A 57,671-nucleotide genomic window follows, 5' to 3' on the forward strand; every position below is an offset into this window, starting at 1 on the left:
TTGACCTTCTGAGGCTCAACTTTGACCTTCTGAGGCTCGACGTTGACCTTCTGAGGCTCGACGTTGACCTTCTGAGGCTCGACATTGACCTTCTGAGGATCATCGAAGAGAAGCTATCTTTACTATCTTTAAATGCGGCTTTGTTTGGGAAAGATTATATTAAAAAAAAATACATATCTAAATTTGACTAGACCATTTCAGACAATTTTTACTGAACACCGCGTATTTTGGTCTGTTTTACTCCTTGGTACAGCACTGGTGATAACGCTAGCGCTGTCGCTTTCTCAAGGAGCGGTACCTTTAAGTATGTCGGAATTTTGGCAAGCCATACTCCACAAAGGCGATCCGGTTAAACAGACAATTCTCTGGGATTTGCGTCTCCCACGCATTACGGCTGCGATCATTGTCGGCGCAGCTTTGGGAATGTCAGGAGCATTGCTACAAGGAATGTTACGTAATAGTCTTGCCGATCCATTTATTTTGGGTATTTCAGCAGGTGCAGGATTAATTGTGATTCTGATGATTGTGTGGCAAATATTCCCGATCGCAATTCCTTTAGCAGCATGGATGGGAGCTATTCTAACTTCTGCGATCGTTATTTTACTCGGTCGAACGGGGTCGGGAATTTCTGTTGAGCGGTTGATTTTAGGCGGAGTGGCGGTGAGTTCTTTATTTGGTGCTGTACAAAGTACATTGCTGCTTTTAGCTGAAGACGGTCAAATTCAAATTGCGCTGAGTTGGTTGGTTGGTAGTCTCAATGGACGGGGTTGGCAAGAAATTGCTACGCCTGCCCCTTACATCATCGTTGCATTAATCGGGGGATGCTTGCTGGCGCGATCGGTAAACGTGCTGGCTTTGGGAGATGATTTGACTGTGAGTTTGGGGGTTTCGTTGACGCGATCGCGTCTGTTAATTGGTGGTGTCGCCACTCTATTAGCCGCAGGTGCAGTCAGCATCAGTGGCTTGATTGGATTTGTTGGTCTTGTTGTCCCTCACGGTGTCCGCCTCATCGTTGGCACAGATCATCGCTTTGTTTTACCACTCTCCGCCCTTGCAGGAGCATGGTTACTAACTTTTGCAGATTTACTCTCTAGACTAGGAGCAGTAGAACTACCAGTAGGTTCGGTAACTGCGTTACTGGGTTCACCCCTGTTTATCTGGTTACTTTATCGTCGTTCTACTGGGTTTAATAAATTTTGAGCTAATAGGCTGGGATTACCCACAATCCTCTTTAGGGGCGCACAACTGTACTGTATGCCCCTAAACTATGGTTGAATTACCTGAAATTGCTGTAATATCAAGTCCAGTTAATTACTTATGATTACCGCATCCGTGCAAAAGTCAGGAAAACCTCTTTCTCCCTGCTCCCTGCCCCCTGCCCCCTGCACCCCTGCTCCCTGCCCCCCCTGCACCCCTGCACCCCTGCGGTCTAAATGATAAGTCTTTACCCGAACATGATATAAGTTGATACCATTGAGCAATGTTTTTTACGCCTCAGTGTATAAAAAATGTGCCAATTTGGCTGCATGACTTTGATTGCCTCTGCTAAAGTATTAAAAGTCAATTACTTGTGGGCTATATTTATCGAGGTTTACTATACTTTTAAGAGCATTTAGCTAAGTCTGCTCATTTTGCTCTGCTAGCGGAACAATAAAAATTGCTGGTGTATTCACTACAACAGCAATAAGCAGAATGATCAGTTTTGGTTTATTTACCTCGTCTATTTTAACATTGACGAGGTATTTTTTATCTGAGACAATGTCCGTTTAAAGACTGATTGTTTAAGATGATGCACAGAGATTCTAATAAGCAGTGATGAGCCAAACATGATATAACGACAAGCCCAGAGAAAACAAGAAATGTCTCTGGCTCTGTACTACTTATATAGGCTTTGATTTGTGAATCCAAAGATCCTTTGCTGGATTCATAATTATTTCATTTATTTACTTGCATTTATGCCAATTACCCCCATGATTATGAAGGCGATCGACAAAAGTTTGATCAATGTAGCAGATTCATGAAACCAGATAATCCCTATAATAGCAATTAGGATAGTTCCCAATCCAGCCCAGACAGAATAAGCTAAACTCACTTCAAGTCTTTTGAGAGCAAAGGTCAAAAAAGTAAAACAAAGTCCATAGAAGACAAATATTAATACGGAAGGAACTATTTTAGTAAATCCCTGCGATAGCTTCATGCAAGTTGTGCCTGAAACCTCAAATATGATTGCTAAAATGAGGTAAATCCAACTTATTGACATATTTTTTGTAAGTGGTTTGTTAAGAGCAACAGACGGGTAGCACATCACGCGCTATGAATGAAAGAAACAGTCCTCAAGCCACTCATTAACAGATAAATTTATAAGCGTAAGTGTCTCGAAAGTGAAAACTGAACGCGCAGTAAGCTGATGCGCTTTTAATTTGCATAGTTAAAATCGCTATAAAGACGCAGGGAGGAGGAGACACAAAGACCTGGAGATGCAATTTGAATAACGATTAGCTTAGTATAGTTTGGACTGATTAGGAGCATGATCTGGAGCTTTCTGACTATAAGATTAGTGAAGGAAAAAGCTTCTTATCCCTATGAAGAGATGATCTATTACTACATCCCAGGTCGCGACTATCCGAAAATTTATTATATCAGGGTTGCTGCGATAAAAATGTAGTTTGTGAAGTGTTTTAAGCTGAAGTTGACATCAGTGGATACTGCCGTGTTCTCAGCTGTGCATTCAATTAGACAGATGGAATGATCTGTTTATTTCCGCCATTGTGTACTAAATAACCATCATCAACTGAGTACACTAAGACACATGAAAATCTTTCTTCCCTAATCTCCAGTCCCCGTCCCCAATCCCCAAGTTGGTGAAGCATTGGGGTAACGACTGCTGTAGGATAATTGTGGTTTTGTCCTACTAATGGTATGAGAGATGACGGCTCAATTTGAATACAGCACTCTTGCCCATCCCCAGGATATTAAGCAGCTTGAGATTATTTTTGAGCAGTGTTTTATCAGCGCACTTGGTGGCGAGGAAGCTTATATCAACCTGATTGGCGTAGAAAATTTCCGCATTATTCGTGAGTCAAAACAATTAGTTGGTGGATTGGCAACTCTGAATATGGGTCAATGGTGGGGTGGGGTGCGTGTACCAATGACTGGAATTGCCGCAGTGGGCATTGCTCCAGAGTATCGCGGATCGGGATCTGCGATCGCTCTCATGCAGCACACCCTCAAAGAACTTTATGCTAGAGGTGTACCGCTCTCTGCTCTTTATCCAGCAGTGCAAACTTTGTATCGAAAAGTCGGGTATGAACAGGGGGGTAGTTGGTGTAATTGGGAAGTTGCTACTAAAAGTATTCAAGTGCGGGAGCAACCCCTACCTTTGCAACCAATAGTGAGTATCAATCATCAAGTCTTTCATGAACTATATCAGCAGCAGGCGAGACAAACTCATGGATATTTAGACCGGCATCCAGCAATCTGGGAGCGCTTAATCCAACCAGATGAGAAGGAAATATTTTACGCATATTTTATCGGTACAAAAGATCAACCCCAAGGCTACATCCTCTTCAGTCAACATTCAACAGAGGATGGCGCAATTCTGCGAATCAAAGATTGGGTAATTCTCACAGTTGCGGCTGCACAATCATTTTGGTCTTTTCTTGCCAATCATCGCTCCCAAATTGACCAAGTACGATGGAGGAGTTCTGTGAGCGATTCCTTGACATTGCTGCTACCAGAGCAAACTGCCAAGCTTAGGCATACGATGCGTTGGCTACTGCGGGTAGTAGATGTAGTCAAGGCGCTGGAGATGCGAGGCTATCCATCGGGAATTGAAACTGAACTGCATTTAGATATTCAAGATAATTTGCTAGATGCAAACAATGGTAAATTTATTCTTTCTGTTGCCAATGGACGCGGTGAAGTTACAAAAGGTGGAAAAGGTGAGTTGCAGCTAGATGTCCGAGAACTAGCACCACTATATACAAGTTTGTTCACTCCCTACCATTTGCAAATAGCCGGAAAACTGCATGGAACACAAACAGCTATTTCAGCCGCTACGCAAATATTTGCAGGTAGTTCTCCTTGGATGGCTGATTTCTTTTAAGCTGAACTGTCAACGAACCTCTCTCTGGGTTGTAATAAAAGTTCAAGTCTGTCCCTCTTGAGAGTCGGAGAGGGACAGTTTTGCGTAGTCAAAACCAGCCAGAGGCATGTCTGTCGAAGTGAGGTGTGGGAGAAGGTGAGGGTAGTTATGTCAATCTCCCAAGAAGGAACTTTTAGCTCACCAACATTATTGCGTATAAATGTTATTCTATTCCCCACTTTGCCTGTTCCTATCCTGGCAAAAAATGGCTTCAGTTTAAATTGTATCAAGCCATTGATCAGCTTCAGAGGTTGCCCACATTGGATGTTTATAGCTTTGATAAACAAGGCATTTACCCAGGGTTATTTCATTCTAAATGTAGACAACCTTTAATAGCTTTAATAGACGATTCTCCGGCTCTAATGTCTCAGGTTCCACAATGGTTTAACCCGGAATCTGAAATTCAACGTCCAAATGCTTTAATAAATCTATCTCATACTTTAAAAAGTTGGTTAGCGCCCTTCCACCGACTACTGATGCTAATTCCTCCTCACTGAGTTCCCTGAGTTCGTTCTCACTGAGTTCCCTGAGTTCGTTACTTTCTATCTTTTCGATCGTCATTTGATATGTCATTTTAGTGTATAAGTATTGTTTACATACTTATGCAAGCATAAACTCAAAAACTTGTAAATAGGTAGTGGTCTGACTGGCTTCGGACTAATTCCTTTACTGTCACGTTCTGATTTTCTAAAAAGCGGTAATATGCTACAAGTTATACTCTGTTTCTACTTATTCGACGGACGCTGACTGATGGATGTTTTCCCATTGCTTTGTACAACGCTGTCCCCTTTTTATCAACCTTGGGTCGCCAAATGCTTTTCCGAACCACAGTTGAGCATGAATTTTTATTGGATTTTCCACTCTCATTTGCCCCTTCAAGTCCCTTCTCCTAGTAGTTTACTTCGACTTGTGTGTACACCGTAGATTAGAAGGGAGCAGGCGTTAGGGGATCAGGGCAACACCTCTGGCCACACGCCCATAAATAAGTAGTAGTAATTTGTTTATAATCCCTAAGCTGGAAACATAATTAATCCTTCGCTCGTCCTTCCGCTAGATTAACAATTTTTGTTGTTGTCAACTCACACCACAAATAAAATTGTCAGCGATTTACTTTTAATAAGTAATGATGATTTATCGTGCTTATCTAATCCCAAACCTCATCTGCTAAAAATAACCCAACGGGATTTATGACTTTTTCTCCGGAAGTTCAGCACAGTCATCAGAAAACAATCTAAGTAAACCTGATTAGTTACTCCTTACTTGCACACCCACAATCACAACATGAAATCACATCTACTGGCGATTGGTTTAAGCAGTTTGGTTCTAGTTGCAGGACAAGCTAAAGCCTCACAATTACAGTCTTGGTACTATGATTCTAGCCAAAATCAATTAGACTTAACTACCACTTCGGGAATAGAACCAAAAGCCTTTATATTAGATAATCCTAATCGATTAGTGATTGACTTACCTGGAACTAATTTTAATTCCGATACTGTCAAACGAAGTTTTGGTAAGGCGGTGAAAGAAATTCGCCTCGGCAAACCAGACCCTCAAACCACTCGTTTTGTCGTTGAGTTAGCTCCTGGTTATGATGTTACTTCCCAAAATATATCAATTAAAGGAGATTCCCGTTCTCATTGGATTTTCAAATTCAATTCATTTAACCGCCAAAGTAATCCCATTGTTGGAGAAAATCGAGAAGATATTGCCATCAAATCTACAGATGCATCGACATTTGCTGGAGTTGTGAATCTTGGTCAAGAGATGGCTGGTATCACTTCTCAGATTCGCACTTTGTTGGCAAGTTATAAAACATTGAATCCGGGAATATTTTTCTTAGATTTAGATACAGGAAACTATATAGATATTAATGGCGAAAAAAGATTTGCTGCTGCCAGTACAATCAAATTTCCCTTATTAGTGGCTCTTTTCCAAGAAATAGACGCAGGTAGAATTAAACTCACCGATAAATTAGTGATGCGGCGCGATTTAAAGGTTGGTGAATCTGGAATTATGCAATACAAACCCATCGGCACTAAATTTAGCGTCCTGGAAACGGCTACCCTGATGATGACAATCAGCGATAATACCGCCACAAATCTAGTTCTCGATCGCTTGGGTGGTGCTGCAAAAGTTAGTCAACGTTTTCGGAGCTGGGGATTGCAAAATACAGCACTTCGGAATCTCCTTCCAGACATCGGTGGCACAAATACAACTAGTTCCAAAGATTTGGTCAGATTGGCGGCCTTAGTTTCTAATAATCGTTTGTTATCCCCAACTAGCCGCAATCAAGTTTTAGGTATTATGCGCCGTGTCAAAACCAATAGTTTACTACCAGCAGGTATCGGTCAAGGAGCGACCATTGCCCACAAAACTGGTACATTGAGATTTATCATTGGTGATGCGGGTATTATTCAAATGCCCAACGGCAAAAGCTATTTAGCAGGTGTTTTGGTGCAAAGACCAAACTATGATCCCAAAGCTGGAGATTTTGTCCGTGAAGTTTCCAGAAGAGTCTATAATTACCTAGACAATACCAAAGTTAGCAATGTAGAACCGATACTTGGTGATGCCTCCGGCGGGCTACGCCTACGCACTCGTTAGTTAAGCGATCGTAACTACCATAATTCCACTAAATCATAAATATAGGGGCGTACAGCTAGCTGTACGCCCCTATATTTATCTGTATCAGGTATTTCGTCGTGAAATGGGATTAATTCAGGAAATTTGGTGTACCAATATCACCATTTTTACCAACAGGAGGAATTTCTAGTAAGCTATCTGTAGCTTTACCAGTGCCATCATTGACAACGTAGTTAGAGTTACCCGGATGTCCATTAGGGACAAACAATTGTGGGTGGTCAAAGGGCGCTTTCTGATACCGAACTCGCTCATCAGTCAGCCCTTTTAAAAAGGCGACCAATTCCTGTTTTTCTTCTGGTGACAGATTTAGCGGCGGAAGTGCCCCAAAATCACCACCCCGATTGTAAAAATCAATCACTTGCTCTAGAGTCACCTGACCTCCATTGTGGAAGTAGGGAGCAGTGAGTTCCACATTACGAAGTCCAGGTGCTTTGAAGGCTCCGTCTACAAACACAGTTTCGCTAGAATTCAACGGTGGAGTGAGGATTGGGGGGTTTTCGCCGAGAAGAAGCTGAAATTTGCCCAACTGAGCCAATCGTACCTCTGAAAGCGGATTACCTTGACCGTTACCCTGTAAAGGGTCATGACCACCCAAACCGGGGTCATCTGTGGGAGGTCTGACACCGATATTGAAGAAACCAGTGTCTTCAGGGGATCTTGGGCCGAACGGCGCACGTTTGATTCGTCCGTCTTTAGCCACACTGCTTACTGAAGCAGCTGTTAATTCTAATCCACTGTGGCAACCAATACACAGAGCTTTGCCCTCAAACAGTCCTTTCCCTCGTTGCTGCTGTGGGGTTAGGGCGCTGGTGTTTCCTTCTAAAAAGCGATCGTAGGGTGTATCACTGGCAATGAGCGTAGACTCGTACAACTGAATTGCCAGCCCAAAGAATAGCGAGAAGTTGTACTCTAGCAATGTATACTCATTAGTCTCCAAGGAGCGATCGGGCTTTTTGACAAAAGTCCGTCTACCTTCAGAGTCAACTTGGATGAGTCGATTAGACTTCCACCACTCCGACTTGAAGGCATCTTGAATCATCTGAGTGTAGGTTCTATCTTTAAGTCCAGGTTTAGGCGATCTACTATCTTGACCTAAAACGCTGTCTTGTGGATGCACAACCTGTTTACCTAGCGGTCTGAGAGGGAGTAACTTTTTCGCAAGTTTTCGGGGGAGCTTTTTACCCTTACCAACGCTGAGGGATCTTCTGTCAATTCGCCCGAATTTATCACCAATTTCTTGAAAAGTACGACCATCTGCCGATGACTCAAAGGAACTGAGTGGCGGCCCAACCGCTTGGGATGCCAAAGATGAATTTTTCAGGCTGACTTTCACAAATTCTAGATTATTTGGGGTTGCTGCCTTAACAACAGCAGCGTTAGGATCTCTTAAACCGAAGGGATTCACCCCATTAAAGACGTTTTGTGCCCTTCCGTCCCAGAAGTTGCGAAAGTTGAATGCTGCATTAATCACGGTTGGGGTGTTGCGCGGCTCGACGCGGCGCACATTTATACCTCCCACGTTAAACACCGGATCTGGTTCGTTTGTAACTTGGTCTTCTGCATTACCAGGTGTGACATCCACAAACTTCGTATTGAAAATCCCCTGAGAAGAACTGACATCGTTACTGTCAGATACAACAGTCGTAGGATCATTTGGGTTTGACAGCTTGTGGAAGGGAAAATCTTCTAGTTTTAGTTGGTAGTTTGGTAGCCCACCTATATTAAAAACTGTATCTGGATTCTCTGTACCATTAGGGTTAACTCGCAAAAGCCCAGGAGCAATCTGATTTTTGGATCTATTGTCGGCTCCAGCATGGAAGTGACAACTAGCACAGGAGGTCTTTCCATCGCTCCCAACCTGCATATCCCAAAAAAGAGTCTTTCCTAACTTGATTGCAGCTGTTTTGTCTTTTACGAAGTCCCCAAGATTGTCAGGTTCTGGAACCGATACGCTCCTGAGCGAAACTGGAGGCGGCCCCGCAACCTCTGCCGATACAGTATTTCCAGCTATTACTGCTGCCATAATAATTACAGCAATTGTTATAGTTCTGGAAAATCTTGATCTCAGGTAGTTAAGCTTGCCATATCTCAATCTCCACCCTTGCAGTTTTATTTTTGTCACCAAAGAGTTAAGCAAAAATCGACCCCTTGAGGTCAGCAGCAAGTAAATTGATAAAGCAGTAGTAAAGACTACTAAGCTGATTATGGGTATAATCCCCATATTTTTTATGTAAAAAATAACGCCGAAATAAAGTATACATCTACGAGTAAGTTTGAAATTTAATATTCATGTAAAATAATTACGCAATTTAAAAATTTTCTGTGAACACAAAAAACCTTTTAGAGCTATAAATAAATTGAGCAGGAAAGATAAGCTATTCTATATTGAATTGGCATTATCTAGACTATTAATATATTTTCTCAGCAAGAGATTGATAAAAATTAAATATGCAAATTAAATATGTTTAAACTGATGATCAGCACTCCTTTATGTAGGATATTTAAATGTCACTACATCAAAGTTTTAGTCGGTGCCACTTAGGGCTAGCGCTATCAATATTGATAGTCTTATTGTGGGAAGTTTTCTCTATTGCTCTTAACAGTAAATCTACAAGTAATTGATGTCTATACTGTTATTTGATTTTGCTTTTTGGGACTGTTTGTCTTGGTGATAAACTACTAATAGTTTGATAGTACGTGCTTAATATCCAGATTCTTTATATACTTCTTTCACAACTACCTCACTGGGGACTCGCCAACATTAGCCCATCCACCAGATAAACTCCAGCAGCCGTTTTGAGCGATCGCTTGTAATTTTTGCGCTATATTTTTCTCATCTAGGGGCTTGGGTATTGAGTATTGGGGTTAGGGAAAAGGTGACAGATGAAAGGAAATTTGCATCCTGTACCCTATTCCCTTATTCAGTCCCCAGTCCCCAGTCCCCAATCCCTACTTACGCATCATCTAAAGCTGCGATTCCAGGCAATACCTTGCCTTCGAGTAACTCCAAGCTAGCGCCGCCGCCAGTGGAGATGTGACTCATTTGATCGGCTAAACCAACCTTTTCCACAGCCGCTACTGAGTCGCCGCCGCCAATGATGGTGGTTGTGCCAGTTTTGCTAATTTCAGCGAGGGTATGAGCGATCGCTTCTGTACCTACTGCAAACTTATCAAACTCAAATACACCCATTGGCCCGTTCCAAATTACCGTTTTGGTATCTGCAAGGGCATCTTGGAAAACCTTCACTGAGTCTGGGCCAATATCCAAACCCATCCAACCATCTGGAATATTCTCAATACTAACGGTTTGAGAATTGGCATCAGGGGCAAAGTTATCTGCCAATACCACATCTGTGGGCAGCAATAAAGCAACGCCGCGTTCTTTAGCCTTAGCTTCCAAAGACTTCGCTAGTTCTAGCTTGTCTTCTTCTACCAACGACTTACCGACATTCAAACCACGGGCTTTGTAGAATGTGAAAATCATCCCACCGCCGATGATCAGCTTGTCGCACTTCTCCAGCAACGTTTCAATCACGCCAATTTTGCTGGAAACTTTGGAACCGCCAATAATGGCCGCCAAAGGACGTTGGGGATTTTCAATGGCGTTTTGCAGATATTGCAACTCCTTCTCAACCAAATATCCAGCCACAGAAGGACTGAGGAATTTAGTCACACCTTCAGTAGAAGCATGGGCGCGGTGTGCAGTACCAAAAGCATCATTTACATAAAAATCAGCATTAGCTGCCAATTTTTTTGCAAATTCTGGGTCGTTTTTCTCTTCTTCTTTGTAAAAACGGACATTTTCTAATAACAGCACTTGACCATTTTGCAACGCGCCAACTTTAGCTGCAACTTCATCACCAATAGAGTCATCAGTTTTAATGACTTCTTGCCCCAGTAACTCCGAGAGACGCTTGGCAACGGGAGTTAGGCGTAATTTGTCATCCACACCCTTGGGACGGCCAAAATGGCTTGCGAGAATGACCTTAGCACCCTTCTCCGTTAAATCTCTAATGGTTGGCAGAGCGGCGCGAATGCGAGTATCGTCGGTAATGTTGCCTTGATCGTCCACAGGCACGTTAAAGTCAACCCGCACTAAGGCACGTTTTCCTGAAATATCAGCCGAAGATAAACTTGCTAAACTTTTTTTGGACACACCAAACTCTCCTGATTGCCTTTTTGTTATTGTTTTGAAAGTAGAACCATCCAGATTTTACCGGAGTCAGGGGTGCCCAGGTGACAGAAATGTTTAAAACAGTACTATTTCCTATTGATCAAAGCCGGGAAACGCGGGAAGCTGCTGACGTAGTGACCAACGTAGTCAAAAAGTACGGCAGTCGCTTGGTGCTGCTGTCTGTGGTAGAAGAACCACCTCCAGAAGCGCCTAGTGCCGATCCGATGGTGTCACCAGAGGTAGTTGCCAAACTCCTGGAAAATGCTCAATCTTTATTTTCTGGGCAAGGAATTCAATCCGAAATCCTGGAGAGGCAAGGCAAACCAGCTTTTACTATCTGCGATGTCGCTGATGAAATTGGGGCAGATTTAATCATCATGGGCTGTCGGGGGCTAGGCTTGACTGAAGAGGGAGCGGATGATAGTGTGACCACTCGCGTAATTAACCTTTCCCCTTGCCCAGTGCTGATTGTGCCCTAGTAGTGGTCAATGCTGAGGAGACAGTGTGTTGCTGAGTACTAAGAAATTTGTAGCGATCGCCAATAAAAACTTTTGGGGTTGTTGCAACAACGTAACTGGCAAAGGTTGCGCTTTGTAAATAGAAATGACAAACAGAAAATTCTGAGCGCCGACTGCCGGCGCTCAGAATTTTGGAGACAAACTTTGCGTGTAAACATGCAATGTTTATTTGTCTAACAGCTTAAAAGCGATAGTTGCGATCGCGCACCCACATACTAACTGGGACTGCTTTCCCTTGTGGATCTACTTTCGCCTTTACCACAATGGGTGGTACTTGTCCTCTGCGGGCCCGTTGGGCTTGCAAGTCGTTCCTAATCTGCTGGCGTTGGTTTTCTGGGATGTAATATGTTTCCAAGCCGTAGTTGACAGAACCATCCTGATAAACACCTTTTAAGGCTACCTGATTGGCTCTAAGAGTTGTGGGGCGATCGCTAGTTACTCGTAAGGGTCTCCAAGCTCTAGGAACACCGCGACCAGAGGATAATTGCTCTTGCAAGATTACGTAGATATTGGTTCCTTCTGGCAATCTTCTGCCACTTCCACGACCTTTGCTGACTAATGTTTGCCAACCAGGTAGTCTGCTCAAATTTGCAGTCCGGGATATGTTGTAATCTAAGTCTAAGGTGTTACCTTGCAGCACATTGTTAGGGTCTACAGGTACGGTTTGCAAAATCACCGTTTTACCTGTCACATCTGTATAAACCGCTTGGGCTGGTACTGCCATAATTAGCCCTGTTTGCAGCGCCAGGGGAGCTATTAACCGCCAAAAAGGTAAGGGCTTATTCGATTTTTGTTCAGTAGTAATCAAGTAATCCCGAAAAGTTACCTTACTGGAGAATTCGGCTTCGGGAGACAAGGGTTTATTTTTAGATTCAGAAGAACTATTAGTCATGAGCGTAGTCCTAAAAAGCAGAGGTATTGAGGAGGTCAAAAGTAACGAGATTAGGACTGACGCAGAGAAACTTTAAAAACTTTGACGCACAGAGATTTTGATGATGAGCAGAATTCAGAATTCAGAATTCACACTACTTTTTACTTGTAGAGCTACCACCAGGTAAGCGGCGTTCAAACCAGAGCCCAGCGCTAATTAAAGCAGAACCGCACAAGACAAAGACTAGGGACTTGAAAAGTAAGTCTGTATCATACTCCTGCACGCGACTGATAATTTGCAGTGTTAATAACAGCATACCGCCCCAAAAGGAACTTCTGTTGCTTAATTTCAATCCTTCTTGAATTAGTCCCCAGGCTAATGTTGCTAGAAGTACATTGAAAATAAAAATGCCAAGTTCATCGATCCGGCTGATAGTTTGATGCCAAAAAGGTACTAGAGCAATAAAGACAAGAAATGTACTAATGACAGCAGTTGTGAAAATCACTTCGCGGCGCGGAGGATTATTTCTTTGACGCAGTAGAAACAACCATTGCAATACCGCCAAACCGCTGAGAATCCCCAAATCGATGATCGGCAAAGACTCGAATAAGTTTGTCACATTCGTTGGCTGATTATAACCATAATCTGGAGATTCCCAGACCCAACGAAAAGACAGAACATAAAAGACAACGCCGAAGCTTACCAACGCTAAATTACGAGCCAAAGATTGAAACAATCTGTAATTTATGGTTGGAAACAGCAAGTCATCATAACTCCAGAATAATGCAGGTGGGAGTGCAAAAGCAAAAGATGCCACCCAAGGGGCTATATCAGCATAATTCAGCAGTGGCAGGGGATTAAGGTTGGCTTGTAAGGAACTAGCAAAAACAAAGGCTGCTAGACCAAAAATCCAACGCGATCGACAGAAGTAGGCTAAGGGGACAAACACCAGCCATGCCAACAAAGGCATATGCTGCACTACTAGTCGCGACCAAGTTAACTCACCTGAAGCGTACCACAAGTCTTCTAGTCCAGTCCAGTAGCCGATTTCCACGAGAACAATTGACAGAATTCCTAAAGAATTTAAGGACAAACTGAAGGCCATCACTACAACACCCAACCCCCAGGCGAGAAACAGTTGGGAAGTTGAACCGACAATATTGAACATCTGGGCCATCAGCAGTAAATTTGCACCGAAAATGAAGGCGCTTAAAATTAGCAACCCCTCTCCCAGTAGACGTTTGCTTTTTTGTGGCTTCTTTCCTTCAGGTGGTCTCCAAGTGTAAAATCCAGTGATTGCGATCGCAAAAAACAAACTCATCATCAGAATAAATTTGACTTCTCGCGATCCTCCCTGCCAGTTTCCTGCTACAAAGGTAATTATGCCTAAGCATAAAAGGATGCTACCGATAGCGATCGCGATCGCTTTATTGCGATCGCGTGCAGCAGCTTCCAGGTTTTTAAATTGATAACGTTCTGCTATTTGTTCATACTGCGAAGAACTAATTAATCCTTCATCCCTCCATAGTTGTGCTTCTTTGCGTAATTTTTCCTGAAAACTATCTAAGAACATGACCTTCTCCGGTGCAGTGGGGTAGCTTGGCCATTGCGATCCCAATGGCGGTCATTATATTTTGAGTATGAAGCCAAAAGCCTTAATTACATTGTTCTTGTGTAACAGTTTTATTTTGATTGTGATACAACCTATAAATTTGTAATTTGTAATTCGTAATTAAGAAACTCAGGTTACAGATAATTGAAAATTGGTATTATATTTATTCACATGGAAAAACCTTCTAATTTATTACTTAAAGTCTCGCGACGTTTGTTCTCTAATCTAGATGAACAAGAAAAATTTATCGAGGCTTTGATAAATCCTCAGCCTTTTTCGCCCAGTATTCTTTGGTGTCAAGAAAAGTCAGAAACTTTGCCTTTAGCAGTGGAAACACCAACCTCTTGGCAACCACAATTTATAGACCGCTTATCTTTGGGAGAAAAACCCGGTCAGCATCCCTTACATCAACAAGGATATTTCTATTGTTTAGATTTTTCTTCAGTCTTTGCAGCTACTACTCTGTTAGCTATTCCTCAGTCAGTGCGTTTAGTTTTTGATATGTGTGCTGCACCAGGAGGTAAAAGTATCTTTGCGTGGAAAGCTTTACAACCTGACTTACTCATCAGTAATGAAGTAATTGGCAAACGTCTGGGAATGCTAATTTCTAATTTGAAGCGTTGCCAGATTAACCCTAGTGCAGTCGTTAATAGAGATTCGAGCATATTTGCTCAAATGTTTCCTGGCTTTGGCAATCTAGTAATAGTAGATGCTCCTTGTACTGGACAATCTTTACTTGCTAAAGGAGAAAAAGCACCCGGATGTTTTCACCCAACTGCTATTAATAAGAGTGCAAATCGGCAAAAGCGCATTATAGCTAACTCTGCTAAAATTGTTTCATCACAAGGCTATCTTGCTTATATGACTTGCACATATTCACCCGAAGAAAATGAGCAAGTTTGTGAATGGTTTTTGGAACGATTTCCCCAGTTTCAAGCAATAGAAATTAGTAATTTAGCCAAATATCAATCACATTTAACTACGATGCCTTGTTATCGGATGTTTCCTCAAGATAAGTTAGGTGCTGGTGCATTTACAGTCCTATTTAAAAATACTAATGAAGATGATCGTCAAGAAGTAAATTTTAATACAATCTCTTCACTGTATATCTACCAAAATCTGAAAAAATAAAGTTATATCAACGTGAGTTCGACAAATCTTATTTGACCTCTCCCCCAGCCCCTCTCCGACACGGAGAGGGGAGCAAAAAGCTTAATTTTTCGTTGCTCTTCACTTTCCGTTTTGGAGAGGGAGGTTGGGAGGGAGAGGTTCATCGAACTCACGTTAAAAAGGAGTGAATTAGAGCAAGCGTATTGCTCATTCATCTGTCTGTCATCGATGGAGACTGCGCCTGAGTTAAGCAATTTCTCAATATTTCGGCTAACACCTGTACGTGGGGTTCTTTAAGTAGCTCAAGGTGAGATCCGGGAAGGTAATGGGTATTTAATCCACCGCTTATTAGATCACCCCAGCCGAATTGAGGATCGTATTGTGTGCCTACAGTTTCGCTTCGATTTTGATCTTCTGTCCGCAAGAGGATAGCTCGACCAAGGTAAGGTGAGAATATATATTCACTGATGGCTTGAGTATTAGCATCTATACTCTTTAAATGCTTGTCATTCTCAGGTAAATGAAGTACCCCTTCCAAGTAACGGTTATATCTATTTTGGAGATGCTGCTTACGCCAATAGCTCCATTCCATAGTCTTTTGCCAAATGTAGCCTGGCCCTTGTTGAACGACATTATTTAAATGCAAAAAAATTCGCTTGAGAAATGACGCCCGCCAGCTATAACCTGGACGACAACTATCAAGCATAACTAGAATACCAACTTGTTCACCTTGCTCTTGGAGTTGCTGAGCCATCTCGAAAGCAACTATACCCCCAAAAGAATAACCTCCCAGAAAATAAGGCCCATTGGGCTGAAGAGTCTGAATTTCTTGGATATAGTGAGTCGCCATATCTTCAACCCGTGTATGGAAAGGATGTTTTCCATCTAGTCCTTGTGGCTGTAGTCCATAGAATGGTTGATCTGAACCCAAATGCAGTGCCAATTGACGGAAACACAACACTTCTCCACCCAGTCCGTGAATACAGAAAAAAGGTGGCTTGGAACCGTTGGGTTGAATTTCTACCAGGGATGACCAGCTAGATTTTAATTTATCTAAGGTATTTACTAAAGCCTTGTTTGTTGCTATGTCTTCTTCTTGGGAGATGATTTTGGCTAGAGCCTCTACAGTACCTGACTGAAAGAGAATGGCAAGAGGCAGATTTTTACTAAATTCCTTCTCAATTTGCCAAAACAGTTTTACCGCTAATATGGAGTGTCCTCCTAGTTCAAAGAAGTTGTCCCTGACACCGATAGGTTGGATACCTAAAATTTCTTCCCAAATTTTGGTCAGTTGAAATTCTAATTCATCACGGGGAGCCAGATAGGTGTTTTCTGAATCAAGCCTTGTTGAGTCTGGCGCTGGTAAAGCGCGGCGATCGATTTTGCCGTTGGGGGTTAAGGGTAGGGTATCTAGTAAAACGAAAGCACTAGGTACCATATATTCTGGCAGTTTTTGTTTGAGGAAGTGACGCAGTTCGTCTGTGGTTGGTGTCTGTTCTGGGTGAGGAACGATGTAGGCGACTAGTCGCTGGTTTTCTGGATTATCAACTCTAGCTGTGACGACAGTTTGCTGTACGGTGGGGTGTTGTGCTAATAAAGCTTCAATTTCTCCAAGTTCGATGCGGAAACCACGAATTTTTACCTGATGATCGATTCTACCGATGTATTCAATGTTGCCATCGGCAAGATAGCGGGCTAAATCTCCCGTTTTGTAAAGTTTTTCGCCTTCGTTAAAGGGATGGGAAATAAATCGCTCGGCTGTTAAGTTTGGACGGTTAAGATAACCTCTGGCAACTCCGACACCACCAATATAAAGTTCGCCGATCGCACCCAATGGAACTGCTTGCAGATAGGAATCGAGGATATAAAGTTGAGTGTTGGCGATCGCTCTCCCAATCGGTACACTTTTTAAGTTACTCTCTCTTTGGCACTGCCAAAATGTGACATCAATTGCCGCTTCAGTAGGCCCATAGAGGTTGTGTAGTTCACATCCCATCGGGTCAAAAAACCGCTCCTGGAGGTCAACTGGTAAGGCTTCTCCACTACAAAACACCCGTTTTAGAGATTTGCAACGCTCTAGCCCTTTGGTTTCTAAAAATATCTGCAACATGGAGGGTACAAAATGCAGTGTTGTAATTCTCTCTTGGGCGATGGTGTTGATTAAGTAAGTTGCATCTCGCTGCCCGCCTGGTTGAGCCATCACTAAACGCGCCCCTGTCAATAGTGGCCAGAAAAACTCCCAAACGGAAACGTCGAAACTAAAAGGGGTTTTTTGCAGAACGCTATCAGTTGCATTTAGTTTGTAAGCGTCTTGCATCCACAGTAAGCGATTGCAAATTCCCCGATGGGTATTCATCGCGCCCTTTGGTTTGCCAGTGGAACCAGAGGTGTAAATTACATAAGCTAGATCCTGAGGTTTGACGCTTGAATTGGGATTGCGTAGACGCAAAGAGGTGAGAGGGTCGCAGTCTTGGCGGTTCCCGTCGATTGCGAACCGCTGAACCCGAAGGGATTCTTGGTAGATATCGCTTTGTTGTGAGATTGTTTCCCACTCTGTATCCAAGCAAATTTTTTGAGTTTTTCCGGGTAGATGATCCAGCAAATTACTTTGGGTGAGCAGCACTGGGGCTTGACAATCCTCTAACATATATGCCAGACGCTCTTGGGGATATTCGGGATCAAGAGGTACATAAGCGCCGCCAGCCTTGAGAATCCCTAACAATCCGACAACCATTTCTAAGGAACGCTCAACACAAATGGCTACAAGTACATCTGGCTGGAATCCACAAGTTTGCAAGTAGTTTGCTAGCTGATTGGCACGACAATTTAGCTCACTGTAGGTAAGGTGCTTGTCTGCAAATTTTACAGCGATCGCATCTGGTGTTTTTTCTACCTGCGCTTCAAATAACTGGTGCAGACATTGAGATAAATCGTAGTCAGCTTGGGTATTATTCCACTCTCCTAGTAGCTGATGCTGTTCGGCTGGTGTTAACAGAGGTAAATCTGAAATATGCTGTTCTGGGTTGGCGACGATGCCTTCAAGTAAAGTTTGGAAATGCCCAAGCATTCGAGCGATAGTTGTAGCATCGAATAAATCTGTGTTGTATTCAATTCCACCTTTGATCCCCTCTGAAGTTTCTTCCAGGTCGAGGGTAAGATCGAACTTTGCTGCACCGTTATGGACTTCTAGAGGGGTAATGTTCAATTCCGGCAGTTCCCAAAGTTGGCTTGGGGTATTGTGGAAGGCAAACATTACCTGAAACAGCGGTGAGTGGCTCAGATTTCGCTCTGGCTGTAGTTCTTCTACTAGCTTCTCGAAGGGCAGGTCTTGGTGGGCATAAGCTCCTAGTGTTACTTCTCGAACTTGACTAAGTAACTGCCGGAAACTTGGGTTGCCTGAAAAGTTAGTGCGTATGGCTAGGGTATTGACAAAGAACCCAATCAACCCTTCGGTTTCAATTTGGTTGCGACCAGCAATAGGGGAACCGATAAGAATATCTTCTTGTCCAGTGTAGCGGTGTAATGTTGTGCCAAAAGCCGCCAGCAATGTCATGAATAGGGTGACACCCTCTTGATGCGAGAGTTTTTTGAGCGATGTACTCAGGGTCTGGGGTAGCATCAGGGATTGCACTGCTCCCTGGTAAGTTTGGACTGGTGGCCGTGGTCGGTCGGTTGGTAATTCTAATACAGTATTAGCAGCTGCTAACTGGGTTTTCCAGTAGTTGATTTGGCTGGAGAGGATTTCACCCGATAGCCATGCCTGTTGCCAGACAGCAAAATCGGCATACTGAATGGGCAATTTTGGTAGAGGGGAAGGTTTACTGCTCAAAAAGGCTTTATAAACGGCTGCTAACTGCTGCCAGAGAATGCCTATTGACCACCCATCTGAAGCGATGTGGTGCATGACCAACAAAAGTATATGCTGCTGTTCGTCTATTTGCAGTAAGGTAGCTCGCAGCATCAAGTCAGTTTCTAAGTTGAAAGGGCGTTGCGCCTCTTGATTTAGCAGACATTCCACTTGCTCCGGTGTTACCTTAATTACCTTGAGTTCCACTGACCGAGGCGGGCCAATTACTTGTATGGGGCTACCATCAAGTGATGTAATGAAGTTTGTTCGCAGCGCCTCATGATGGCCAACGATCGCATCTAGTGAATGCTGTAATACATCTGTATTTAACGTGCCCGTTAAGTGCTGGGCTTTGGAGAGAATATATGCTCTGCTGTCGGGTTGCAACTGCTGCAAAAACCACACTCGCTGTTGGGCAAAGGATAAAGGGGCTGACTCCCGGTTGGCTATTTGGGGAATAGTTTGATTTTGGGGATCATATTCTTGAGTCTGGTTTTGGGTAATCGCTTGAGCTAAAGTAGCGATCGTTGGATTCTCAAACAAAAGTTGCAACGGTATTTCTATCCGAAAGGCTTGGCGAACCCTAGACATAACTTGAGTGGCCAGCAGTGAATTACCTCCCAATTCAAAAAAATTGTCGTGGATACCTACTTGTTCCAGACGCAAAACTCTTGCCCAGATGTTAGCTAATATCTCTTCTGTCGAATTCTGAGGTGGGACAAAGTTAGTTGATAGACTAAGAGCAAATGTATCCGGTGCTGGTAAAGCCCGACGGTCTATTTTTCCGTTGACATTTAGTGGCAAGGTATCCAAAAATACAAAGAAACTAGGCACCATGTATTCAGGCAGTTGACCTGACAAAAAGCGACGCAATTCAACCTGACTAGGAATTTTCTCTGGACTGGCAACAATATATGCCACTAGTTGCTTGTCACCGATAACATCCTCTCTAGCTATGACTATAGTCTGCGTCAGTGCCGGATGTTGACCTAATATGGCTTCAATTTCTCCCAATTCAATGCGGAAGCCACGTATTTTCACTTGGTAGTCAGTCCGACCAAGGAACTCGATATTACCATCACTCAAGTAACGTGCCAAGTCCCCAGTCTTGTAAAGACGTGCCCCAGGTTCAGAGCTAAAAGGGTTGAAAATGAACTTATCTATGGTCAATTCTGGACGGTTAAGATAGCCTCGCGCTAGACCAATACCGCCAATATGCAGTTCGCCTGATTCACCAACAGGCACAGACTGCAAATTTTCATCAAGGATGTGAATCTCTGCATTAGTAATGGGGCGACCAATGGGAGCAATAGCGTAATTAGTGCCGCGCTGGCAAGTCCAGAAAGTGGTATCAATGGAAGCTTCTGTCGGGCCATAACAATTATGCAGAACATTGTCTAAATTCAATTGGGCAAAAAAGTGTTCTATCAGTTCGCCAGGTAAAGCTTCACCACCGCAGATAATGTGTCTGAGAAATCGGCAATTCTCAATTCCCTTCTCTTCCAGTAAGACACGGAGTATGGAAGGTACTAAGGCCAAAACGGTGATTTGCTGCTCAGTAATCACCTTTACAAGGTAGGCAGGGTCTTGATGTCCACCAGGACGAGCCATGAACAATTGCCCTCCAAAGCACAATGGCCAGAATATCTGCCACACAGAGGGGTCGAAACTAAAAGAAATAGTCAGTAAAACTTTGTCTGCCTGAGTTAATCCAAAGGTTGTTTGCTTCCAGTAGAGTTGATTGCAGATTCCACGGTGAGGAATCATTACACCCTTGGGTTGTCCTGTAGAACCAGATGTGTAGATTACGTAGATGAGGTGATCAACCGTTGTCTCATTAACAGGATTTTCTTGACTGTTTTGGATATTCTCTTGCCAGTTTGAGTCCAGACAAATTACTTGTGCTTGATGCGGTGGCAGGTTGTTGAGCAATTTCTCTTGGGTTAACAATACTGGTGTCTGGGTGTCTTCCAAGATGAAGGCTAGACGTTCTGAGGGATATGCCGGATCTAAAGGCACATAAGCGCCTCCAGCTTTGAGAATGCCTAGTAGTCCTACGATCATTTCCAAGGAGCGCTCCAGGCAAATGCCCACAAGTACCTCAGGCCCAACACCTAAAGTCCGTAAGTGGTGCGCTAGTTGATTCGCCTGCTGGTTTAACTGCTGATAAGTAAGTTGTGTATTGTCACATACTACAGCAATGGCTTGGGGCGATCGCTCTACTTGCATCTCAAACATTTTATGGATGCACAAATCCGAATGATGAACTACTTGGGCATCATTCAATTCCTGTAGAACTTGAGTGCCGATGATGTGAGTTAAGGTATCTAACGGAATATTTTGCTTATACTCTGAAGTCTGGCTATTTATCTGCATTTTCTATATATAAACTCCATCAGTAAATGCCATTTTTTTTATTTATTATTTATTGTATATGTGTTTATACCAGATAAGGCTACACATAAAGCCATCAGGAAAAATAGTAGTCACTGGCTCAGAAACATAGACGCAAAGCGGCTTCCTGCAAGGTAGCCTAGCTAGCCTTCAGAGCGTGACGTTGCGTGTAGCTTGCTTCCCCAAATATATACCCTTCTGCTTTCCAGTCCGCACGTTAATTATATGCAGCTTCAAATATAATTGGTATTTAAGGCTTTAGCGAATCGATTCATAATCAAGATATAGCCGTGTGCAGTTCAGTAAGATACAAAAACTTTGCTGAAATGATTTGACAGCAAGGAATTTGGTGTTTTCATACAATCGACAATCGCTATAATAAATAATTTCTATCTTTTTATATCTTAAAATTTTTAACTAAAAATTTCAAATGCAGACAAGGTTTTTGTTTACTGCTTTTGTTTTTGTTGAAAATAGGTTTTTGATTTTACTTGATTACAATAACTTCAAATAATCCTGAAAAGACTCTATCCTTTTTCATCAAAATTTGCTAATAGAAAAAAGAATCATTACTAAATCTTCATTGTGTTTCTTCATATGTAAAAATACTGTAAAGCAATAATTATAATTTGCTAAAATAATTAAGTAGAACACTGTAAAAATTTGTCACTAGAATCAGACAGGAGGCATAAAGAAGTTTGATCGTTGCCTTCCAGTGTTGACGTAACCTGATGCAGGCATCTAAACTTCAAAGAAGCGGAAAGTAGGAAAAAAGAGGCTTTTAGCCTCGTTTATCTTTCTTTAGGTAGTTGTTTTTTATTTACGCTGACTTAGTGAAACCACCGTTAGGTGGGTTCCATCTCACTAAATATAAAGCATACATAAAGCGAAAACCTTTGCACATGGACTTAACATCTGTGTCAACGTAACGTAAGATACGGATAAAATGTTTGTTTTTTCTGGCAGCAAATACTTATTCAAGCTCTTAGCTATAAATAAAGACTTGTTATGGTGATACCACAATGTTCAAGGCTCAGTTTCTGATAAACAAGATTAGAACAATCAAAGTCTAATCTAGACGCCAAAAATTGCATTAAAAAAATTGATTCTCGATCAGGAGGCAAAAATGTCTATAACGCAGATATGACAAGACTCACAGATATCACGCATTGCTAATATTACTTTCAGTTCTGAGAATTTATGTTCATTAATCTGCAACCACTTCTCTAGAGGAGCCCATAAACCTGACCCAATTCAACCACGATATCAGATTATATAAAGTTTTGTAACAAAAAACAAATTTTTGATGCGTTTCGTTATATGTTGTGTATGTAAGTTTTGTAAATCAGTAATTATGCGTAAAGAAACTGAGAAGCTTCTAAGCAAAACTGAGTTAGTCTAGCTAAACATGTTACAGTAACTTATAGTGAGATACTATTGTATCTCTGTCATAGAAGCAAAAATCTGCAATATAACTGCAATAACTCAGTCCAACTATTTATTACGCACCTCAACTTAAAAATCCTAATATTTTTACCTTGCCTGCTTTACTATATAATGCCAGGAATTTTGTTTAACTATAAATTAACTCAATAAAAAGTCAAAATCATTTCCTTGGCATCAAAGCTCAAAATTTCTAGACCAAACTGGACGCCATCACGCAACAAAATCTCAGCATTCGGATAGTAGCCACATTCAAACCAACCCCAGAAGATGCTTTTGCTCGAGAACTTAACTCTGAATAAAATAGTTAATATGTAGACTATAAGACTATAAAGAGCAGGTTTCTTTAAAAAAAGCACAACGTGAGATACCTCACTTGCAGAGGTTTCCATCAAACTTTAACTATACCAAGCGTTACTAACTATGAGTAATCAAAGCATTGCAACAAATAAATTAAGTGAAGTGCCTTTAGATTTGCGTGCATCTTCATTTGTCAGAGTCCGCAAGGGTTCATGGTGGTTAAGATTAACAACATTATTTCTAGTAGACTATACTCTTTTATCCTTAGCTTGGGTTTTAGCTGGATATCAATCTTCTTATGGGGATTTTACTTGGTATATACCCAGTAATTATTTACCGATTTTAATAACTATTGGAATTCAAATAGGATCACTAGCTCTCCAAGGTATTTATCGAGAAGGTCAAAAACGCTATGACTATTTGAATATTATCAAATCGCTAACTTTTGCTCATGGATTAATACTCCTTGTTTGTCTTTTGTATAAACCAGTTATTGATATTACACGCCCAAGATTAATATTATTATCTTGGTTGCTAAGTATATTATTTATTTGTACTGGTAGATATACAGTAAATTTTACTCTAGAATATCTACGTAAGCAGAAAAAAATAGTTCGTTCTTCTGTCTTCATTATTTGTGATCCTCAGGATCATGAGCAGATTGCTAGCTTTATAAAAAAAGAAAAACATTACATTGTATCTGGAACTGCGAATGCTAATTCCTTAGACAGATATAAACGTCAGCAAACATTGAATCAACTTAATCAATTAGGTGTAACGGAAGTTTTTATATCTTGGGATGCTCTAAAAAATAGAATGTTTTTGTGCTGGTTATTTCAAGCATCTGGTATCCAAGTACATATCTTACCGATGGAATTAAAACCAATTTATAGAAATGTAGAATTTAATAAAATCGGGGGAATGCCTTGTCTGAGTTTGGATTGCCCAATAATTACAGGTAAAGATTTTTGGCTAAAGCGTAGTTGTGATTTTTGTTTTGCGACTTTATTTGTAATGTTATCATTCCCCATTTATCTAGCTATAGCCATAGCTATAAAACTGGACTCTCCTGGCACAGTATTTTACAGGCAAACTCGTATAGGTTTACATGGGCAACAGTTTAAAGTATGGAAATTCAGAACGATGAGGTCTGATGCGGAAAAATTACAGAAAGAATTAGAAGCTTTAAATGAAACGAAAGATGGAATTATTTTTAAAATAAAAGATGATCCTCGCGTCACCCGTGTTGGAAAATTTCTCCGTCGTTACAGCTTAGACGAATTACCCCAACTTTTTAACGTTATCCTTGGAGAAATGAGTATAGTAGGACCTCGCCCTTTACCTATTAGAGATGTAGATAAGTTTTCTGAACATCATTTTATTCGACATGAAGTTTTACCCGGTATTACAGGTCTTTGGCAAGTCTCAGGTCGCTCAGATATTTTAGATTTTGAACAAGTGATAATTCTTGATCTCAACTACATCGAAAATTGGTCTCTTGGATTAGACTTTGAAATTCTGCTGAAAACAGTTATGGTAGTTTTGAAAAAAGAAGGCGCCTACTAAGTCATCAAATAGCAGACAGCAATAATTATATTACTTACATATTGATATAAATATTGCAGTTTGCAATGGGGTTTTTCACCCATTAAATTTAGATTTTTATACTTTGCTGAGTGATTTACTACCTACCTGCTAAGAGGGAAGTACAGGGTTTATTTGTGGAATGAGGTACATGTATAATACAACACTAAAAAACTGTCAGTCAAAGTTTTTAGTGTACCTCATGCGAATAATAACCACTATATAAAGCTTTCGTATTTACAACTCAAAGTCTTTGTTAATTAAGAAAAATGTGGGATGAATAGCATACTCAAGCGTGCGATGATAGAAGCAAAACCAAAATGCATTTTCATTGCATTATTGTCTTGAATTCGTGTGACTGGTATGTATGGAAAAGCTAAAAAACTTCTAACGGTATATTAGAAAAAATAAGTGATAAGTCATGAGATTTCATAAGTATTAGTGATTCCAAGATTAACGAAATAGACTAATTAACAATTCCAGAATGGTAGAAAAGTACAAATTTATAAGTAATTCCCTCTCAATGATAGTCAATCGGTTAGCGCAAAGCATTACAGCCTTTGTATTAACTGCTGCTATTGCTCGCACTCTAGGAGCTGAGGCTTTAGGACAGTATCTACTAGCATATAGCTACTACTTTATCTTTGTGGGCATTGCCTCACAGGGGCTAAAGACATTGTTCACCAGAGAACTAGCCCGTGAGCCAGAAAAAACGCCAGTTTATTTAATGAGTGGTACGTGGCTGCAATTAATTTTTAGTTTTTTCAGTTATGGGGTATTGGTAATCGTAGTGTTTTTACTTCCCTATAGTTCCAAAACCTCGATTATTTGCTACATCATGGGCTTAACGATCATTCCCTTTGCACTTTCCAACATCACTGAGGCAGTTTTTCAAGCTCAAGAAAAGATGCATCTGATTGCCATCGCTACAGTTCCAGTGTATATCCTACGCCTAATAATAATGATTTGGGCGATGCAACTGCAATACGGAATTGAATATCTGGGAGCGATCCTATTTTTTTCAGAAACACTAATTCTTGTAATTGAATGGATTCTGATCGCACGATTAGTAAAAATACAATGGCAGATTGATGGAGATTTTGTATTTAATACAATCAAAAGTGCGCGGACATTTTTTGCTATTGAAGCAATAGCTGTAGTCTCTAGCAGAATTCAAATTTTGATTCTTTCATTATTAGGAAATGAGTTTTTAGTAGGTCTATTTGGTGGAATAGTACAATTGCTACAGCCCTTTTTGATTATTGCTAACAGTATAACTTTAGCAATGTTTCCGAGACTTTCAAAGGCAGTAGGTGAAGGACGGGATAAACAGAAGCAGATCACTGAAAATATGATTGAAGTCCTACTACTTATATCATTACCTTTATTTTTAGGGCTGTTATTTTTTGGTAAAGATATACTAACTTTTGTATATGATGCTAGCTTTGCTCAGGCAAATATAGCCCTTCGTTTAAGTGCGGCATCGCTGCTTTTATTGCCCTTTATCCGCTCACTTTCCTATTTACTTGTAGCCAATGGTTTCGAGATAGTGAACCTACGTGAAGTAGTTATTACCACTACATTAGGAAGCTTGGGAGGTATAGCATTAGTTTCCCAATATCACTTACTAGGTGCAGCTATTATGGCATTATTAATGACTACTCTTGGTTTTATCCAGTATGTTTTCTTCACCTATAGTCGTCTATTTTCATTAAATTTATGGCGAATTATGCGCCGACCGTTATTAATAAGTATTTTGATGTTACCTATATTTGTATTGTTGCAAAAAATTAGCTTAGACTTTATATTTACTCTAATGATTTCAACTTGTGCCTATGGGTTATTTGTGAGTTATCTGGGTATTCGTGCATTTGGTGGTTTCCGTTTTTTATGGGACAAACTTTTAAAAGTTCAGTAAATTGTTTAATAACAAATCCTGCTAGTAATGTATCTAAGATTTATTGATTAAATAAATGATTTAAATAAAAATATAATTTTAATTATGATTAAGGTTGCTCTATTACATTTTTGCTTTGAAGACTACACCATCGAATTAGCAAACAGTCTGGTTAAATATGTTGATTTAACGCTAATTCATCCGGAAAAAGTCTCAGATGCCTGTACCAATGTTCTTGATTCCAGAATCCGCGTCATTAGCTTTAAAAAACCACGGATTCGCGACCCACGCAACTTATTATCGATGAGCACTATGATGAATATCATCAAAGACATACAGCCAGATGTTTTACATGTGCAAGAAACTAACGATCCTTGGTACGATTGGACTTTGTTACTCAATAAGATGCCACCATTGGTGACAACTATCCACGATATATTCCGTCACCCAGGAGATAATATGAGTGTATTTGGTTCTGAGTATACTAGACGTATTGGCTTCTACCGTTCCCAACAATTGATTGTTCATACTTATCAACTTAAAAACATTTTAATTGAACAATTTCGTATACCTCAAGAGCGAGTCAATGTTTTACCTCATGGGGAACTTGGTAGTTTATATCAGCGCCGAGGCAGTCAAAATATTCAAGCCCGTGAGCCATATACATTGCTATTTTTTGGACGCATTTTGCCCTATAAAGGATTGAAATATTTGCTTGAGGCTATGCCCTTGATTGCTGAGTGTATACCTGAAGTCAAGCTGATTATTGCTGGAAAGGGAGAAAATATAAGGCAGTATTTCCCTAATGGTTATGATGAGAAACGCTACGAGATTATCAATGACTTTATCCCCCTTGAAGAAGTAGGTAATCTATTTCAACGGAGCACGGCAACAGTTCTGCCATATATCGAAGCCTCTCAAAGTGGTGTTGCAGCTTTATCCTATGGAATGGGAACGCTGGTTGTGGCTTCTGAGGTGGGGGGATTAAGTGAGATAGTTCAGCATAAAAAAGATGGTTTGTTAGTTCCACCGCATGATGTCCGAGCTCTAGCGGATGCTATCATTTGTTTATTAAGCGATCGCGACTTGCAACAAAGTATGCAAACTGCGGCACTAGCTCGTTGTCAGCAAGATTTAAATTGGTCAAATATTGCCGCTCAAACAGCACAAATTTATCATAGAGAAATGAATATGCAAAATAAAAAATATTAGTTAATTTACAGCGATCCTAAATTGCTTGTGAGCTAACAGACAAAGTATTCGATTATATAGAGTAATACTATAGAATCATTTTTGAATCAAAACAAAACTACTAGAGCATAAAGATCCCACAGTTTGCTTGAAATACATGAGTATCTCACTTCACTAACCAAAATTTACCTATCCAATAGTGGAAAATCACCTGCATCCGTCTTCCTGCTTACGCTCCTAAACAAAATCCTGTAGAAAATCCCTGGTTACAAACCAAGAACTTTGTCCGCCAATTTTATATGTTCTGCAAGTGATTCGGTGCAGTTAAGTTCTTGTTTAAGTTCGCTGTTAAGACCAAGTTTTTTCCTTCGATAAAGTCTTTATATACACATTAAGTGTTCACGACCTATTTAGGATTGCTGTATGAGAAAACTACTAATTTTTGCGGAGCAGGTATTTACAATTTTAACTTTGCTGATGTATTCAGGAGCAATCTTAAATGTCATCCTGTCAGGAGGGGCAGGACAGAATGATTTAGTCGAATATGATAGCTCATTGATTAGAGTTATTTTTTTCTTAATCTACATAGTTACCTTTTTTCTACTAGTTTTGCGTTGGAGAAAAACTCTTTATTTCCTGATCTTAAGTAAAGATATTTGGCTTTATTCTTTAATTATATTGACAGCTGTTTCAATTACTTGGTCTTTTGCACCATCGACAACATTAAAAAATAGTTTTACGCTACTTAATTCCAGTTTGTTTGGTCTATATTTTACATCAAGATACACCTTAAAACAGCAATTACATTTACTTGCTTTGAACTTTGGAATTATTATAGTATTGAGTTTTATTTTTGCTATAGCCTTGCCTAAATACGGGATTCAGAACGACCTTGGTAGCCCAAAGTTGCGTGGAGTATTCGTGCACAAAAACGCTCTGGGAGGAAGGATGGTAACTAGTAGTATAGTTTTTTTTATCCTTGGTTATCAAGCTCAAAGACGTAGTTGGCTTTTCTGGGGGGGGTTTAGCTTGTCAATACTACTCTTACTACTTTCTGCTTCCACTTCATCTCTACTTAATCTATTAATTCTAATATTGGCATTTTTCGCTTTTCAAATTTGGCGTTGGTCATACCAGATCATGGTACCAACATTAATAATGGTGGCAACTATCATCCAAACTTCATATTTTTGGTTTTCTAATAACCCTGATGTCCTATTCAGTTCAATTGGTAAAGATTCGACACTGACGGGTCGAACAGATATTTGGCCATTAGTGATCGATAGGATTTGGAAACATCCTTGGCTTGGTTATGGTTATGGCGGATTCTGGCAAGGATGGGATGGCGAATCTGCTTATATTTGGCGCATAGTTGGATGGGTGCCAAACCACCCCCACAATGGTTATCTAGCTCTTTGTCTGGATTTGGGCCTTTTGGGCTTAGGGGTGTTCTTTTTAGGATTTTGGGGCAATTATCTGCAAGGATTCGCTCGACTGCGTGGTAGCAAAACAACATTAGATGTTTGGCCACTTATACATATGACATATTTAGCTTTAGCTAATCTTACTGAATCTACCTTGCTGGAATCTAATAGTTTGAATTGGATGCTCTATGTGGCAGTATCTCTCTCAGTAAGAATGAAATATGAAATAAAAATAAAATCATAAAAAATAAATACTAAAACTAAATCAGAATGTAAAAAAAAAAGTTTTGAAGCAATTTTTTATAGTAGTCATTTCCACAATAACCAAATTGAGATAACCGTTTTTTGATCCGATAAAATGCATTTTATTGAGAAAAACTTTCAACCTCAATAGAGCGGAAAATAATCATATATATAAAATAAGCACTTATTTATGAACAATATTTTATGCATTCCTTTAGTACTTGAAAACATGAAAATGATCAATTAGGGTTGTTTAGTTGATACATTAACCAAAGATAGCCCAATTATGGAAAAAATACAGCATTATGTGTCGAACTAAAACTCTTAAGGTTATCCTGTTAGGTCCTAGCTTACTCCAGCAAGGCGGCATTTCCAACTACGAAAAACTTTTTTTAGACTATGCTCCTTCTGAAGTTCACATATCTCATATTGTTACTCACCAAGAAGGAGCTATAGCAATCAAAATAATGGTATTTTTGAGAGCTATATATAAATTTTTATGGATGTTAATCAAGGAAGAAGTTGATATTGTTCAACTTGAAATTTCACAGCGCGGCAGTGTCTTCCGACAAGCTATTATGGCACTTGTCGCTTGGGTATTTCACAAGCCGATAATTCTACATGCTCACGGTAGTCAATTTCATGTTTTCTATGCTGAACTTGCAAAATGGATGCAGCAATTGCTAGGTTGGGTATTTTGCAAGTGTCAACGCTTAATTGTCTTATCAGAAAGTTGGAAAAGTTTTTACATAGAAAATCTTGGTCTAAAACCTGACCAAGTTGTAGTTTTTTATAATCCAGTAAAAATTCCTGCGGAAGTTCCACTGCGTTCCGTCTCTAGAAAAGTGAACTTACTTTTTTTAGGACGAATTGGGCAAAGAAAAGGAGCATTTGATTTGATAAAAGCCTTTTCTATTTTGCCTACTGAATATAAAAATAGATCAAGTATGATCATGGCAGGAGATGGAGACATAGAACAAGCACGTAATTTAGTTACGACTTTAAATCTAGAAAATTATATAAAATTGCCTGGCTGGATAGGGTCAGATGAACGTGATATTCTTTTAACTGAAGCAGATGTTTTTGTGTTGCCTTCTTACAACGAAGGTCTACCATTAGCAATGCTGGAAGCAATGGCTTGGGAGTTACCAGTCATCGTTACATCAGTAGGAGGCATACCTGAAATAGTTACTCAATCTGACAATGGATTAATAGTTAATCCAGGTAATGTTGAGCAGTTATCAGATGCTGTTAAGTCTTTAATTGAAAATGAGGCTCTAAGACTTTCTCTAGGATCTAAGGCTAGAACAAGTGTTTTTGCTCTTGATATCAAAAATCACTGGGTTTCTTTCCTTGATTTATATCGTTCAGTGTTAAATGTCAGATGATCGATAATGTAAGTGTAATTATCTAGCAACTATAAAACAGAAAGCTATGAAAATGCAGATATACAGGTTGTTCAGCCTAGTTTTGCTAGGTATGACTAAAAGTTCCCTAAAGAAGGCAGATTTTAGAGTTGACAAGTCAGTGTTTTAGTAAACTTATTAAAAATTGAGATTATTATGGCATTACCCAAAAAAGTATTAATTATCGTTGAAAATCTGCCAGTTCCCTTTGATCGGCGGGTATGGATGGAAGCAACTACTTTGCAAAAAGCTGGATATGAAGTTACTGTAATTTCACCAACAGGTAATGGTTTTGAAAAAGACTATGAAGTAATTGAGCAGATTCATATCTACCGTCATCCTCTACCACCAGAAGAAAGTTCGGTCATTGGCTATCTCCGAGAGTACAGTTGGGCAATTAACTGGCAATTCCGTCTAGCTCAAAGGGTATGGCGAGAGCGTGGTTTTGATGTCATACATATTTGTAATCCACCGGATTTACTTTTCTTAGTAGCAGGATGGTTTAAATTATTTCATGGTATATGGGTTATCTTTGATCATCATGACCTCAGTCCGGAGATGTATGAAGCTAAGTATCAACGGCGCGATATTTTTTATCATGGATTACGCTTGGCAGAACGCTTGACCTATGCAACAGCAGATATGGTAATTTCAACAAACGAGTCACACCGAGAGGTAGCTCTTAAGCGCGGGCACATGAAACCAGAGAAGGTCTTTATAGTTCGTAGTGCGCCTGATCTTTCGCGTTTTCGCCGAATGTCTCCAAACCCCAACTACCGTAGAGGTAGAAATTACTTGATAGGGTACATGGGTGTCATGGGCGAACCCGAGGGAATTGATTATCTCCTGAGAATGGTATATTACATTGTTCAGAAAAAAAATCGCTCCGATATTCACTTTATGCTAATCGGTAGTGGGCCTGCCGCTGAAAAACTTAAAGCCTTATCTAAAGAGTTAGGAGTGACTGAGTTTGTAGAATTTACAGGTTTTAAGCAAGGAGAAGAACTTTTAGAGCGGCTTTCCAGTTGTGACGTGTGTGTAGAACCATCTCCAACATCTGCTTATAACGAAAACTGCACCATGAATAAAATCCTCGAATATATGGCGATGGGAAAAGCAATTGTCCAGTTTGATTTACGAGAGGGAAGACGTTCTGCACAGGAAGCATCTCTTTATGCTAAACCTAACGATGAGGTGGAATTTGCCGAGAAAATTCTGGAGCTTCTAGATTTTCCTGAACGTAGAGAAAAGATAGGAGCCGAGGGGCGACGCAGAATGGAGGAGATTCTTGAGTGGCAATATCAAGCTCCGAAATTGTTAGAGGCTTATGATAAAATTTGGCAAAGTTAGTAGCTACTTTAAATTTCAGAATCACTATTTAAGTGAAGCTAAGTAATAAGTAGATGTTTATGGTCAGAAATTACAATTTGACTAGACGGCGAATTTTTTTACTTAGCTTAGGAACTTTGGCTAGCATGGGTAATTTGACAAGGGGTAGAGCTATATAATATTCGGTGAAAAAATTTCAGCTTTTGGTCATATGGCAAGTAAATTTTAATACTAATGGCTAATAGCAAAATTTTTAGTTGAACATCCTGCTGCTAAAGGGTTGATTTGTACTATCGCAGCCTAGTTATGACAACCTTAACTCATCTTAAATCCCCAATTTACCAAAGTTTTTGCTCAATAGAGAGGTATGGGAGACTGCTGCACATTTGTGCCCAAATAGGAACTAAATTTTTAACTTAATATAGTTTATACTATTGTCATATTGTAAAATCATACATAATCAATCAGTCTTGTCAATTGCAGTGGTTTGTGACTGCTTTAAGTCAACTTTTAGTTTCTTGCTTAAGACCTGTACTTTGGAAGATTTATGTCAGAAAAATTTATGGAATCTAGAGAATCTATTGATTTAGACCTTAATCGTTACTTGTTGATATTGAAAAGGTGGTGGCTACCTGCTGTCAGCATATTTGTGGCTACAGTTATTCTGAGTGCTGTATCTACAAAATTTATGAAGCCAGACTATGAAGCAGAAGGAAAACTGTTATTCAGACTTCCGTCTTTTAAAGTAGCAGGAACTAATCTTTCGCCTGGTTCCTCTGAAGGAGGAGACTCAGGAGATTTGAAACCCTTAGTAGCAACTCAAAATCCCATAAGCAGTCAGATAGAAGTTATTTCTTCCCCTACTTTATTGCAGCGGACAATAGACAAACTAAAACTCAAAGACAACGAAGGTAAACCTCTGGAAGTGCAAGCGCTACAAAAAGCCCTGAACTTAAAAATTGTTGGTGGGACAGATGTATTGAAAATTAGCTACAACAGCCCTGACCCCGAAGAAGCAGCGGCGGTGGTCAACACAATTATGAATTTTTATTTAGAAAATGATATTCTGACGAATCGCTCTGAGGCTGGAGCAACTCGTCAATTTATGGCCAAGCAGCTTCCTAAAACTCAAGCTGCTGTTAATAATGCAGAAGTAGCGCTACGTATATTTAAACAAAAGCATCAGATTGCAGATTTATCAGAGGAGACAAGATCAGCCGTTGCGACTATTGGAAATCTAGACAATGAGATGAATACTGTTAAGGCTCAACTGGACGAGGTAAACGCCCAAACCAATGAACTGCGACAAAAAGTAGAGCTAAATTCTCAGGAAGCGATCGCTGTGAGTGCCCTCAGTCAGTCACCTGCTGTACAGGGAGTTCTAGCACAACTTCAAGAGACCGATCGGCAGTTAGCAGTTGAGCGCAGCCGTTTCCTAGATGACAACCCCATAATTATTAACCTAGAAGCAAAAAAAGCTAGTTTAAAATCTCTCCTGCAACAGCAAATTGGTCAGACTATTGGCAATCGAACACAAGTTCCCCAAAGCCTATTGCAGATTGGAGAACTCAGACAAAACCTGATACAAAGTTTTCTGCAGTCAGAAATACAGCGCTTTGGCTTAACTCAAAGACTCTCCTCTCTATATAATTCTCGTTCTAATTACGAACAGCGGGTGAAACTCATACCCCAATTGGCACAAAATCAGCGGGAATTAGAACGGAAAGTTGAAGTTGCAGAATCGACCTATCAAACTCTATTGAAAAAGGTTCAAGAATTACAGTTAGTTGAGAATACAAATACAGCTAGTTCCCGAATTATTGCTCAGGCTTTAGTACCAAAAGATCCAGTAGTAGGCAAAAAAATAATTGTTTTGGTGCTAGGAGTGATGTTCGGTTTATTTTTTGCTACAACAACTGTGCTTTTCCTGGCTATGAGAGATAGATCTCTAAAAACACTTAAAGAAGTCAGAGATGTATTTGGATATACTTTGCTAGGAATTGTTCCTTTGTCTGTTAAAAAGATTCGCTCCCGCTATTCCAATTCAGAATCAACATCTCAAACAATTGCTGTTAGAGATACACCCCACTCTTTAACGAGCGAAATGTACCGGATGATTCAAGCTAATCTGAAATTCCTGAGTTCAGATAAAGTGCTCAAAACTATCGTGGTAACTAGCGCAGTTCCTAAAGAGGGCAAGTCTACAGTTTCAGCTAATTTGGCAACAGCGATCGCTCAACTAGGACGTCAAGTTTTACTAATTGATGCAGATATGCGAGTTCCTTCTCAGCATCATCTCTGGCAACTAACCAATGCAGTTGGTTTGAGTGAGGTTCTTGTCGGTCAAGCTGAATTTGATATTGCTGTATCTAAGGTAATGGATAATCTTGATGTTTTAACAGCTGGAGTTAGACCTCCCAATCCACTTGCTTTGCTTGACTCAAAACGGATGGCATCACTAATTGAAAATTTCTCATCTCAATATAACTATGATTTTGTCATTATTGATGCTCCTCCCCTCCTTTTGGCGGCCGATGCTTTGACTTTAAGCCAAATGACGGATGGGATTTTGTTAGTAGCTCGACCTGGGGTAATTGATTCTAACAGTGCAACTGCTGCTCAAGAAATGTTAGAGAGATCCAGTCACAATGTTTTAGGTTTAGTTGTGAATGGTCTCATTGATAAAAATGAATCTAGCAGTTATTTCAACCATGCTAAAGAATACTTTACTTATCAAGATTTGAAAAAAGAGGTTAAGCAACAAAAACGTATTCCCAACAAAAGCTCTGTATAAATTAGGATTTTGTCTCACAATGTAACTGAACACCATTAACGTTTAATTATCCACAAAATAATAAGCTTGCCTCCGCAAGCTTATTATTTTGTGTAACCGTGACTTCAGTCTGACGGAATTATGGGCAGATAGCAGGACATGATATTATAATTACTGATTTTCGTACGCCCCAATATCATATGCACCACGAGCAGGACGAGGGTTATCTGCATAATCAGTTTTCAAATCCTTCCAATAGTAACCCCTGTTGATCGCCGGACTCGTTGCCTTCAGTCTAAAGTCAGCAGTTGAGGGATTTACAAACTGTGGGTCTGCAATAATATCGTTAGATCCCATCGCACCGATCACGACACCATTGGGGTAAAGATTGTAGTTATAGGTGACGTTGGAATTCTTCACGTTGGTGCTTGCATTTTTACCAGCAGGACCATAAATAATGTTATTGAAAATCTTGACATCAGATGAATAACCAGCATAGATTTGCCCTTTTGTAAGGTTCGGACTTTGCTGATTCAAATATGCCGTGTTATTGACAATATCGACATGCTCACTTTCATGGGCATGAATACCCGAACCGCCATTCTTGTAGCTAATATTGTTTGCAATTAAAGTCCGTCCTCTATATGCACCATTTGGACCTTGTTTTGAAAGATCGACAATAATCCCATTACCGTCTGTAATAATTCCCCGTTCAATCCAGGGAACATACATGCGATTGTTGTAGACCCTGTTGTTGGTAACGAACATCTTGTATCCCTGGTTGTTGTCAGAATTCCGATTCTTCAAGAATGAAATACCGCTAGTCCCATAGACACCATACCAGGAGTTATTAAACACTGTATTACTATCCACCTTCACGTAATCAGCCGAAATTACTGATATACCAGCTCCTCCACAGTCATGCACTTTGTTGTTTAAAATATTTATGTGATGAACAGAACTATTGCGTCCGTCAATACTGATGCAGTTTCCGTTTGTACGCGGATTTGATGTATTAGTCTTCTGACTTAATGCATAATCAACGCTTATATTGGCATTGTCCCCTATAACCTCTAGCCCGTTGATCTCGATATACGAAACTCCATTTGATAACCCAATGCCACTCCATGTATTGTGTCGAATTTTTGGGAAATGCCCAGGATATGCTTTATACCTAATCCATGCATTTGCGTTTCCAGAACGTTTAATAGTTACGACACTCCCACTTTGCCCTATATTTTTGTATTCTCCATTCATAATCAATACTGTGTCGCCAGGGTCGGTAAGATTTGCCGCCCTTTGAATTGTCTTAAAGGGCGATGAAGTAGAAAGTCCGCTATTGCTGTCGTTTCCAGTACCACTAACATAATATGTTGTCGCGGTTGAAACCGCGCTGATCAGCTTGCGGCTAGGTAGTGGCATTTCTCGATCAGTGGATGTGGATGACTGACGAACATCTTTAACTAAAGACTCTGTTATTCTCTCTGCTTGAACCAGACCTGTTAATGCCCAGGGAAGTACAAGAGATGCGCTCAAACTAAGAAAACCTAAACCATGAATCATCATAGGGAAAAAATAGGGTATGTTGCAAAAACTCAATCGTCAACGGTCAGTAACTCTAGCCTTAGTTAGTAACTCAGTTTTGGATACGGTCGTGTAACTGCCATTTGTAAGTTTATACACGGTTTTCTAGGTTAACACCTGCGGATTTTCGCGTAAATATGGCTGAAATCCTTTTTTAGCCTATATTTCAAAAAAATACAGCTATCTGGTAAAACTACTGAAAAAAGTTTTTCAGTATCTAGGACTACCGCATTAATGGACACTAAACAACCGTACAAATGGCGTTATTTCCAATTCGACATCATTCTACTGTGTATACGCGATATCTGTGTTTTAGATAGTATATCTGTCATCAATAAGTTAATTTACTTAAACAATTCTTATGATAATAAGAATCACTGAATAGAAAAAAGCAAGGCAGAGACTAGTACTTATCGCCTCTGCCCTCTAAAATGTTCTCATTATCATAATCAATTCGAGTCCCTAAGACAAAGTTTGCAAAAACCTATCAATGTAGATTGTAAGTTTTCCGTGAAGGTTTATAATATTTGTCAATGAGTAACATTACTTAATTTTTTTATAAAGATGGCGGATACAAAATATAATTTTGGAGGTAGCAATGCCCTCTGATGCATCCGCTATGCATAGCTTGTTTAAGAATAAAGTTACGGTGGGCTACGCCTAAGCCACAATGGAAAACCAGTTCCTACTCTTGTCTTCTCCTGTAGTCGAGGTAGCGCGTAGCTAGCTGGCCTGTATAAGTACAAGAACGCCTATTCTAGACTATAAGTTTTTCTTTGAAATGAGAGACACTTTGCATAGCTATGCTTCTCTGTAAGAGTATGGCTCTATGCGCCATTTATTCTTGCTCTCAAAAGGCAGTACAAGAGTTAATTTAATACTGCCATTATTGTTTTCTACAGCAATCCTAATTAAATCGTGAGAAAATACGGAGATAAATACGCATTTATAAGCTTTTTAGCTTTTTTATCTCTCATGAATGATTAAGTAGGGCTATATTAACTCTTGAATATTAAGCGATTCAAGGAAAGTGCAATTTTAGGGACGAAGAGGGTTGATCAACGCCCCCAATTTGCATCTATCTCTTAAACTAGAGCCCGAAAACGTTCAGAAGATTAAGGATAATACCTAAAGGTCCAGTTATAGTGTTTATGGTATCGCCAGTCTTAGCTGAACCAGATCGATTGACTAGCACAACGTCATTATTGCGGAGTATAGGATTAGTTTGCTCATTAATCCCAGCCGAGAAATCCACTTTTACTATACGTTTAGTGACAGAACCATTAGGGTTAAGGCGAATCAAATCAACAGCATCGCTGCTAGCTCTGGCATCATTAAATCCGCCAGCGGCGAGTATAGCTTGATTTAAAGAGCTATTCGGCTGAATATCTGTTAACCCTGGTCTTTTAACTTCGCCTACCACACCAACTTGAATGCGTGTAGGAGACAAAGTAGTAGTAGCTAATTGAGTAGCTTCTGCGGGGTTAATTTCAGTTGCCGTCGGAATAACAATCGTATCTCCATCTTGCACAATGATGTCTTGATTGGCGTCACCACTCTGCAATAGTTGCCAAAGATTAATATCTATAGCTTGTTCTGAGCCAGTTCTTGTAGGTCGGCGTAGCTTGAGATTACGAACATCAGCCTGTGCTGTAATTCCCCCAGCTAGTTGAATTACCCGCGTTACATTTGGTAGACCAGAGGGAGAAGCAGTGCCACTATTACTATTAGCGGTTGCGCCCCCCTGAGCATCTGTGTTGCCTGGGGTGACAAGATAAGAACCGGGACGGTTAACTTCACCGATAATTGTTACTGTGCGAGGTGTGGTTTGGCTAGCAGCAAAGTTAGATGCAAATATATTGCGCGATTCTGCCACGTTAAAGTTGGTTGCAGTTGGCACAACTATGGTGTCTCCATCCCGCAAGGTAATATCCTGTGATAACCTGCCTGTTTGAATGAGTTCTTTTAAATTTATGGTGACGGCTTGCTCTGAAGAACGTCCTATTTTACGCCGTAATTGAACTTGAGTTACATCCGCAGCTAGGGTTACCCCTTGTGCTGTTGTCAATGCGGCTAATACAGTGGGGTATTGTACACCTGGATTGTCTCCAGCGCCTCCGCTCAAGCTTAGAGTGTAAGCTCCTGGACGTGTTACCTCTCCAGCAACGAAAACATTGATGGGACGAGGTGATAATAAATTGACTGAGATTAAGGGACGTTTGAGGAAGCGAGCATATCTTCTAGCAATTTCGTCAGCAGCCTGTTCACTTGTTAGACCGGAGACTGAGACACTGCCAATTAAAGGTAGGTTGATTGCTCCACCTGGGGGAATTTGGTATTCACCTGTATATTCAGGTACTTCAAATACATTTACACGGATGCGATCGCCCCCTCCTAATGAATAATTAGTATCTATTGGCGTTTGTATGGTTGATGGTTGTGTATTTGGTGGTAATGGTTGTCCTTGAGCTAGACTGGCAGATGACACAGCGGCATTGACAGCAGTTAAAAAAGCCATACCCACAGCTGGCTGAATTAGGAATTTAGACAAACTTTTGTTAAGCATATTTACCTGAGACTCTGAAACTACGATCAATAAAGTACTGTCTAAACATTTTTATTTTGACTATACCTAAGTATTCAAGTTCCCCGACACTCTTATTTTCCTAGAAAAGTGTGATTTTCCGGAGGAAATTTGTTTATTGAATTTAAATTTTTAGTGAAGTTAGCTTAAAGTTAATGTTGCTTGAATAGAGCAATATCAAAAAATATAGGATTTACACAAATAAACGCAGTTTATACAATAAATTATTTGTTAGGCAACAATCAAGTAGTCACGAATAAAGTTTTCTTGTCAAAGTTAATTTCATGACATTTAAAATCTGCAATGAGTAGTAAGAGAATACTAAAATTAGGAACAAGTTCATTAAATAAATACAAATAACCTTGAAAAGATGTCGGAATTTTATTTTTTGTGGGTTGTGTTGGGCAAAGAGAACTCAAAAAGGCAGAATTTTGGGTTTTGTTCTTCAAGCCAGTCGACAATTTACTATTTGGCAACAAGACTAATTCAATGAGTTGTTTTTTCTTTGGATTTGTTGAATAAAAAATTCTTCTAGGGAGTGACGTGACAAGTTCATGGCGATAATTTTACCTTCCATGAGACGAAGACTGGCAAGAAAATCATAGTAATCATCTTGTAGTGTACCGTGCCAGGAACCATCAGGCTCAAAGATGAGAGTGGGTATCCATTTTTTGAGAATTTCCCAGTCACCACCTCGACCTTTGACGTGATATGTATTTTTTCCGCCTAAGAGTTCATTGAGAGAACCAGAGCAAATTAGTTCACCTTGAGCGAGGATGGCAATGCGATCGCAAATCTGTTCTACTTCACTCAGAATGTGACTATTAAAAAAAATCGTCTTCCCAGCGGCTTTGAGCGCTAGGATAATTTCTCGCATTTGGTAGCGTCCCACCGGATCAAGCCCAGACATAGGTTCATCCAGAAAAACTAAATCTGGCTCATTAATTAATGCCTGTGCCATACCAACACGCTGTAGCATTCCTTTGGAATAGCGACGCAGCAGCTTTTTACGAGCGTCGGCTTGCGATAAACCCACTAATTCCAGCAGTTGGGGAATACGTTGGCGTTGGACACTTTGGGGAATTTGGAATAGCCCAGCGGCTAACTGCAAAAATTCCCAGCCAGTGAGATAGTCATACAAGTAGGGATTTTCTGGTAGATAGCCGATATGTTGCTTAACGTTGCGATCGCCTATTGGCTTACCCAACAATGATCCTCGTCCAGAGGTGGGATGAATAATTCCCAGCAATAATTTTAAAAGGGTGGTTTTACCAGCACCGTTAGGCCCCAGCAACCCAAAGGTTTCGCCTTTGTAAACCGTTAAAGAACAGTTTTTGAGAGATACAACTTTTTGATTTAGCCAAAAACCAGTACGATAGACTTTTCGCAACTCAGAAGTTAGGACTACTGGCGGAATGTCGGTCGTATTGAGTTGAGAATCAGGGTCATCTGCAACAGACTTCATCTCGGTTAAATCACCATTTACCAGCTTGATATTAATTACAAGTTACCCGATAGGCTGATAATAACCATCAACAACTGGTGTGTCAATTATCGGGGACTGGGAACTGGGGACTGAGGAATAGGAGGATCAGGAAGACAAGAAAGACTACTAAACCCAATGCCCAATGCCCAATGCCCATTTCATAGAACGCCCTTAGAACTGGGAATTATGCCAGCACGACGGGGGTCGATTTCCACAGCTAGCCGTGTTGCTCTTGCAAAGGCTTTAAATGTCGCTTCAATGATGTGATGGGAATTAATGCCATCCAGTTGCCGAATGTGCAATGTCATTTGGCTATGGTTTACCAAAGCCACAAAAAATTCTCGCACCAGTTGGGTGTCATAGGTTCCTACTCGCTGAGTAGGAATTTGCAAGCCATAGCTGAGGTGAGGACGGCCGGAAAAGTCTAGCGCTACCTGAACTAAGGCTTCATCGAGTGGTGCAAGAAAATTACCAAAGCGGATAATGCCTTTTCTGTCGCCTAGTGCCTGGTTAAAAGCTTGCCCTAAAGTAATGCCGACATCTTCATTGGTGTGATGATCGTCAATTTCCCAGTCTCCCTTGGCTTGGACATCTATATCAATCAGCCCGTGGGAGGCAATTTGATGCAACATGTGATCCAAAAACGGAACACCTGTTGCTGCTGTGCAAGTCCCTCTACCATCCAGGTTGATGGTAACTTGCACATTAGTTTCACCAGTGATGCGCTGAACAGTGGCAATCCGAGGGGTTTTGGTTGACTGGTCGTAGTTTGAATTAATTTTGCTGATTTGCATGGGAAATAGGGCATGGGGAATAGGGCATGGGGCATGGAGAATGAAAAATGGACAAGAATTTTACTAATACTCAATTCCCAATGCCCAATCCCCAATGCCCCATGCCCAAATTATCTTACATTCCCATAATTTCATATCCTGCATCTACATACAGAATTTGTCCGGTAATGCCGGTGGACAAATCACTACACAAGAAAGCCGCAGCGTTGCCCACTTCTAACTGAGTGACGGTGCGTCGTAGGGGAGCTACTTCTTCTACATGATGGATCATATCCAAAATCCCACCCACTGCTGAAGATGCCAAAGTGCGGATCGGGCCTGCGGAGATAGCATTCACACGGATATTTTGTGGCCCTAGTTCAGCAGCCAAGTAACGCACACTCATTTCTAACCCCGCCTTGGCAATTCCCATAACGTTGTAGTTGGGGATTGCTCTGACACCACCTAAATATGTCAGGGTGACGATACTACCCCCCTCTGTCATTAAAGGTTTGGCTAAACCACTTAATTGCACTAGTGAATAAGTACTGATTTCTAAAGCGGTGTTGAAGCCAGAACGAGAGGTTTGGCTGAAATCTCCAGTTAAATCGTCTTTGCTGGCAAAGGCCAGACAGTGGATGAGGATATCTAGCTTTCCCCACTGATCGCGGATTGTTTCAAAGGTAGATTTAATTTGGTCTTCATCTTGGACATTACAAGGAAGAAACAAGCTGGGGTTAAGAGGTTCTACCAACTCCGCGACTTTTTTCTCCATTTTGCCGCGTTCATCCGGCAGGTAGGTAATACCCAGGTTTGCTCCGGCTTTGTGCAGCTGTTGGGCGATGCCCCAGGCGATCGAGCGGTTATTGGCAATACCTGTAACAAGGGCATTTTTTCCAGTCAGATTTAGCATAGAAATTGTTAATGCGATCGATCATTAGGAGCATACTAGAATCTGAGCCACGTTTTGTCTTTGTTTTATACAGGATTTGCAAAAATGAATATTGATAAGGGTGTTTGCTGTGACAAAAATCTTGATTTTTTATAAAGATATTCTCAAGATATCTTTATTTGTTCTTCAAAAAACCTTTTGAATACAGCTATTGGAACTACTTATCAACAATTAGTAGCTGAAAGGATCAACAATTATGTATCATTGTAAACAAAGAGTTATGAAGAGATTAGTTTGAGTATAGGAAAGTACAGAAAGGTTGACGGTGCTTTATTCATTTTTCGGGTGTATTCTTAGGTAATCAGTTTTTGTTTTTCCGGCATTGGGTAGGGGAAGGGAGATGATCGTGACACAAGATAAAGCCCTAGCAAATGTTTTTCGTCAGATGGCGACCGGGGCGTTTCCGCCAGTTGTGGAAACGTTTGAACGCAATAAAACGATCTTTTTTCCTGGCGATCCTGCCGAACGAGTTTATTTTCTTTTGAAAGGTGCTGTTAAACTTTCCAGGGTGTACGAGGCAGGAGAGGAAATAACGGTAGCGCTGCTGCGGGAAAATAGTGTTTTTGGTGTATTGTCATTGCTGACAGGAAATAAGTCGGATCGGTTTTACCATGCGGTTGCATTTACTCCTGTGGAATTACTGTCAGCACCAATTGAACAAGTGGAGCTAGCACTCAAGGAAAATCCAGAATTATCAATGTTAATGCTGCGAGGTCTGTCTTCGCGAATTTTACAGACGGAGATGATGATTGAAACTCTTGCTCACCGAGATATGGGTTCTAGGTTGGTGAGTTTTTTATTAATTCTTTGTCGGGATTTTGGCGTTCCTTGTGCAGATGGGATCACTATTGATTTGAAGTTATCTCATCAAGCGATCGCAGAAGCAATTGGTTCAACTCGTGTTACCGTTACTAGACTATTGGGAGATTTGCGTGAGAAAAAGATGATTTCTATCCACAAAAAGAAGATTACTGTGCATAAACCTGTTACCTTAAGTAGGCAGTTCACATAAAAACAATTGGAGAAAGGGGAGTCGGCGCGTGTTGTGTTTTGAAAAATGACACTAATAGCTAGAGGGAAATCTAAAATTGAGTAATTTCAGCTATTGCCAATTTCCACTTCTCCACAGACAATGCTTAAAAGTAGTAGGCTGTATCTGGAAGGATTTCGGTAGCTAAAGATGACCACCGGATACATCCTCATCGCTGCAATTTTAATTCTGGGAGGCGTAATTGCAACCGTGGGCGATCGCATCGGCACACGAGTTGGCAAAGCCCGCCTCTCACTTTTTAAGCTTCGTCCAAAAAACACCGCTGTACTGGTCACTATTTTTACGGGTGGCTTGATTTCAGCATCAACTTTAGGGATTTTATTCGCTGCCGACGAAGGCTTGCGAAAAGGAGTCTTTGAGTTAGAAGATATTCAAACAGACCTCAGACAGAAGCGGGAACAGCTAAAAACCGCAGAAACTCAGAAAAGTCAGGTAGAGGGTGAGCTAAACCAAGCAAGAATTGCCCAAGCAAAGGCACAACAAGATTTGCAGGCAATTAATCAATCTTTGCAGGCCGCGAATGCCAAACAACGCCAAACACAAGCTCAGTTGAACCGTACTATTAGTCAACAAGCCCAAACCCAAACTCAACTCCAACGCACTCAAGGGCAGCTAGATCAGGTTGTAACTCAGTACCAAAAAGCTATAGCTGAATTGCAAAGCGTTTACAACCAGAGAAAGGAACTACAGGCAGCAGTTGAACTACTGAAGACAGAACGTCAACGACTGTATGCGGAAGCAAAAAAAGCCATTGACGAAGCCAAAACAGCAATTGAAAAACGCGATCGCGAACTTGCTAACCGTCAAGAAGCTATAGAACAGCGCGATCAAAAAATTTCCCAATTGGATCAACTAATTCAAAAGCGCAATCTAGAAGTTGCAGCACGAGAGCAAGTGATTGCCAAGCGGGAATCTCGCCTCAAAGAGTTGGAAGCACAACAGGAGCAACTAGAACAGGAAGTTGCAAGGCTGGAAAAATATTATCAGTCCTACCGCGACCTGCGTCTGGGTAAGCTAGCCTTAGTTCGTGGTCAAGTTCTGTCCGCGGCTGTAATTCGTGTTACCCAACCTGCTGCTGCTCGCCAAGCAGTGATACAACTTTTACAAGAGGCGAATCGCAACGCCAACCTGGAATTAAGTGAGCCTGGTGCAAATCCTGCAAATGTAGAGTTACTGCGTGTGACCCAGGATAGAGTTGACCAATTGAGCAAGCAGATTGGCGATGGTCAAGAATACGTGGTGCGAATTTTCTCTGCTGGTAATTACGTCAGGGGAGAAAAGCAGATAGAATTTTTCGCCGATACAGCCCGGAATCAATTGGTTTTTTCGGGGGGTGCAGTGCTGGCCACAACGACTGCCGATTCCAAAACCATGACATCCTATCAGTTACAGCAGCGGCTGGAAATACTGATTTCTGCTTCCCAATTTCGTGCCCGTAATGCCGGAATTGTCGAAAATGTGCAAGTAGAAGGGACTTTTCTGCGCTTTGTTACCCAATTAAGACAGTATAATCAGCCACTGGAAATCAAAGCGATCGCAGCAGAGGACACTTATACAGCCGGGCCATTGAGGGTAAAATTAGTGGCAATAGTCAATGGGAAAATAATTTTTAGTACTTAAAAAATTATTTGCACACTGTTATTATTCAGGAAGCAGGAGGCAGAAGGCAGGAGGAATCCACGCTTAAAAACGTAGGAATTAGGCTGTGGAAGTTTGTATCTTGCACTGTGCATCTGGATACAATTCTTCTTTTGAAACTGGGTAATGACCCAGAACTAATAGTTTTCATTCATACTTCTTTCCTCCAGCAAGAACTGCCCTGTCTACGATATGCTGCGCGATCTGCCTCCTGGCTTCTCTTGTAAGATTTAAACATATTGAACAGCAGCCAAAATAGTTGCTGTGATGGCATTTATTCTCTACGAGACGCTACGCGAACATTTCTAATTCTTAATTTTTAATTTTGAATTTATTATGACTTTCCATGAATTTTCACCAACACAACCAGTCATCTTAGGGTTTGATCCAGGTCGAGATAAGTGTGGTTTAGGGGTGATGGGACTGGATCGGCAACTATATTATCATCAGGTTGTGCTAGCAAAAGAGGCGATCGCTACCATTGAGACCCTGCGGCAAAAGTTTCCCATCTCTTTGATGGTGATGGGTGACCAAACTACAGCCAAGCAGTGGCGACAGCAGTTATATCAGGAATTGACAGAACCGTTGAGTATTATTTTAGTGGATGAGCGCTACACAACGTTAGAAGCACGCGATCGCTATTGGCAAATGTTTCCGCCTAAAGGGCTAATAAAGCTATTGCCAAAGGGTCTGCGACAGCCACCAAGACCAATAGATGACATCGTTGCCATTCTCTTAATCGAAAGATACTTAAATCGCCTCACTGAATCAGGAGTCAACCAATTTTAGATTTTGTATTTTGTATTTTGGATTGAAGAAAAAATCTAAAATCTAAAATCTAAAATCCAAAATTGAATGGCTCCTAATTCTTAAAGTTCCGCTCGAATAGTAAAAGCATAGTCTCCTCCAGGCTCTAACTGGTAATCTTGTTGCTCCAAAAATCGACCGAGGGGTTCTTTGATTAAGGCGCGGCCTTGGGAAGGCTTGACGGCAAGTTCTCCCCGGCGAAAATGCCACTGGAAATGCCACTCAAACTCACCCGCACTCACTTCGCCCTCAAGGAAGCCGTGTTGCCAGGATTGGCGAGTAATTCTGACATGGGCAATGGTTTCTGGCAGACGTTTTGCACTCACAATGCTTTATGTCAAGTGTGGAATAACAGCCGATTATGTAGGCTACTTATTTTATTTACCAAACATAGCTTAATTAGACAAACTGACAAAGTGGGTATTTGTAGTTGACTAGGTTGTGTTAATGAGCAAGACGACTTCAGGATACTGAAGTTGCAGCTATAATCCAATACAGTTGGGTGAAAATTTGATCTTCCCTAATCTTCCTTAAAAACGAGAAAATAGAGCAAGCCTTTTTTAGGCATCTTTCGGGGCAACAAATCACTAAGCCAAGCGGATTGGGCTATAAGCTGCGCGGACTTAATGCCGAAAAGTTTGGGTCAGCAGGCTACCGTGCGGTGAATTCTGGTTAAAGTTTTAGAAATGAATGTATCCTAGAAACTGCATATCTAATGTTCCTTTCATCAGTATATTGTGGGTTAATTGGAATTTGCTTCCAGGATTTCAGCACAATTACAGCCCGATAAAGTTTGGAATATTTATATTGCTTTTCTTGAATATCAAAATACAGAATATTTTCTAATGGGTGTTCGATAATTTGGTTGCCACGCCAACTTTTCCGTTCGATAAATACTTTATCAATACTTTTATAGAAGGTGCAGGTAGTTACAGGTGATGTAGCAAAATAAGCAGCGATCGCCATCATAATCAATATAAATAAAATTAAGAGAAATAGATAATCCCGTTCATTCTGCTGCACTAATAGAGAAGTTTGTCCAGAGTTGATAAAATTGTTGATTTTAGAAGTAACTTCCTGATTATATTGATAGCTAACATGTGAGAGCAGGGCAAAGTCTGCAAATGGAGTCACAATTATAACTTGATAGGTTTTCCCCCCTTTGCTACCAGTCTTTGTCAGGATGTATGCTTCCTGGAGATCAAACATTTTGAGTTTCTCCATACTTCCCAGCAAATTAAACCGCCTTAATTCACAATTCATTTGGTTTGGTGTGAGGCGATCGCAAGTTATTTGAACTGAAGCAGAATCAAAAACTAAACAGTAAATCAAAAAGCTTAAACAGCCAAGAAAAAGGCACCCACCACTAAACCAATTTCTGAGTGGTTGATGCTTTAGCTGTAATCTAGTATGGGTTTCCTCTACAATTTTCATCAGTGCGTGTGTATAGAATACTTAACCCCTGAGTAGAGTATTCCCCTGTAGCCCATTTACTTATCACTAAGTCTAAGTACTAGGGAGGATTTATGATGAATCACTAAAAAAGCTTTGGCTAACTGGTAGATAATTGGGGCAGAAAGGTATAGCTAGAAGTATGGAAACCAAACAGTTAGGAAAAACTGGTATCTTTGTGAGTGCGATCGGTTTGGGTGGTATGCCCATGTCAATTTCTAATCGCCCTCCCGAATCGCAATCAATCCAAGTTATTCATCGGGCCTTGGATCTGGGTATTACATTTATTGACACTGCCGATTCTTACTGCAAAGATGAGTCAGAGAAACATCACAATGAGCGGCTAATTCACAAGGCACTTAGTAGTTACAAAGGCGATGTTAGCCAAGTGATTGTGGCAACCAAGGGCGGGTTGATGCGTCCCGATGGCAACTGGACAAGCAACGGCAACCCAGAACATTTGCGCCAAACGATTCAAATCAGTTTTGAGGCGTTGGGTGGTGCTAAACCTATCGATGTTTGGCAATATCATTCTCCCGATACTAATTACACCATTGAAGAATCCCTTGCGCCAGCTAAAGAAGCTGTGGAGGCTGGTTTGATTCGGTTTGTGGGAGTTTCTAACTTTTCCGTTGAACAAATTAAGCGGGCGCGGGATGTGGTGGATATTGTCTCAGTGCAGAATCAATACAGCCCTTGGCAACGACAGCCAGAAAATGACGGCGTGTTGAAGTATTGCGAACAGCAAGGATTAACCTTTTTACCTTGGAGTCCCTTTGGTGGTAGGCGTCGCCATCAGGATTTGCAAGATATTTCTGCGATCGCTCAGTTAGCGAAAGAAAAAGGCGTGTCAGTGTATAATATCGTTCTGGCGTGGTTGCGTTCCAAGTCACCAGCTATTTTGCCAATTCCTGGGGCTAGCAAGGTTTCCAGCATTGAAGATTCAGTAGAAGCTATCAATGTGAAACTATCTGATGAAGAAGTGCAAAAAATTGATCGGGCAACTTAATTATTTTACTGGCTAACTTAGATGTTGTTTGAAAAGTTGTAAAGTATACTCAAAACCCCGCTTCCATTCCTCTCCCCGAAAGGTCGAGAGGCTTTGAAACCCCCATTCCCTTGTAGGGAAGGGGGGCTGGGGGGTTAGGTTTTCGAGGCTTAGATGTTACCAAAAAAACTTTTCAAACATCCTCTTAGATGTGCTAGAAGTTGCTTAAGGTTTTCGTGGCTTGTTTAGCTGCATAAACTCTTTGATAGCGCATAAAGAGAAGACATGATCCTAGAAACACACCGCTTGCTAATGCGTGACTTTATAGAGACAGATTGGCAAGCGGTTTTTGTCTATCAATCTAATCCTTTGTACTTGCGTTACAGCTACTGGACACACCGTACAGAGAAGGATGTTTGCGAGTTTATCCAGATGTTTATTGATCAGCAAAAAGAGCAACCACGAACAAAGTTTCAGTTAGCTATTATCCTCAAAGAAGAAAATCAGCTTATTGGCAATTGTGGTATCCGTGTAAATGACCCAGAAATGTGGGAAGCAAATATCGGTTATGAACTAAACCCTCAATATTGGGGACAAGGTTATGCAACAGAAGCAGCACAGACTATTTTAAAGTTCGGCTTTGAAGAATTGGAAATGCATCGGATCTGGTCTTGGTGTGTTTCACAGAATCTTGCTTCTGTAAAGGTATTAGAAAAAATTGGTATGCGTCGTGAAGGTCATCTGCAAGAAAAAGAGTTAATCAAAGGTAGATGGTACGACAACTTTTTTTACGCTATCCTTGACCACGAGTGGAAAGCAAACTAATACTGCTTCTATGAGCTACCTCAGAGACAATATCGTAAATTCCTGAGAAATTGAGGATAAGACAAGTTCAGAACCCTCATTCAGAATAATCTCCGCTTTGCGATGGCGTTGCACCTGAGTGTAAGGTTACAAACTTATCTTCTCTGCTGTTTCTAAACCTGCAAATTCTCTGCTGTTTCTAAACCTGCAAATACAATAATTTGCGAAAGTTGTTCCAGGGATGCCTGCATGATTAGCCTGATATTGCCAAGGCTGGACGATGATGAATCCAAGGGTTAGCCGCTTCTAATTGTGCTGCTAGGCTGATGATTGTGGCTTCAGCGGCAGGTTTGCCAATTAGCTGCACACTCATGGGTAAACCATTACTATCAAAACCTACAGGAATTGCGATCGCAGGTTGTCCAGTTGCATTTGCAGGCGGACAAGGGGCAACCCATTGAATAATATTTTGGAATGTCTCTTCTGGACTCAAAGAAGCCCATTCCCCAACGCGGATGGGTGAATGTAAATAAACTGGCAATACCAGCACATCCACGGTATCAAAAAACGCCACAATTTGTCGTGCCACTATCTGCATTTGAGAAACTGCTTGCAGGTACTGGGCAACGGAACCAGTGCGGGCAAATAGCCAGCGATTCAATGGCTGCAAGGCTTCAACAGGAAGTCCCGACGCTGCTACCCCAGCTTGCCAGACAATTTGAAATGGTTCAACTAAACCGCTAAAATCTGGGGATTTCTGTTCAACTTGGTGGCCGAGTTGTTCTAATAACTCAACTGTTTGGCGGACACCTTGCTGACAGTTGGCGTCAGCTTCTCCCAAAGGAGAAATGCTATTGTCAAAGGCAATTCGCAAAGCACCGAGTTTTGTCTGAGTGGCAGCGAGAAATGATGGTTCGGGATCTGGCAACCAGTAAGGATCGCCTGTCATGTAACCAGAGATGGCATCCAAAAGGGCAGCAGCATCAGCGACAGTGCGGGCGATTGGGCCGTTGACGGCAATTCCAGCAAGGCGTTCGCCTACGGGGGCTTTACTCACTCTGCCCCTGGATGGTTTGAGTCCCACTAAACCACAACAAGCGGCAGGCCCACGAATGGAACCACCACCATCAGAACCTTGAGCGATCGCACATAATCCTGCTGCTACTGCGGCCGCTGCGCCACCACTAGAACCGCCAGGGGTGTATTCTAAATTCCACGGATTTCTGGCTGGGGGAAAACCCGCAGGTTCGCTGTATGGGAATGAACCTAATTCGGAAGTGGCTGTTTTACCGAGAATAGTAAATCCAGCTTGCTTAATCCGTGTTACGACACCATCATCATAGTTAGGGATATTGTTCAGTAATGCCGGATTTCCATAAGTACAGGTAACACCTGCTACAGCATTGAGGTCTTTAATGGAAATCGGCACGCCAAAAAATGGCGGTAATTCTGAGGTAGTTGTCAATAATTCTGTTTTGGCTTTAGCATCTGCGATCGCTAATTCTGCCGTCACCGTAAAATAACTTCCTAATTGGGGATTTAACTGCCCAATCCGTTCTAAATATATTTCCACCAACTCTAGCGGTGATACTTCCCGGCGACGAATTAATTGCGCCAACTCTAGTGCTGGGGTAAATGCTAAATCAACTTCATTCATAGGTTAGTGAATGGGTAATTTTATCTTTCTCTGGGATTTTAAAACTGAAATTGTTACTTTAGCAGGATTTATGGGAATTATACATTTTATAGCTCCTGAGATTTGTAACTAATTTAGGATGCTCAGATGCAACAGACCTGGTTATATTCTTACTCAAGCCATTTTAATTGTTTCGCATAAACTTTCGACAAATCCCTAAGGGGTATTTATGGCTAACCTAGAAATACTTGTTAGTGAATTGCCAACACTGATTCAGAGTCTCAAACTGACTATTGGCGATTCTAATGAAATTATGGAACAAATTATCCTGATCAATGATACTCAGGAACAACTACGGAATCTCAAAAAATTAATTGCTCAGGAATTGAGATTTGATCGGATCAAAAATTCTGCGATCGCTACACTTCCTCGAATAGCTACAGGAGCTACTTTGTTTATCCCTAGTCTGGGATTAGTAGATCCAGCCATAGCGGAAAAATTTGGGAATTCAGAAACTAAAATTTCATTAACTGATTTACAATCAAAAATTGATAGCTGGATTGATTGGGGTTATTTTTTGCAAGCAATAGCTGCTGATATTCTCAGTGATATTCAATTAGTAAATCAGCTAAATTCTGATATTATTCATCCAAGTATAGCTACTGAATTTAAAGCCCTGACTGAAAATTTAAATATTAAGTTAGACTTTGGTAAATCTAATATCTTACAACTACAAATTCAAATAATTAGCAATTCTCGAAAAGAACTATTACAGTTGCAACAAAAATTAGATTATATTTTTAATACTATTAAAACTAGTCGGAACTTATTAAATATTTTATTAGGAATGTCTGCTTTTTATAGTAAATCTGGCTTTGCTTTAGAGTGGTTAGATGATGATCGCGAATTAATTATATCGAGTGAGGAAAAATTTCAAGAATTAACAGATATTCTCAAGGAATGTGATTTTTTTCAAGAAAAAATTGCTGCTTTAATTATTCAGGGTGACGCTTTAAAGGAACAGGCAGAACAAGCCCTGAAAAAGATTGAACAGGAAAGTAATAAAGAACCAATTGTTAGCCAGCAAGTAGAAATAGTACCAAAGTTTTCGACACCAAAAATAGTCCGTTCAGCTTTGATTGTAGTCTCAAGTTTATTAATCTTGGGTTTTGGTGGTTGGAAAATTAAAGAGCAAAGTCTACAATTGCAGCAGATGAGTCTAAGTTTAACTCAAGAAGGAAGTGCGATCGCAAAGTTTAAATCTGCTCAAAAACTCGGTATGGAGGCTGCTTTTCTAGTTCAGAAGCCACCACATCCTCTAAAAGTTTGGCAACAAGCAGAAACTAAATGGCATCAGGCAATAAACTTGTTAGATAGTATTCCTAATGAAACATCAGTTTCTAATCAAGCAAAGAAGAAATTAGCTTACTATCGGATTAACTATAAATCTATCAGTCAAAGAGTGTTAATTGAAAAGAAAGCCTTAGCTAACTTAGAATCAGCCCAAAAGCTAGCAATAGAAGCTAATTTATTTGTCCAAAATTCGCCTCATTCACTACTAAGTCGGCAGCAAGCACAAGACAAGTGGCAGCAAGCAATAAATTTATTAGAAGCGATTCCAGAGAGTACGTCTGTCTCTATACAGGCTAAAAAAATACTTCCTATTTATAAAACTAACTATGCAGCTATCAGTCAAATAATTCAAAACTCAACTTCCGGTCTATATTCCTTAGTACAGCTTTGCGTAAAATCGTAGTATTTTTAAACGCAGAGGGACGCAAAGTAAGCACATTGCATAGCCACTTCGCGGTAGGTATGCAGAATTTTCTAAAGATAATTCGCTATTTTCAAGACAGGTTTAATATTCACTGTGTTGTGGCAATTACCAGTACTACTGCGGTTTACCACATCAACCGCCTGAGAAAGTCAGAACTGTTGCATCTGATTACGAAGGCTGGCTAGTCACTGACGGTTATGGGGCTGATAACAGTTATGACAAACACCAACATTGTTTAGCACAATTAATATGCAAAGCCATTGTCTTGACTCAAGGTAAGATATCACAGAACGTTTTCAGCAGTGATTCCTGGGGGAATTCAAAAATATTTGATAGTTCTCAGACATCTTCCAAGTATTATGTCTAGAAAAATTGAGGTAGTGTAAATATTAAAACTTAGATTTTCTAACTCAAGGATTAAGTATTATGTCTAATAATTGTGAGGTATTGTTGAATTTAGATAGGATGTTTTTCGACTTTATGGTTACTATCTAATTAATCAACATGAAAGTCGAAAAGGCTTTTAAAAAGTGTTATTTCTTCTTAAACCTGCTATTACGAGGAATGAAATATGTCAATTGTTACTAATATTCTATTAGTAGATAAACAACCTGTAAAATTTTTTTCTATTTCACTAGTTTGGGTGATATATCTATTTTTTTTGCCTTATGTTTATGCTTCAATAAATATGTTTTCCATCTTTTTTATAGTTTTTCCAGGAGTTTATCTTCTCTGTTTGCTAGCACAACTTATGCATGAATGTTGGCATGAATATTTACCCGGCATCGATAATAAGCTTTTTTACTTAATATTATCTTGGATGATTTTTCTCGATCCACAAACCTTTGATATAGTACATCCTTATCATCATTCTCAAGTGAATACTTACAATGATATAGAGTTTCATCCTTTAGGAGAGATTAAGAATAAATTATTGCGAATTATTTATAACTTTTTGGAAATATGTTTAGGGAACATATTTGTTTTAATCGTGGCAAAGTTCCAAATATTGAAGCATCCAAAACTTAAACAGCAGTACTGCTTTAAGAAACTAATAATTTCTATTTTGATGCGGATTCTGATTTGGGGTGGGATTGGTTACACTTCGCATTTACTATTAGGAGTAACTACAGGTCAAATTGTAATTTCTTATTTTATTACCTGTTGGATGGGATCTTTTATAGTTCATCATTGTGAACTCATAGAACATGGAAACCTGATTATAGAAGGGAACTTAAAAGAGCGTAATTTAAGAACCAGAAACTTGAAACCTTCTGGTATTTTAGAAAGATTTTTTCTGTTTATCACCCACAACCATTGTCTAGAACATTCACTACATCATTCTGTATCTAATATTTACACTCGACCATTTCCTCAAACAAATGCTCTACCAGACAAAACTGTGTATATTTCATTTAGTGAATATTTAGTTATCCTCAAAGATATGCTTACAGGTAAATGCCCAATTACTAATCTTGAATAGGTAAGCAGGACTTAGGTAACCCTTTTGAAAAAGTCTAGTATGGAGGAGATAAGGTAGAATTTTCTTCCTTATCTCGCTTATGCTTTTTCTCATTTAAAGATTACTCAATTGGTTCACTTCTGTCAAAAACAGATAATTACAACTAACAATTACACTTTAGAACGGTCAGTCAAAATCTCATAACCAGTCTCTGTCACCAATACTGTATGCTCAAACTGAGCCGACAAAGAATTATCCATAGTGACTGCTGTCCAACGGTCAGATAATGTTCGGGTGTGTCTAGAACCTGCATTTAAAATTGGCTCAATTGCCAGCGTCATCCCCGCACGGAGTTTAACATTTGGCATCTCACGGGTACGGTAGTTGAATACTGAAGGTTCTTCATGCAGATTACGACCGACGCCGTGTCCAGTGAACTCTTCGACTATACTAAAGCCGTTAGCTTTCACATGGTCTTCAATTGCTCCAGCTAAGTCAAGCAGGTATACACCAGCCTTTACTTGTTCAATGCCCTTATATAACGCTTCTTCTGCTACGCGAATTAATTTAGCAGCTTCTGGCGTCACTTCACCGACAGCAATTGAAATGCAAGAATCACCATGAAAGCCTTGGTAATAAGCGCCCGTATCTACTTTTAATACATCCCCGACGCGGATCACTTTCTTGGGACTAGGAATGCCATGTACTGCTTCATTGTTAATGCTGGAGCAGATAGAACCTGGAAAACCGTGATATCCTTTAAAACTCGGTGTTGCACCCATTTCGCGGATACGTTTTTCTGCATAAGCATCCAAATCAGCCGTAGTCATTCCTGGCTTGACTAACTCAGAAATTTCTTTTAGGACAGTTGCCACAATTGTCGCTGATTGCCGCATGATTTCAATTTCACGTGGCGATTTAATTTCAATTCCTCGGCGCTGTTTTTTCGCAGTTGTAGGCTGAGTTGTTTGAGAAAGTAAGTTACTGAAAATGTTCATAGGAAATTAATAATTACTGGTGGCTCTGCCGCTGAAGTATCAATGCTTTCTCTAGATTACTTGAGAAATAATATCTATAATTTAAGTTATTTTAATCCCTGATAGGGATTCTTCCAGTTTAGCCGCTAACGTATATAGAATAACACATTCACAGACTCCTAATGTGTTGGACTTGAATCAAAACCGCGATAACTTCTTTTTGGCTGCACAGTATGAAACTTGGTTCAATTAAAGATAATTGAAACATTAAATGGCTGCCAAATACTGAGTCGAACAATTTTTAACTCTTGATGGCAATCTCTCCAGTCATACCTGCTTCCGTATGTCCCGGTATTGAACAACGTAAGCCATAAATGCCAGATTTCAGGGGCACAAATACCCATTCGGCCTCAGCACTAGGCTTGAGTTCTAGTTCGTGAATGGCTCCTTTGATTTCTACTTTGCCTGCTTGAACTTTTTGTGTCCAGATGCCATCAGCAAAATCTTTAGCAGTAAAATAGTGCTTCAGTTGGCTGGGATTGGTAAGCCGTAGTTGATAGCGTTTGCCAGCCAGGAATTCCAAATGATTTGGTTCAAACTTGAGTTCGTTAGCCGAATTACCCAAGCTAACTGTAATTTCTGTAGCTGGTTGCTTAAGCAAATCGCCAGACAAATTCGCCGCTATTGCTGGAGTAGCAACGATGAAATTTAGACTCAAGAGCAATGTTAATATCACGTAGTTACGCCGTAATATTTGCAGCCAAGTACAAGTAATGGTGAGGAAAGTAAGATATGTAATTACAATTTGGTATAAGTGGTTGTAAGTTTTCATCGGTAGTTCTCAAAAGGCAATGCTGATGAGTAGGAACAATTAATAGGTAGCAGGAAAAAGCACTTTACCCATTCTTTATATTATCCATGCCCAGTGCCCATCTCTACCTAATACTTTTCTCTGCTAACACAGATGGCCCAGCAGTGACGACCACAATTTTATCTGGGTGGAGTAACTCACGAGCCGCTTGATTAACTTGGTCAAGAGTGACTTTCTGGATTTTATCAGTGAAGAAGTGCAATTCTCCTTTATCTAGTCCATAGACCTCATTCATCAGAATTCTATCTGTTAATTCTTCTGGGTTTGCCAGAGAAACGTTGTAGTTGCTGATGAGGGTGCGTTTAGCTGTTTCTACTTCCAGTGCGGTGACGCCTTGTTGATGGATTTGCTGTAGAATTTGGCGGGTACTAGCGATCGCTTTACTGCTATCTTCAGGACTAGTTTGCATTTCTATCAAAAATGTGCCTGCATTCTTCCCGGCTTGGAAGGAGCTATAAATTCCATAACTCAAACCTTGGCGATCGCGCACTTCTGCACCCAGTCTACTAGATAAGGTATCGCCTCCCAATATCTGGTTTAATACTAAGGCTGCCTGAAATCGAGGATCGTAACGGTTAATGCCTGTATAACCCATATAAGTTACAGCCTGGGCTTTATCTGGTAAAACCGGGTTGACACTGACAATTTTCTCCGGCATTGCCACTGGGGGATATTTTAATGTGGGTGCTTGGCCGCTAACTTCCCAATCACCAAACTTATTTTTAATCAGCGATCGCACTTTGTCTAGATCAAAATCTCCCACTAGGGCTAGCACTGTTGTATCTGGACGATAATGTTTCGCTTTGAAATCAATCACATCCTGGCGCTGAATCTGCTGTAAACTCTCCTCTGTGGGAAAAGTATGTAAGGGATGTTTTTTCGGGTAAATTGACTGAACAAATACTCTTCTGGCTACTTCTGATGGCTCATCTAATTCCTGTTGCAAATCAGTTAAATTTTGTTGGCGATGTAGTTCCAACTCTTTGACTGGAAAGTTACTATTTTTCACCACATCTGCCAATATCTCTAAGAGTATCGGCAAGTCCTCTGCTAAACTATCGCCCTCAATATGCACACCTTCGCGGTAGCTTTGAAAGTCTAAACTCGCCCCTCGTTCTGCCAAGACTTTGGCAATAGTTAAGACATCCTTGCTATTAGTGCCATTGAGCAAATTATCTGCCACAAAAGCTGCTAATCCAGCTTGATTATCTGGATCAAATTCCGTCCCAGCTTGAATGTGTCCGCTCAGGGTAACGGTGGGAGTACTCCGATCTGGCAACAGTAATATCCGCAGTCCGTTGGTAAATTTAAATTCATCTGGTAAGACTTGGGCAATCGCATCTGTAGCCAAATCCACAGGCGGTAAGTACTTCATCACCTCAGAAAAAAGTACAGGTGCGCCAGGAGAAAAATTTTCTGTAGTTTGGGTTAAGTCTGGTTTGTCAGCAACTTCTGTTATCCGCTTCTGGGTTGGTTCAAAAAAGCCTACTGTCCGCGCTTCTTTTGTCAGGTATTTGTTAATCACAGCAACAACATCAGTCGGCTTCACCAGACGAACAGCTGCTAAATAGCGGTCTGTGTAGCGATAATCACCAACAGTTGTCTCATCAGTGCCCAATCGCATTGCTTGAGAGGTAATATCACGGTTACTCAAAATTACATCTGCTGTTAATTGAGTTTTGGCTCGTTCAACTTCCTCAGATGTCATACCTTTTTCTGCTACATTAGCGATCGCACTACTCAACATTGAGTCAATTTTTTTCAAATCTTGTTTAGCTCCAGCCGTCACTAACACCTCATACCAGCCAGATTCTCGCAAGCTGGTGACGGATGCTGTAACTTCACTAGCTAAACCTGATTCCACCAATGCCTGATAAAGCCTAGAATTCCGTCCTTCAGTCAAGATGTAATCCATCACATCCAACG

39 protein-coding genes (1 of these 39 running past the window's edge) are annotated in these 57,671 nt (G+C 40.6%); 21 read left to right on the forward strand and 18 right to left on the reverse strand.

Annotated features, from left to right (window positions below; all coding sequences use genetic code 11):
- Both HWQ44_RS20310 and HWQ44_RS20315 read left to right on the forward strand, forming a co-directional pair.
- On the forward strand, nucleotides 1-191 hold a 191-nt coding region (locus HWQ44_RS20310), incomplete at its 5' end, for a hypothetical protein (protein ID WP_292722270.1).
- Nucleotides 133-1,200 carry an iron ABC transporter permease gene (locus HWQ44_RS20315; RefSeq protein ID WP_292722273.1) on the forward strand — a complete coding sequence of 356 codons (1,068 nt, stop codon included), beginning with the start codon at nucleotides 133-135 and terminating at the stop codon, nucleotides 1,198-1,200. The genes HWQ44_RS20310 and HWQ44_RS20315, both read left to right, overlap by 59 nt.
- Before the next feature lie 739 nt (nucleotides 1,201-1,939).
- Here the strand turns inward: HWQ44_RS20315 and HWQ44_RS20320 are convergent.
- Nucleotides 1,940-2,260: a multidrug efflux SMR transporter gene (locus tag HWQ44_RS20320; RefSeq protein WP_292722275.1), complete on the reverse strand. Its 321-nt coding sequence runs from the start codon at nucleotides 2,258-2,260 to the stop codon at nucleotides 1,940-1,942.
- Nucleotides 2,261-2,926: 666 nt separating this feature from the next.
- On the opposite strand from HWQ44_RS20320, the gene HWQ44_RS20325 reads away from it, so the two are divergent.
- Nucleotides 2,927-4,105 (forward strand): GNAT family N-acetyltransferase, encoded by a 1,179-nt coding sequence (locus HWQ44_RS20325; RefSeq protein WP_292722276.1) that lies wholly within the window; start codon nucleotides 2,927-2,929, stop codon nucleotides 4,103-4,105.
- 423 nt (nucleotides 4,106-4,528) lie between these two features.
- Here HWQ44_RS20325 and HWQ44_RS20330 read toward each other — a convergent pair whose 3' ends face one another.
- Nucleotides 4,529-4,705, reverse strand: a complete 177-nt coding sequence (locus tag HWQ44_RS20330; protein WP_292722279.1) for a bacteriocin — start codon at nucleotides 4,703-4,705, stop codon at nucleotides 4,529-4,531.
- 720 nt (nucleotides 4,706-5,425) lie between these two features.
- On the opposite strand from HWQ44_RS20330, the gene HWQ44_RS20335 reads away from it, so the two are divergent.
- Nucleotides 5,426-6,748: a serine hydrolase gene (locus HWQ44_RS20335; protein WP_292722282.1), complete on the forward strand. Its 1,323-nt coding sequence runs from the start codon at nucleotides 5,426-5,428 to the stop codon at nucleotides 6,746-6,748.
- Nucleotides 6,749-6,857: 109 nt separating this feature from the next.
- Here the strand turns inward: HWQ44_RS20335 and HWQ44_RS20340 are convergent, their stop codons facing one another.
- Entirely contained in the window at nucleotides 6,858-8,810 is a 1,953-nt protein-coding gene (locus HWQ44_RS20340) for a cytochrome c peroxidase (protein ID WP_292722284.1), read from the reverse strand.
- A 930-nt stretch (nucleotides 8,811-9,740) separates the two neighbouring features.
- Nucleotides 9,741-10,943, reverse strand: coding sequence for a phosphoglycerate kinase (locus tag HWQ44_RS20345; protein WP_292722286.1), 1,203 nt, complete (start codon nucleotides 10,941-10,943; stop codon nucleotides 9,741-9,743).
- An 89-nt stretch (nucleotides 10,944-11,032) separates the two neighbouring features.
- Between HWQ44_RS20345 and HWQ44_RS20350 the strand changes: the two genes are divergently transcribed.
- Complete coding sequence (locus tag HWQ44_RS20350; protein WP_292722289.1) at nucleotides 11,033-11,440, forward strand: universal stress protein; 408 nt, start codon at nucleotides 11,033-11,035, stop codon at nucleotides 11,438-11,440.
- A 220-nt stretch (nucleotides 11,441-11,660) separates the two neighbouring features.
- On the opposite strand, the gene HWQ44_RS20355 is transcribed toward HWQ44_RS20350, so the two are convergent.
- A complete protein-coding gene (locus HWQ44_RS20355) occupies nucleotides 11,661-12,371 on the reverse strand; it encodes a GDYXXLXY domain-containing protein (protein WP_292722291.1) in 711 nt (236 codons plus the stop codon).
- Between the two features lie 133 nt (nucleotides 12,372-12,504).
- Entirely contained in the window at nucleotides 12,505-13,923 is a 1,419-nt protein-coding gene (locus HWQ44_RS20360) for a DUF2157 domain-containing protein (RefSeq protein ID WP_292722293.1), read from the reverse strand.
- Between the two features lie 210 nt (nucleotides 13,924-14,133).
- On the opposite strand from HWQ44_RS20360, the gene HWQ44_RS20365 reads away from it, so the two are divergent.
- Nucleotides 14,134-15,093, forward strand: coding sequence for an RsmB/NOP family class I SAM-dependent RNA methyltransferase (locus HWQ44_RS20365; protein WP_292722475.1), 960 nt, complete (start codon nucleotides 14,134-14,136; stop codon nucleotides 15,091-15,093).
- Nucleotides 15,094-15,283: 190 nt separating this feature from the next.
- Here the strand turns inward: HWQ44_RS20365 and HWQ44_RS20370 are convergent, their stop codons facing one another.
- Nucleotides 15,284-21,295 carry a non-ribosomal peptide synthetase gene (locus HWQ44_RS20370; RefSeq protein ID WP_292722295.1) on the reverse strand — a complete coding sequence of 2,004 codons (6,012 nt, stop codon included), beginning with the start codon at nucleotides 21,293-21,295 and terminating at the stop codon, nucleotides 15,284-15,286.
- Nucleotides 21,296-23,179: 1,884 nt separating this feature from the next.
- Here HWQ44_RS20370 and HWQ44_RS20375 point away from each other — a divergent pair.
- The 7 genes from HWQ44_RS20375 (at nucleotide 23,180) to HWQ44_RS20405 (ending at nucleotide 34,924) form a co-directional block, all read left to right on the forward strand.
- A complete protein-coding gene (locus HWQ44_RS20375) occupies nucleotides 23,180-24,622 on the forward strand; it encodes a sugar transferase (RefSeq protein WP_292722297.1) in 1,443 nt (480 codons plus the stop codon).
- Between the two features lie 502 nt (nucleotides 24,623-25,124).
- On the forward strand, nucleotides 25,125-26,558 hold the full coding sequence (locus HWQ44_RS20380; RefSeq protein ID WP_292722299.1) for an oligosaccharide flippase family protein: 1,434 nt from the start codon (nucleotides 25,125-25,127) through the stop codon (nucleotides 26,556-26,558).
- A gap of 84 nt (nucleotides 26,559-26,642) precedes the next feature.
- Entirely contained in the window at nucleotides 26,643-27,749 is a 1,107-nt protein-coding gene (locus HWQ44_RS20385) for a glycosyltransferase family 4 protein (RefSeq protein ID WP_292722301.1), read from the forward strand.
- Nucleotides 27,750-28,151: 402 nt separating this feature from the next.
- On the forward strand, nucleotides 28,152-29,396 hold the full coding sequence (locus HWQ44_RS20390; protein ID WP_292722305.1) for an O-antigen ligase family protein: 1,245 nt from the start codon (nucleotides 28,152-28,154) through the stop codon (nucleotides 29,394-29,396).
- 304 nt (nucleotides 29,397-29,700) lie between these two features.
- The gene (locus HWQ44_RS20395) at nucleotides 29,701-30,783 is read left to right on the forward strand and encodes a glycosyltransferase family 4 protein (RefSeq protein WP_292722307.1); all 1,083 of its coding nucleotides are present in this window, start codon (nucleotides 29,701-29,703) and stop codon (nucleotides 30,781-30,783) included.
- A gap of 174 nt (nucleotides 30,784-30,957) precedes the next feature.
- The gene (locus HWQ44_RS20400; protein WP_292722309.1) at nucleotides 30,958-32,151 is read left to right on the forward strand and encodes a glycosyltransferase family 4 protein; all 1,194 of its coding nucleotides are present in this window, start codon (nucleotides 30,958-30,960) and stop codon (nucleotides 32,149-32,151) included.
- 526 nt (nucleotides 32,152-32,677) lie between these two features.
- Entirely contained in the window at nucleotides 32,678-34,924 is a 2,247-nt protein-coding gene (locus HWQ44_RS20405) for a polysaccharide biosynthesis tyrosine autokinase (RefSeq protein WP_292722311.1), read from the forward strand.
- Nucleotides 34,925-35,074: 150 nt separating this feature from the next.
- Here the strand turns inward: HWQ44_RS20405 and HWQ44_RS20410 are convergent, their stop codons facing one another.
- From HWQ44_RS20410 to fabI, 5 genes are all read right to left on the reverse strand, one after another.
- Nucleotides 35,075-36,469, reverse strand: coding sequence for a right-handed parallel beta-helix repeat-containing protein (locus HWQ44_RS20410; protein ID WP_292722313.1), 1,395 nt, complete (start codon nucleotides 36,467-36,469; stop codon nucleotides 35,075-35,077).
- Nucleotides 36,470-37,577: 1,108 nt separating this feature from the next.
- A complete protein-coding gene (locus tag HWQ44_RS20415) occupies nucleotides 37,578-39,053 on the reverse strand; it encodes an SLBB domain-containing protein (protein WP_292722316.1) in 1,476 nt (491 codons plus the stop codon).
- 499 nt (nucleotides 39,054-39,552) lie between these two features.
- On the reverse strand, nucleotides 39,553-40,536 hold the full coding sequence (locus HWQ44_RS20420) for an ABC transporter ATP-binding protein (RefSeq protein ID WP_292722319.1): 984 nt from the start codon (nucleotides 40,534-40,536) through the stop codon (nucleotides 39,553-39,555).
- A 179-nt stretch (nucleotides 40,537-40,715) separates the two neighbouring features.
- Nucleotides 40,716-41,351, reverse strand: coding sequence for an imidazoleglycerol-phosphate dehydratase HisB (gene hisB / locus HWQ44_RS20425; RefSeq protein WP_292722321.1), 636 nt, complete (start codon nucleotides 41,349-41,351; stop codon nucleotides 40,716-40,718).
- A gap of 115 nt (nucleotides 41,352-41,466) precedes the next feature.
- Nucleotides 41,467-42,243, reverse strand: coding sequence for an enoyl-ACP reductase FabI (fabI, locus tag HWQ44_RS20430; RefSeq protein ID WP_292722322.1), 777 nt, complete (start codon nucleotides 42,241-42,243; stop codon nucleotides 41,467-41,469).
- Nucleotides 42,244-42,622: 379 nt separating this feature from the next.
- On the opposite strand from fabI, the gene ntcA reads away from it, so the two are divergent.
- The 3 genes from ntcA to HWQ44_RS20445 all read left to right on the forward strand — a co-directional run bounded on the left by ntcA (nucleotide 42,623) and on the right by HWQ44_RS20445 (nucleotide 45,760).
- Nucleotides 42,623-43,294 (forward strand): global nitrogen regulator NtcA, encoded by a 672-nt coding sequence (gene ntcA / locus HWQ44_RS20435; protein ID WP_094347373.1) that lies wholly within the window; start codon nucleotides 42,623-42,625, stop codon nucleotides 43,292-43,294.
- A gap of 168 nt (nucleotides 43,295-43,462) precedes the next feature.
- Nucleotides 43,463-44,953 (forward strand): DUF3084 domain-containing protein, encoded by a 1,491-nt coding sequence (locus tag HWQ44_RS20440; RefSeq protein ID WP_292722325.1) that lies wholly within the window; start codon nucleotides 43,463-43,465, stop codon nucleotides 44,951-44,953.
- A 354-nt stretch (nucleotides 44,954-45,307) separates the two neighbouring features.
- The gene (locus HWQ44_RS20445) at nucleotides 45,308-45,760 is read left to right on the forward strand and encodes a resolvase (protein WP_292722328.1); all 453 of its coding nucleotides are present in this window, start codon (nucleotides 45,308-45,310) and stop codon (nucleotides 45,758-45,760) included.
- An 80-nt stretch (nucleotides 45,761-45,840) separates the two neighbouring features.
- Here the strand turns inward: HWQ44_RS20445 and HWQ44_RS20450 are convergent, their stop codons facing one another.
- Together HWQ44_RS20450 and HWQ44_RS20455 are read right to left on the reverse strand one after the other, a co-directional pair.
- Nucleotides 45,841-46,104: a DUF3146 family protein gene (locus tag HWQ44_RS20450; RefSeq protein ID WP_069070640.1), complete on the reverse strand. Its 264-nt coding sequence runs from the start codon at nucleotides 46,102-46,104 to the stop codon at nucleotides 45,841-45,843.
- Between the two features lie 346 nt (nucleotides 46,105-46,450).
- Complete coding sequence (locus HWQ44_RS20455; protein ID WP_292722330.1) at nucleotides 46,451-47,212, reverse strand: hypothetical protein; 762 nt, start codon at nucleotides 47,210-47,212, stop codon at nucleotides 46,451-46,453.
- A 160-nt stretch (nucleotides 47,213-47,372) separates the two neighbouring features.
- Here HWQ44_RS20455 and HWQ44_RS20460 point away from each other — a divergent pair, with 160 nt between their 5' ends.
- Entirely contained in the window at nucleotides 47,373-48,239 is an 867-nt protein-coding gene (locus HWQ44_RS20460; protein WP_292722333.1) for an aldo/keto reductase, read from the forward strand.
- Nucleotides 48,240-48,503: 264 nt separating this feature from the next.
- Complete coding sequence (locus HWQ44_RS20465; protein WP_292722335.1) at nucleotides 48,504-49,043, forward strand: GNAT family protein; 540 nt, start codon at nucleotides 48,504-48,506, stop codon at nucleotides 49,041-49,043.
- A 232-nt stretch (nucleotides 49,044-49,275) separates the two neighbouring features.
- On the opposite strand, the gene HWQ44_RS20470 is transcribed toward HWQ44_RS20465, so the two are convergent.
- Nucleotides 49,276-50,679, reverse strand: coding sequence for an amidase (locus HWQ44_RS20470; RefSeq protein ID WP_292722337.1), 1,404 nt, complete (start codon nucleotides 50,677-50,679; stop codon nucleotides 49,276-49,278).
- Between the two features lie 208 nt (nucleotides 50,680-50,887).
- Here HWQ44_RS20470 and HWQ44_RS20475 point away from each other — a divergent pair, with 208 nt between their 5' ends.
- From HWQ44_RS20475 to HWQ44_RS20485, 3 genes are all read left to right on the forward strand, one after another.
- Entirely contained in the window at nucleotides 50,888-52,414 is a 1,527-nt protein-coding gene (locus HWQ44_RS20475; protein WP_292722339.1) for a hypothetical protein, read from the forward strand.
- A 59-nt stretch (nucleotides 52,415-52,473) separates the two neighbouring features.
- On the forward strand, nucleotides 52,474-52,620 hold the full coding sequence (locus tag HWQ44_RS20480; RefSeq protein WP_292722341.1) for a hypothetical protein: 147 nt from the start codon (nucleotides 52,474-52,476) through the stop codon (nucleotides 52,618-52,620).
- Nucleotides 52,621-53,006: 386 nt separating this feature from the next.
- Nucleotides 53,007-53,918, forward strand: coding sequence for a fatty acid desaturase (locus HWQ44_RS20485; protein WP_292722344.1), 912 nt, complete (start codon nucleotides 53,007-53,009; stop codon nucleotides 53,916-53,918).
- A gap of 149 nt (nucleotides 53,919-54,067) precedes the next feature.
- On the opposite strand, the gene map is transcribed toward HWQ44_RS20485, so the two are convergent.
- The 3 genes from map to HWQ44_RS20500 all read right to left on the reverse strand — a co-directional run.
- Nucleotides 54,068-54,895, reverse strand: a complete 828-nt coding sequence (gene map, locus HWQ44_RS20490) for a type I methionyl aminopeptidase (protein WP_292722346.1) — start codon at nucleotides 54,893-54,895, stop codon at nucleotides 54,068-54,070.
- A gap of 280 nt (nucleotides 54,896-55,175) precedes the next feature.
- A complete protein-coding gene (locus tag HWQ44_RS20495) occupies nucleotides 55,176-55,706 on the reverse strand; it encodes a plastocyanin/azurin family copper-binding protein (RefSeq protein WP_292722349.1) in 531 nt (176 codons plus the stop codon).
- Between the two features lie 103 nt (nucleotides 55,707-55,809).
- Nucleotides 55,810-57,671: the 3' portion of a pitrilysin family protein gene (locus HWQ44_RS20500; RefSeq protein WP_292722352.1), read on the reverse strand. The gene runs 1,027 nt beyond the window's last position; 1,862 of the gene's 2,889 nt are visible here — the last part of the coding sequence; its start codon lies beyond the right edge, outside the window — the gene reads right to left on this strand; the stop codon is at nucleotides 55,810-55,812.

Source organism: Nostoc sp. JL34 (assembly GCF_017114945.1).
GTDB lineage: Bacteria > Cyanobacteriota > Cyanobacteriia > Cyanobacteriales > Nostocaceae > Nostoc.

What these genes read in the sequence shown, in the direction of transcription:
- HWQ44_RS20405 (WP_292722311.1), top strand. Translation starts at nt 32,678, where the DNA reads ATGTCAGAAAAATTTATGGAATCTAGAGAATCTATTGATTTAGACCTT.
- fabI (WP_292722322.1), bottom strand. Translation starts at nt 42,243, where the DNA reads ATGCTAAATCTGACTGGAAAAAATGCCCTTGTTACAGGTATTGCCAAT.
- HWQ44_RS20320 (WP_292722275.1), bottom strand. Translation starts at nt 2,260, where the DNA reads ATGTCAATAAGTTGGATTTACCTCATTTTAGCAATCATATTTGAGGTT.
- HWQ44_RS20485 (WP_292722344.1), top strand. Translation starts at nt 53,007, where the DNA reads ATGTCAATTGTTACTAATATTCTATTAGTAGATAAACAACCTGTAAAA.
- map (WP_292722346.1), bottom strand. Translation starts at nt 54,895, where the DNA reads ATGAACATTTTCAGTAACTTACTTTCTCAAACAACTCAGCCTACAACT.
- HWQ44_RS20400 (WP_292722309.1), top strand. Translation starts at nt 30,958, where the DNA reads ATGGCATTACCCAAAAAAGTATTAATTATCGTTGAAAATCTGCCAGTT.
- HWQ44_RS20385 (WP_292722301.1), top strand. Translation starts at nt 26,643, where the DNA reads ATGATTAAGGTTGCTCTATTACATTTTTGCTTTGAAGACTACACCATC.
- HWQ44_RS20495 (WP_292722349.1), bottom strand. Translation starts at nt 55,706, where the DNA reads ATGAAAACTTACAACCACTTATACCAAATTGTAATTACATATCTTACT.
- HWQ44_RS20365 (WP_292722475.1), top strand. Translation starts at nt 14,134, where the DNA reads ATGGAAAAACCTTCTAATTTATTACTTAAAGTCTCGCGACGTTTGTTC.
- HWQ44_RS20355 (WP_292722291.1), bottom strand. Translation starts at nt 12,371, where the DNA reads ATGACTAATAGTTCTTCTGAATCTAAAAATAAACCCTTGTCTCCCGAA.
- HWQ44_RS20395 (WP_292722307.1), top strand. Translation starts at nt 29,701, where the DNA reads ATGTGTCGAACTAAAACTCTTAAGGTTATCCTGTTAGGTCCTAGCTTA.
- HWQ44_RS20420 (WP_292722319.1), bottom strand. Translation starts at nt 40,536, where the DNA reads ATGAAGTCTGTTGCAGATGACCCTGATTCTCAACTCAATACGACCGAC.
- HWQ44_RS20390 (WP_292722305.1), top strand. Translation starts at nt 28,152, where the DNA reads ATGAGAAAACTACTAATTTTTGCGGAGCAGGTATTTACAATTTTAACT.
- HWQ44_RS20335 (WP_292722282.1), top strand. Translation starts at nt 5,426, where the DNA reads ATGAAATCACATCTACTGGCGATTGGTTTAAGCAGTTTGGTTCTAGTT.
- HWQ44_RS20325 (WP_292722276.1), top strand. Translation starts at nt 2,927, where the DNA reads ATGACGGCTCAATTTGAATACAGCACTCTTGCCCATCCCCAGGATATT.
- HWQ44_RS20455 (WP_292722330.1), bottom strand. Translation starts at nt 47,212, where the DNA reads ATGAAAATTGTAGAGGAAACCCATACTAGATTACAGCTAAAGCATCAA.
- HWQ44_RS20465 (WP_292722335.1), top strand. Translation starts at nt 48,504, where the DNA reads ATGATCCTAGAAACACACCGCTTGCTAATGCGTGACTTTATAGAGACA.
- HWQ44_RS20380 (WP_292722299.1), top strand. Translation starts at nt 25,125, where the DNA reads ATGGTAGAAAAGTACAAATTTATAAGTAATTCCCTCTCAATGATAGTC.
- HWQ44_RS20375 (WP_292722297.1), top strand. Translation starts at nt 23,180, where the DNA reads ATGAGTAATCAAAGCATTGCAACAAATAAATTAAGTGAAGTGCCTTTA.
- HWQ44_RS20445 (WP_292722328.1), top strand. Translation starts at nt 45,308, where the DNA reads ATGACTTTCCATGAATTTTCACCAACACAACCAGTCATCTTAGGGTTT.
- HWQ44_RS20330 (WP_292722279.1), bottom strand. Translation starts at nt 4,705, where the DNA reads ATGACGATCGAAAAGATAGAAAGTAACGAACTCAGGGAACTCAGTGAG.
- HWQ44_RS20315 (WP_292722273.1), top strand. Translation starts at nt 133, where the DNA reads ATGCGGCTTTGTTTGGGAAAGATTATATTAAAAAAAAATACATATCTA.
- HWQ44_RS20410 (WP_292722313.1), bottom strand. Translation starts at nt 36,469, where the DNA reads ATGATGATTCATGGTTTAGGTTTTCTTAGTTTGAGCGCATCTCTTGTA.
- HWQ44_RS20360 (WP_292722293.1), bottom strand. Translation starts at nt 13,923, where the DNA reads ATGTTCTTAGATAGTTTTCAGGAAAAATTACGCAAAGAAGCACAACTA.
- HWQ44_RS20415 (WP_292722316.1), bottom strand. Translation starts at nt 39,053, where the DNA reads ATGCTTAACAAAAGTTTGTCTAAATTCCTAATTCAGCCAGCTGTGGGT.
- HWQ44_RS20475 (WP_292722339.1), top strand. Translation starts at nt 50,888, where the DNA reads ATGGCTAACCTAGAAATACTTGTTAGTGAATTGCCAACACTGATTCAG.
- HWQ44_RS20340 (WP_292722284.1), bottom strand. Translation starts at nt 8,810, where the DNA reads ATGGCAGCAGTAATAGCTGGAAATACTGTATCGGCAGAGGTTGCGGGG.
- HWQ44_RS20350 (WP_292722289.1), top strand. Translation starts at nt 11,033, where the DNA reads ATGTTTAAAACAGTACTATTTCCTATTGATCAAAGCCGGGAAACGCGG.
- hisB (WP_292722321.1), bottom strand. Translation starts at nt 41,351, where the DNA reads ATGCAAATCAGCAAAATTAATTCAAACTACGACCAGTCAACCAAAACC.
- HWQ44_RS20480 (WP_292722341.1), top strand. Translation starts at nt 52,474, where the DNA reads ATGCAGAATTTTCTAAAGATAATTCGCTATTTTCAAGACAGGTTTAAT.
- HWQ44_RS20440 (WP_292722325.1), top strand. Translation starts at nt 43,463, where the DNA reads ATGACCACCGGATACATCCTCATCGCTGCAATTTTAATTCTGGGAGGC.
- HWQ44_RS20370 (WP_292722295.1), bottom strand. Translation starts at nt 21,295, where the DNA reads ATGCAGATAAATAGCCAGACTTCAGAGTATAAGCAAAATATTCCGTTA.
- HWQ44_RS20460 (WP_292722333.1), top strand. Translation starts at nt 47,373, where the DNA reads ATGGAAACCAAACAGTTAGGAAAAACTGGTATCTTTGTGAGTGCGATC.
- HWQ44_RS20470 (WP_292722337.1), bottom strand. Translation starts at nt 50,679, where the DNA reads ATGAATGAAGTTGATTTAGCATTTACCCCAGCACTAGAGTTGGCGCAA.
- ntcA (WP_094347373.1), top strand. Translation starts at nt 42,623, where the DNA reads ATGATCGTGACACAAGATAAAGCCCTAGCAAATGTTTTTCGTCAGATG.